This window comes from Actinoplanes sp. NPDC019969, from assembly GCF_055562375.1.
Genome location: NZ_JBVHFK010000018.1, coordinates 56,265 through 113,935, shown reverse-complemented (window position 1 = coordinate 113,935; position 57,671 = coordinate 56,265). Strand labels below are relative to the sequence as shown.

General features: G+C 72.1%; 42 protein-coding genes and 2 pseudogenes (2 of these 44 cut by a window edge). 25 read left to right on the top strand and 19 right to left on the bottom strand.

Going from position 1 to position 57,671, the window contains the following annotated elements:
* Both ACZ3II_RS39065 and ACZ3II_RS39060 read right to left on the bottom strand, forming a co-directional pair.
* Positions 1 to 1,694: the 5' portion of an AAA family ATPase gene (locus ACZ3II_RS39065; RefSeq protein ID WP_465525053.1), read on the bottom strand. It extends 154 nt beyond the left edge of the window; 1,694 of the gene's 1,848 nt are visible here — the first part of the coding sequence; the start codon lies at positions 1,692 to 1,694; the stop codon falls past the left edge of the window.
* Positions 1,691 to 2,935 (bottom strand): hypothetical protein, encoded by a 1,245-nt coding sequence (locus ACZ3II_RS39060; RefSeq protein WP_465525051.1) that lies wholly within the window; start codon positions 2,933 to 2,935, stop codon positions 1,691 to 1,693. The genes ACZ3II_RS39065 and ACZ3II_RS39060 overlap by 4 nt, the downstream gene beginning before the upstream one ends.
* A gap of 266 nt (positions 2,936 to 3,201) precedes the next feature.
* Between ACZ3II_RS39060 and ACZ3II_RS39055 the strand changes: the two genes are divergently transcribed.
* Positions 3,202 to 4,335, top strand: coding sequence for a hypothetical protein (locus ACZ3II_RS39055; protein WP_465525049.1), 1,134 nt, complete (start codon positions 3,202 to 3,204; stop codon positions 4,333 to 4,335).
* Between the two features lie 48 nt (positions 4,336 to 4,383).
* Here the strand turns inward: ACZ3II_RS39055 and ACZ3II_RS39050 are convergent, their stop codons facing one another.
* Together ACZ3II_RS39050 and ACZ3II_RS39045 are read right to left on the bottom strand one after the other, a co-directional pair.
* Entirely contained in the window at positions 4,384 to 4,563 is a 180-nt protein-coding gene (locus ACZ3II_RS39050; RefSeq protein ID WP_465525047.1) for a hypothetical protein, read from the bottom strand.
* A 12-nt stretch (positions 4,564 to 4,575) separates the two neighbouring features.
* Positions 4,576 to 6,381 (bottom strand): caspase family protein, encoded by a 1,806-nt coding sequence (locus ACZ3II_RS39045; RefSeq protein WP_465525045.1) that lies wholly within the window; start codon positions 6,379 to 6,381, stop codon positions 4,576 to 4,578.
* Positions 6,382 to 6,486: 105 nt separating this feature from the next.
* On the opposite strand from ACZ3II_RS39045, the gene ACZ3II_RS39040 reads away from it, so the two are divergent.
* Both ACZ3II_RS39040 and ACZ3II_RS39035 read left to right on the top strand, forming a co-directional pair.
* Complete coding sequence (locus ACZ3II_RS39040; protein WP_465525043.1) at positions 6,487 to 9,150, top strand: CHAT domain-containing protein; 2,664 nt, start codon at positions 6,487 to 6,489, stop codon at positions 9,148 to 9,150.
* Positions 9,151 to 9,164: 14 nt separating this feature from the next.
* Positions 9,165 to 11,108 carry a CHAT domain-containing protein gene (locus tag ACZ3II_RS39035; RefSeq protein ID WP_465525041.1) on the top strand — a complete coding sequence of 648 codons (1,944 nt, stop codon included), beginning with the start codon at positions 9,165 to 9,167 and terminating at the stop codon, positions 11,106 to 11,108.
* Here the strand turns inward: ACZ3II_RS39035 and ACZ3II_RS39030 are convergent.
* The gene (locus tag ACZ3II_RS39030) at positions 11,102 to 12,787 is read right to left on the bottom strand and encodes a discoidin domain-containing protein (RefSeq protein WP_465525039.1); all 1,686 of its coding nucleotides are present in this window, start codon (positions 12,785 to 12,787) and stop codon (positions 11,102 to 11,104) included. The genes ACZ3II_RS39035 and ACZ3II_RS39030 overlap by 7 nt on opposite strands.
* Positions 12,788 to 13,173: 386 nt before the next feature.
* Here ACZ3II_RS39030 and ACZ3II_RS39025 point away from each other — a divergent pair.
* A pseudogene (locus tag ACZ3II_RS39025) lies at positions 13,174 to 13,584 on the top strand (transglycosylase SLT domain-containing protein); the annotation flags it as partial.
* Positions 13,585 to 13,647: 63 nt separating this feature from the next.
* Here ACZ3II_RS39025 and ACZ3II_RS39020 read toward each other — a convergent pair.
* Entirely contained in the window at positions 13,648 to 14,130 is a 483-nt protein-coding gene (locus tag ACZ3II_RS39020) for a GNAT family N-acetyltransferase (protein WP_465525037.1), read from the bottom strand.
* A gap of 156 nt (positions 14,131 to 14,286) precedes the next feature.
* Between ACZ3II_RS39020 and ACZ3II_RS39015 the strand changes: the two genes are divergently transcribed.
* Complete coding sequence (locus ACZ3II_RS39015; protein ID WP_465525035.1) at positions 14,287 to 15,609, top strand: PIN-like domain-containing protein; 1,323 nt, start codon at positions 14,287 to 14,289, stop codon at positions 15,607 to 15,609.
* Positions 15,610 to 15,731: 122 nt separating this feature from the next.
* Here the strand turns inward: ACZ3II_RS39015 and ACZ3II_RS39010 are convergent, their stop codons facing one another.
* The 6 genes from ACZ3II_RS39010 to ACZ3II_RS38985 all read right to left on the bottom strand — a co-directional run bounded on the left by ACZ3II_RS39010 (position 15,732) and on the right by ACZ3II_RS38985 (position 26,488).
* Complete coding sequence (locus tag ACZ3II_RS39010; protein WP_465525033.1) at positions 15,732 to 18,002, bottom strand: M4 family metallopeptidase; 2,271 nt, start codon at positions 18,000 to 18,002, stop codon at positions 15,732 to 15,734.
* 123 nt (positions 18,003 to 18,125) lie between these two features.
* Positions 18,126 to 21,758: a DUF5995 family protein gene (locus ACZ3II_RS39005; protein WP_465525031.1), complete on the bottom strand. Its 3,633-nt coding sequence runs from the start codon at positions 21,756 to 21,758 to the stop codon at positions 18,126 to 18,128.
* On the bottom strand, positions 21,755 to 22,705 hold the full coding sequence (locus ACZ3II_RS39000; protein ID WP_465525029.1) for an AAA family ATPase: 951 nt from the start codon (positions 22,703 to 22,705) through the stop codon (positions 21,755 to 21,757). The genes ACZ3II_RS39005 and ACZ3II_RS39000 overlap by 4 nt, the downstream gene beginning before the upstream one ends.
* Complete coding sequence (locus ACZ3II_RS38995; RefSeq protein WP_465525027.1) at positions 22,702 to 24,210, bottom strand: VMAP-C domain-containing protein; 1,509 nt, start codon at positions 24,208 to 24,210, stop codon at positions 22,702 to 22,704. The genes ACZ3II_RS39000 and ACZ3II_RS38995 overlap by 4 nt, the downstream gene beginning before the upstream one ends.
* A complete protein-coding gene (locus ACZ3II_RS38990; protein WP_465525025.1) occupies positions 24,207 to 25,343 on the bottom strand; it encodes a caspase family protein in 1,137 nt (378 codons plus the stop codon). The genes ACZ3II_RS38995 and ACZ3II_RS38990 overlap by 4 nt, the downstream gene beginning before the upstream one ends.
* Entirely contained in the window at positions 25,340 to 26,488 is a 1,149-nt protein-coding gene (locus tag ACZ3II_RS38985; RefSeq protein WP_465525023.1) for a hypothetical protein, read from the bottom strand. Before ACZ3II_RS38985 ends, ACZ3II_RS38990 begins: the two co-directional genes overlap by 4 nt.
* 280 nt (positions 26,489 to 26,768) lie before the next feature.
* On the opposite strand from ACZ3II_RS38985, the gene ACZ3II_RS38980 reads away from it, so the two are divergent.
* From ACZ3II_RS38980 to ACZ3II_RS38950, 7 genes and pseudogenes are all read left to right on the top strand, one after another.
* Positions 26,769 to 28,328 carry a DUF2397 domain-containing protein gene (locus ACZ3II_RS38980; RefSeq protein ID WP_465525021.1) on the top strand — a complete coding sequence of 520 codons (1,560 nt, stop codon included), beginning with the start codon at positions 26,769 to 26,771 and terminating at the stop codon, positions 28,326 to 28,328.
* The gene (locus ACZ3II_RS38975; RefSeq protein WP_465525019.1) at positions 28,325 to 29,485 is read left to right on the top strand and encodes a TIGR02678 family protein; all 1,161 of its coding nucleotides are present in this window, start codon (positions 28,325 to 28,327) and stop codon (positions 29,483 to 29,485) included. The genes ACZ3II_RS38980 and ACZ3II_RS38975 overlap by 4 nt, the downstream gene beginning before the upstream one ends.
* Positions 29,482 to 33,732 (top strand): SbcC/MukB-like Walker B domain-containing protein, encoded by a 4,251-nt coding sequence (locus tag ACZ3II_RS38970; protein ID WP_465525017.1) that lies wholly within the window; start codon positions 29,482 to 29,484, stop codon positions 33,730 to 33,732. Before ACZ3II_RS38975 ends, ACZ3II_RS38970 begins: the two co-directional genes overlap by 4 nt.
* A 137-nt stretch (positions 33,733 to 33,869) precedes the next feature.
* Positions 33,870 to 34,025: a hypothetical protein gene (locus ACZ3II_RS38965; RefSeq protein ID WP_465525015.1), complete on the top strand. Its 156-nt coding sequence runs from the start codon at positions 33,870 to 33,872 to the stop codon at positions 34,023 to 34,025.
* Positions 34,026 to 34,107: 82 nt separating this feature from the next.
* The gene (locus ACZ3II_RS38960; protein ID WP_465525013.1) at positions 34,108 to 34,746 is read left to right on the top strand and encodes a GTP cyclohydrolase II; all 639 of its coding nucleotides are present in this window, start codon (positions 34,108 to 34,110) and stop codon (positions 34,744 to 34,746) included.
* A 131-nt stretch (positions 34,747 to 34,877) separates the two neighbouring features.
* Positions 34,878 to 35,294, top strand: a pseudogene (locus ACZ3II_RS38955) (deaminase); the annotation flags it as partial.
* A gap of 173 nt (positions 35,295 to 35,467) precedes the next feature.
* A complete protein-coding gene (locus ACZ3II_RS38950) occupies positions 35,468 to 35,941 on the top strand; it encodes a MarR family winged helix-turn-helix transcriptional regulator (RefSeq protein WP_465525011.1) in 474 nt (157 codons plus the stop codon).
* A gap of 248 nt (positions 35,942 to 36,189) precedes the next feature.
* Here ACZ3II_RS38950 and ACZ3II_RS38945 read toward each other — a convergent pair whose 3' ends face one another.
* From ACZ3II_RS38945 to ACZ3II_RS38925, 5 genes are all read right to left on the bottom strand, one after another.
* Positions 36,190 to 37,023 carry a hypothetical protein gene (locus ACZ3II_RS38945; protein ID WP_465525009.1) on the bottom strand — a complete coding sequence of 278 codons (834 nt, stop codon included), beginning with the start codon at positions 37,021 to 37,023 and terminating at the stop codon, positions 36,190 to 36,192.
* A gap of 455 nt (positions 37,024 to 37,478) precedes the next feature.
* Entirely contained in the window at positions 37,479 to 38,387 is a 909-nt protein-coding gene (locus ACZ3II_RS38940) for an ADP-ribosylation family protein (protein ID WP_465525007.1), read from the bottom strand.
* A 35-nt stretch (positions 38,388 to 38,422) separates the two neighbouring features.
* A complete protein-coding gene (locus ACZ3II_RS38935) occupies positions 38,423 to 39,052 on the bottom strand; it encodes a GOLPH3/VPS74 family protein (protein ID WP_465525005.1) in 630 nt (209 codons plus the stop codon).
* Position 39,053: 1 nt separating this feature from the next.
* Positions 39,054 to 39,272, bottom strand: a complete 219-nt coding sequence (locus ACZ3II_RS38930) for a type II toxin-antitoxin system antitoxin (protein WP_465525003.1) — start codon at positions 39,270 to 39,272, stop codon at positions 39,054 to 39,056.
* A gap of 4 nt (positions 39,273 to 39,276) precedes the next feature.
* Positions 39,277 to 40,188, bottom strand: coding sequence for an SPFH domain-containing protein (locus ACZ3II_RS38925; RefSeq protein WP_465525001.1), 912 nt, complete (start codon positions 40,186 to 40,188; stop codon positions 39,277 to 39,279).
* 110 nt (positions 40,189 to 40,298) lie between these two features.
* Here ACZ3II_RS38925 and ACZ3II_RS38920 point away from each other — a divergent pair, with 110 nt between their 5' ends.
* The 10 genes from ACZ3II_RS38920 (at position 40,299) to ACZ3II_RS38875 (ending at position 49,845) form a co-directional block, all read left to right on the top strand.
* Positions 40,299 to 40,658 carry an ArsR/SmtB family transcription factor gene (locus tag ACZ3II_RS38920; RefSeq protein WP_465524999.1) on the top strand — a complete coding sequence of 120 codons (360 nt, stop codon included), beginning with the start codon at positions 40,299 to 40,301 and terminating at the stop codon, positions 40,656 to 40,658.
* Entirely contained in the window at positions 40,655 to 41,305 is a 651-nt protein-coding gene (locus ACZ3II_RS38915) for an SRPBCC domain-containing protein (RefSeq protein ID WP_465524997.1), read from the top strand. The genes ACZ3II_RS38920 and ACZ3II_RS38915 overlap by 4 nt, the downstream gene beginning before the upstream one ends.
* Positions 41,302 to 41,979, top strand: a complete 678-nt coding sequence (locus tag ACZ3II_RS38910; RefSeq protein ID WP_465524995.1) for a DNA alkylation repair protein — start codon at positions 41,302 to 41,304, stop codon at positions 41,977 to 41,979. The genes ACZ3II_RS38915 and ACZ3II_RS38910 overlap by 4 nt, the downstream gene beginning before the upstream one ends.
* A 20-nt stretch (positions 41,980 to 41,999) precedes the next feature.
* On the top strand, positions 42,000 to 42,287 hold the full coding sequence (locus tag ACZ3II_RS38905) for a hypothetical protein (RefSeq protein WP_465524993.1): 288 nt from the start codon (positions 42,000 to 42,002) through the stop codon (positions 42,285 to 42,287).
* A 56-nt stretch (positions 42,288 to 42,343) separates the two neighbouring features.
* Positions 42,344 to 43,585: a vanadium-dependent haloperoxidase gene (locus ACZ3II_RS38900; RefSeq protein ID WP_465524991.1), complete on the top strand. Its 1,242-nt coding sequence runs from the start codon at positions 42,344 to 42,346 to the stop codon at positions 43,583 to 43,585.
* Between the two features lie 156 nt (positions 43,586 to 43,741).
* Positions 43,742 to 44,596: an oxidoreductase gene (locus ACZ3II_RS38895; protein WP_465524989.1), complete on the top strand. Its 855-nt coding sequence runs from the start codon at positions 43,742 to 43,744 to the stop codon at positions 44,594 to 44,596.
* A gap of 15 nt (positions 44,597 to 44,611) precedes the next feature.
* Complete coding sequence (locus tag ACZ3II_RS38890) at positions 44,612 to 45,202, top strand: TetR/AcrR family transcriptional regulator (protein ID WP_465524987.1); 591 nt, start codon at positions 44,612 to 44,614, stop codon at positions 45,200 to 45,202.
* A 91-nt stretch (positions 45,203 to 45,293) separates the two neighbouring features.
* The gene (locus ACZ3II_RS38885; RefSeq protein WP_465524985.1) at positions 45,294 to 47,405 is read left to right on the top strand and encodes an AAA family ATPase; all 2,112 of its coding nucleotides are present in this window, start codon (positions 45,294 to 45,296) and stop codon (positions 47,403 to 47,405) included.
* Positions 47,402 to 48,556 (top strand): McrC family protein, encoded by a 1,155-nt coding sequence (locus ACZ3II_RS38880; protein WP_465524983.1) that lies wholly within the window; start codon positions 47,402 to 47,404, stop codon positions 48,554 to 48,556. Before ACZ3II_RS38885 ends, ACZ3II_RS38880 begins: the two co-directional genes overlap by 4 nt.
* Positions 48,557 to 48,600: 44 nt before the next feature.
* A complete protein-coding gene (locus tag ACZ3II_RS38875) occupies positions 48,601 to 49,845 on the top strand; it encodes an MFS transporter (protein WP_465524981.1) in 1,245 nt (414 codons plus the stop codon).
* A gap of 534 nt (positions 49,846 to 50,379) precedes the next feature.
* Here the strand turns inward: ACZ3II_RS38875 and ACZ3II_RS38870 are convergent.
* The gene (locus ACZ3II_RS38870) at positions 50,380 to 51,558 is read right to left on the bottom strand and encodes a cytochrome P450 (protein WP_465524979.1); all 1,179 of its coding nucleotides are present in this window, start codon (positions 51,556 to 51,558) and stop codon (positions 50,380 to 50,382) included.
* Between the two features lie 360 nt (positions 51,559 to 51,918).
* On the opposite strand from ACZ3II_RS38870, the gene mmsA reads away from it, so the two are divergent.
* The 3 genes from mmsA to ACZ3II_RS38855 are packed head-to-tail and all read left to right on the top strand — an operon-like array spanning position 51,919 to position 55,842.
* The gene (gene mmsA / locus ACZ3II_RS38865; RefSeq protein WP_465525107.1) at positions 51,919 to 53,436 is read left to right on the top strand and encodes a multiple monosaccharide ABC transporter ATP-binding protein; all 1,518 of its coding nucleotides are present in this window, start codon (positions 51,919 to 51,921) and stop codon (positions 53,434 to 53,436) included.
* A complete protein-coding gene (mmsB, locus tag ACZ3II_RS38860) occupies positions 53,433 to 54,728 on the top strand; it encodes a multiple monosaccharide ABC transporter permease (protein ID WP_465524977.1) in 1,296 nt (431 codons plus the stop codon). The genes mmsA and mmsB overlap by 4 nt, the downstream gene beginning before the upstream one ends.
* Before the next feature lie 7 nt (positions 54,729 to 54,735).
* Entirely contained in the window at positions 54,736 to 55,842 is a 1,107-nt protein-coding gene (locus ACZ3II_RS38855) for a substrate-binding domain-containing protein (protein WP_465524975.1), read from the top strand.
* Positions 55,843 to 55,850: 8 nt separating this feature from the next.
* On the opposite strand, the gene ACZ3II_RS38850 is transcribed toward ACZ3II_RS38855, so the two are convergent.
* On the bottom strand, positions 55,851 to 57,671 hold the 3' portion of the coding sequence (locus tag ACZ3II_RS38850; RefSeq protein WP_465524973.1) for an SDR family NAD(P)-dependent oxidoreductase. 156 nt of this gene lie beyond the right edge of the window; only the last 1,821 of its 1,977 coding nucleotides appear in the window; the start codon falls outside the window, past its right edge — the gene reads right to left on this strand; its stop codon occupies positions 55,851 to 55,853.

The window sequence follows — 57,671 nt, the reverse complement described above, 5'->3', positions numbered from 1 at the left end:
CCCAGGTTGGCGGTGGCGCCGTCGAGCAACTGACGGCGGACGTCGTCGCTGAGCTTCAGATCGACGCCGTGTTCGGCGCGCAGCCGCTCGCGGACGTGGGTGACCAGCACGTCGAAGATCTCGGTGGCGGTGCCGGCGTCGATGAAGTTGAACACCACGATGTTGTCGCCGAGCCGGTTCAGCAGCTCGGGCCGGTTGAGGACGGTCTCGAAGTGGTGCTTGACCGCCTCGGTGACCCGTTTCTCCAGCTCCTCGCGGGTGAACGGGGCGTGCAGCGGATCCGCCTGCTTCTGGATCTTGTACTCCTCGGCGGTCACGCCCAGGTTGGAGGTGAAGACCAGGACGGTCTCGGAGAAGTACACGGTGGAGCCGCTGGCGTCGGTGAGCCTGCCGTCGTCGAGGATCTGCAGGAACTTGTCCAGGATCCGCGGGTTCGCCTTCTCGATCTCGTCGAACAGCAGCAGGCTGAACGGCCGCTGCCGGACCGCGTTGGTCAGCTCGCCGCCCGCGTCGTGGCCGACGTAACCGGGCGGGGCGCCGATCAGCCGGTCCGCGGAGTGCTCGGCGGAGAACTCGCTCATGTCGAACCGGGTGTAGGCGCGGGCGTCGCCGAAGATCTGCTGGGTCAGCTCCTTCGCCAGCTCGGTCTTGCCGACACCGGTCGGGCCGGCGAAGAACAGCACGCCGCGCGGGCGGGACACGTTCCCGCCGGCGTGCGCCCCGGACAGCCCGAGCACCGCACGGACCAGGATGTCCACCGACCGCTGGATGGCCTCCCGCTGGCCCTTGACCCGCGAGGAGATCAGCTCGGCCGCGGTCTGCATGCGACCGCGCAGGTGGGAGGCCCGCCACGGGTTGTCGTGCACCCCGACCCGGTAGCAGCGGACCGCCTCGTCGATGTCGGCGATCGGGGTACGCATCCGGGCGGCGAGCCGGGCGATCGCCATCATGCTGCGCAACGTCATACCTTGCGTCTGCTCGGCCAGCCGCCGTTCCAGGGACCGCTGCTCCTCCTCGTTCGCCTCCCGGTACCCGGCGAGGGCGTTGGCGAGCCAGCGGGCGGCGGTCTCCCGTACCCCGAACTCGGGCAGCGGCACCGCGATCTTGCGGATGTCGTCGTTGCCGGCGGTCAGCCAGATCGGCAGGTCCCGCTCGTTGTTAACCGCCCAGATCACCGGGTTGTAGAGCGGGCGGAAATCGCCTCCGGCGGGCTTGGGGTACGCGACGCGCGACAACCGGTCACACCGGGCGAAGAACGCGTGCTCCGCCGGATCGAGGCGCCCCGGGTCGAGGATCAGCCGGGACGCGAAGTCGATCAGCACGGCGCTGCGCTCGTTGTCCGCCCCGGTGACCCGCTCGATCACCTCCGACAGCGGCCCGAGCGGCCCCTCCTTGTCCTTCCACGGCCCCCACGCCGGTTTGTTGTCGCGCTGCACCACCTCGGCGGCGGCCTTCGCGGTCACCGGGTCCGGCGGCAGCACCCCGAGCCCGGCCACCGCGTCGGCGACCACCAGATGCGGGTAGCCCTCGTCGGCGAGCACCCGGTGCAGCCCGGTCTGCAGGTCGCAGGGCTCCCAGCCGTGCGCGGCGGGCAGCAGGAACACGTCACGGACGTTGCCGTACAGCACCACCTGCGAATTGATCGACAGCGCGGTGCGCACCTCCCGCAACCACGCCGGGTATCCGTCGCTCATCGGGGCAGCTCCCTCTCCCGGCGCCGGTCCTGGTCACGGCGGCGGTCGTCACGGCGACCGCGGTCGAACGGGAACCGGGCCGGATCGACGTTCTGCACCTGCGGGTCGCCCTCCTCGCTGCGATGGGTGGTGGTCACCTGCAGGCCGTGCGCCTCCAGCGCCGGCAGCAGCTTGTCGACCGCCGAACACCACTGGTGCTCGATCGCGGCGACGTCGTCGGCGACCGCGCCGGCCGGGGCGACCATGTTGAAGTAGTAGGCGTTCTCCTCGCCGCGGCTACGGACCCGTACCGCCAGGTCCTCCCAGCCCTCCCGGCGCAGGTGGGCGAGGCCGTTACGGCCCAGCGCGGTGTCGAAGTCCTCCTCGACCGTGCAGCCGATCTCCTCCAGGGACTCGCGCAGCGCCTGCCGGGTGTAGTCGCGCACCATCGGCGCCAGCGTCGCCGCGACCGCGGCGTCGACCAGCAGCGACAGCGCGGGCAGGTCCGGATCCGGGTCGGCGCCGGCGGCGCTGATCGCGGCGAGCGCGGTGTCCACGGCCGGCCCGGTGTACCCGGCCAGCCGTGCCGCCAGCTCCCGCAGCGCCGACTGCCGGCGGCGGACCTGCTCGTTGGCCTGGTCCACCGAGTACCGCAGGTCGTCCAGGAGCCGCAGCCGGGCCGCCTCGGACGCGGCGGTCAGCGCGTCCGCGGCCCGTTTCTGCAGGATCCTCGCCTGGCCTGGCGGCACTCCCCCGTCCATCCGGCCGAGCACCCGCTGCAGCGACTCGGCGACCCGGGCGCTCGGCGCCGGAACCGCGGCGGCGGCCTGCGGACGTCCCGGCACCGGCGCGGGCTTCGGCAGCCGGTCCAGCGCGGCGGCCACCTCGTCCATCACCCAGCGGGTCCGGGCGGCGGCCATCTCGGTGCGGAACCGGCTCTCGGCGGCGGCCAGCATCGCCTCCGCCCGCTCCGCCCACTGCTCGCCCCTGCCGAGGTCGAGGGCGGCGCCGGGCACCTCGCCGAGCGGCGGCCCGGCCGAGATCATGGCGCCGAACTGGGCCTGTCCGCGCTGGATCTGGTCGTGCAGCAGCCGGTGGTCGGCGACGATCCGGGCCACCCGGTCGGCGACCGCCCAGCCGCGGGTCTGCCGGGCCGCGAGCCGGTCACCCGCCGCGCCGGCCAGCATCCCGACACCCCGGGCGGCGAGGAAACCGGCGCCGGCCACCAGGCCCACGCCGACGATCGCCGGCGCGAGGAACACGACTCCTACTTCTCCGCTCAATGTGCACACACCCGGGGACGGTGGACAGGGACGCGCGTATCTGACGGACAGCTGTGAGCGCGCTGAAGGGCTGATCGACGATCATCCGGCCGAGGACTGTCTGAAAGTACGAAATGGACGTCCGAACCGGTGCAACCGCGAGTGGCGGCGGACGCACCCGGCGTGGTTGGGCCATGCTGTCCGGGGTGACCGGCCGTCGCGATGGACGGGCCGGTCACATCGCTTCCGGCAGAGAAGGAGCGCAGGTGGGCGTCGCGAACAGGCCGTCCCAGCGACTGGCCGCAGCACCGGTTCGGGGCCGGCAGAGCACTCCCAACGGCCCGCCCGCGGGTGGCGGCAGCCGGCTCAACGCCGCGCCCCTGCTCCCGGCTCCGCCCCGGCAACGGCAGCGGCCCGACCGGGTGCAGCGGCTCCGGGAGCTTGCCGGCAACGGCACGCTGGCCGCGACGGCAGCCGCCGCGAGCCCCGCCGAACGCGCCGAGCTGACCGGCGCGGCGTACGACGTGGTGTGGCCCCTGGTGTACGCGCGGATCACCCGCCGTTTCGAGCAGCTGCGCGGGCACACCACCTGCGCGTCCGGGGTGTCGCACCTGACCGACGAATGCCTGGACCGGTTCCACGACGACGTCGAGTCGGTCGTCGGCGATCTCCTCGCGCACGCCCGCCAGCCCGTGCACCAGCTCGAGGCGTGGATCACCCGGCGGCTCGTCGCCGCCACCGTGGACGGGCACCGGCGCCGCCGCGGGGCGCGCGGGGCGCTGCAACGGCCCCGGCTGCCCGGCTGGGTCGCCGCCGGGCTCGGCAACGACAGCTGGCTGACCGCGCTGGCTCTGGAGATCCTCACCTGGGTCGGCGTCCGTGTCACCGCGGGCGCCGGGGTGTGGCCGCTGGAGGTGTGGTCCCAGCACCGGGCCACCGCCACCGGCGACTGGTCCGGCAGCACCCCGGCGGTGACCGCCCGTGACGTCGACACCGTGCTGGCGGTGATGCGCCGCCGCCCCGAGTGGTACGAGGCCTATGTGGAACGGCCTCTCGGCGCCAAGCAGCCACCGGTCGCGAGGGCGCCGCTGGACGCCGGGGAGACCGTCACCCCGCTGGCGCTCAGCGACGCCGGCGACCGGGCCGAGACCGAGCTGCTGCGTCTCGCCGCCGACGCGGTGGAGGCCATCGAGGCCCGCCTGAGCCGTGGCGAGCGGGCGGAGACGATCGTCGCCGACGTGATCCGTACGGTGTTCGGCGGCGCTGTCGCCCCCACCCTCGACCAGGCGCCGCACTCGGTGGCCGACCCGCTCGGCGAGGTGGCGGGCGCCCTGACCGACATGACCACCATGAACCGCATCGTCGCCACGGTCCTGTCGATCGTCGGCAACCGCCCCTGACTCAGCCATCGCAGCAGCGTGCGGCGCTGCCGGGGGCGGGATTCCGATCTACGCCGGGAAGCCGGTGTCACCTTTCGGCAGGCCGTCGGCGGTGAGCGCCGCCCGCCGCGCGGCGAGCTCCTCGGCGGCCGGCGCTTCGGCAGTGGTCTCCCGGTCGGCGAGGGCGGCGCGCAACTCGGCGGTGAGCAGGCGGTGCAGGTCCTGGCGTTGCCGGTCGGTCAGCGTCATCGTCGTGGCCGGTCACCGCGGGAGATGATCATCGGGACAGTCTGCCTCATCCGGCACCACGGTGCGCAGTTCCAGCCGCTGGACCGTCCAGTCGCTCCCGGGCGCCGGTGGGCCCGCCGCGTCCATGTCACGCACCTCGCGGGAGGCGACGCCCAGCCGGGGCAGCAGGTACGGGTCGGCGGCGAACTGCCGTTCCGACGCCACCACCAGCAGCCAGTCGCCGGCCGACTGGCCGGGCTCGATCGGCTGGCCGGCCGGCAGCGAGACCCGGATGCGCCGGCCCCGCATCGCCGCGACCGTACGGCCCGCCCCGATCGGGGCCGGCGGGAACAGTCTCGCGTGCACGGCGAAGCTGGGGGCGAGATCCAGCACCGCGACGTACAGTTGCCGCCCGGCGGTGTTGTGCAGGTTCATCAGGATCTCCGGAGCGGTCCAGCCGGTGCCGTCCCGGGTGTATTCGATCTGGTACGAGCCGCCGCCCGCCGTCGTGACCGACTGGCCCGGGGAGGCCGGCAGGATCTCGACCCGGATCGGCTCGCCCAGCCGTGAGCCGTCGTTGTCGAGATGGTCGCGCAGCCACAGCCACCGGGCCATGTGTTCCAGCGTCGCCGTCATCTGTCCGGGTGCGGCGTCCACCTCGACGGTGCGGCCCTGCCGGTCGGTGACGTGGGCACGACCGGGTCCGGCGGCGGTGACCGTCAAAGTGACCGGTTCGCCCGCCTCAGCCGCCCGCAGCAGGGGTGACCCGGAGACGTCGGCGCCGGCGACCGTGGCCATCGGTCCCGGCCGGGCCGTGATCACCATCGGGTACTGCCGATCCGGGTCCGGTTGCCAGCCGGGAAGGGGCGTCACCAGGCTCCGTTCCGGCTCCACCTCGTCGATCCGGACCTCCCATCCGGTGCCGAGGACGCCGTACCGCAGCCCGTCCGGATCGGGCGGCAGCCCGTGGGCCCGGCCCGCGTCGATCTGCCAGCCGTGGCTCTCGCACGACATCACGACGCCGGTGCCCGCCGTGCCGGCCTCACCCCGCAGGAACCGCATGCCGGCCAGCTCGGACGTCGCCGGGTAGAGCTGCGGCACCTGCCGGAACGCTCCCTGCCGGGCCACGTCGCTGCGGGCCGCGGCGAGCAGTTCGGCATAGGTCGCCGAGGGGCCGAGGCGGCGCAGCGCCCGCAGCAGGGTCCAGGTGAAAAGGCCGTGATGGGTGCCGTCGAAGTCCCGTTCCTCGGCCTTCTGGTCGCGGCGGCACGCGGCCAGCGCCACGTGCTCGGGCGCCGCCGGGGCAGCGGCGGACAGGGTCCGGGTGGCGCGGTCCGGGCCGGGCGGCACCGCGCGTGCCCGGGAGCCGATCACCCGGGTTCCGCTGTCGGAGTGGCACGAGTCCAGCACGACCGCGACGTGCCCGGCACGGGCGGCCACGATGTCCAGCAGCACCGACAGCTCCTTGTCCCACAGATCGGGGACGCCCGCCACACGGCTGTCGTGGCACACCAGGGTCTGGACCATCCCGGTGCCCTCCACCACCCACGCGTCGTCCGGCGCCTTCGCCTGCGACCCGTGCCCGCTGAACCAGAACAGAGCGGTGTCGTCCGGCCCGGCCTGGGCCAGGTGGGTACGCAACCCGGCCACCACCCTCGACAGTGTCGCCTGCTCGTCGCGCAGCACCAGCGGATCCAGGACGGTGCCCGGCCGGACCGTGGCCCGCAGCATGGCGAGCACACCGGTCACGTCGTTGCCGCAGCCACGCAGGTCGGGCACCAGCGTGTTCGGGGCCGCGTACCGGTCCACCCCCACCAGCAGGGCGTACACGGCGCTCACCGGCCGGCCTCCGGATCGATCATGGTTCCTCCCTGGTCGCTGTTCCTCTCTGACGGACGGTCCGTCAGTAAGGGACGAGGGATGCGACGTACGGATGGAGGACCGGTGAGCGACCAGGACGACGTGATCGCGAACGCGGTGGCCGGCCACGGGGACCTCGACGCGGCGCTCGGCGCCTTCACCCGGCTCCCGGAGTCCGCGCCCGGCCGGGCCCGGCTCGCCGCCGGCCTGGTGGAGCGGATCTTCCGGGCCGGGACGATGCCGGGAGCCCACCGGGCGCGGGCGCTTCCGGCCCTGCTCGCGGCGGCCGACACCGATCCGCCGGACACTCCCGCGTGGCGGCGGACCCGTACCGCCGCGGAGGTCCTGCTGCTGGTTCAGGACCCCGCCGATCCGCGCGCGAACCTGGAGATCCTGGAGAAGCTGGCCGCGGAGAACGCCGCCGACCCCGGCCTGCTGCCGCTGTTCGCCTCCGGGCGGATGGCGCTGCGGTTCGCCACCGCGGTGCAGGACGGCGACCCCGGCGCGATGGCCCGGATGCCCACCGAGGTCGCCGGGTTCCTGTCGGAGTTGCCGCCGGAGGTCGCCGGGCTCCCCGAGGCCGAGGTGATCACCCGGATGACCGGGATGCTCGCCGACCACGACTACGACCCGGGCACCATCCGGGAGACCCTCGCCAAGCTGCCGCAGGACGGGCCGGTGCGGGCGGCGTTCGACGAGGTCTCCCCCTCCCTGGACGCCTTCGCCGGCCTGCTTCGGGACGATGCGCCCCGGCCGACCGACGAGCAGCTCGACGCGTTCGCCGTCCACGCCGGGCGGCCCGGCCTCGCCGACGCCGACCGGGCGCTGCTGCACAGCCAGGCCGGTATGGCCGCGCTGCGGGCCGGCCGGGAGGACGACCCCGGCCGCATCGCGCTCGGCATCGATCACATGCGGCAGGCCCTGGCGTTCGCCGGGCCGGACCATCCGCAGCGGGTCTTCTTCCTGGGCGTGCTGGCCACCGCGCTGCTGCGCCGCCACGAGAACGCGGGCACCGGCGAGGATCTGCGGGAGGCGGAGACACTCCTCGACGAGGCCCGGACGCGGGCCGGCGGGCCGCAGCACCCGCAGTGGCAGATCATCAACGAGATGCACGGGCAGATCGGGCGGCTCATCGGCGAGCGTCCGGACGCCCACCTCGCCGCCCTCGACGGTCTGCGCGGCACGGTCTGGCAGGTGCTCGTCCAGCCGGACCTGGCGTCCGCGACCGCCGCTGTCCGCACCGCCGGGGACGAGGCCATCGACGTGGCCCGGCAGTGCCTGGCCGCCGGCGACCCGGCCGCCGCGATCACGGCGCTGGACTCCGGCCGGGGACTGGCCCTGTTCGCGGCCACGGTGACCGGGTCGCTGACCGAGCGGCTGATCGAGGCGGGCGCGGCCGGACCGGCCGAACGCTGGCGGGTGGCGGCGGCCGGTGGCGACCCGGCGGCGCTCTCGGCCGGCCTGCGCCGGGACGTCATGAACGTGCTGTCCGAGCACGGCACGACGGCCGCGCTGCTGGACCCGCCCGGCTTCGCGGAGATCCAGCAGGCGCTGACCTACCTGGACGCGGATGCGCTGGTGTACCTCGTACCGGGAGAGAAGGTCCGCCCCGGCCACGCCGTCATCGCCCCGGCGTCCGGGCCACCGAGCTTCCTCGCGTTGACGGGTCTCACCCTGGGCGACGTGCCGAACGTCGGCGAGTACCTGACCGCGCTGGAGAAGCGGGACATGGACGCCGCCGAGGAGGAGGAGCCGGCCACCGCGGCGGAGCTCACGGCGCGCCTGGCGGAGGTCGGCCGGTGGGCCTGGGACTCCGCGATGCGGCCGCTCGTCGAGACGTATCTGCCGCGGCTGACCGTCCCGGACGGCAGGCCGCCGCGGATCGTGCTGATCCCGATGGGCGAGCTGTCGCGCATTCCGTGGCAGGCCGCCCGCCGGGCCGACGGCAGGTACGCCGTCGAGCTGATCGCCGTCTCGCAGGCCGCCTCGGCGCGGATGCTGGTGCGATCGGCCACGCTGCCCGCGGTGCCGCACACCGCGACCGGGCTGATCGTCGGCGACCCGGACACCCCCGGCTCCTCGGCGCGGGCCCTGCCGGCGGCACGGATCGAGGCGTACGCGATCCGGCAGATGTTCTATCCCGGCGCCCGCTACCTGGGCCGCCGGCCGGACGGTTCGCCGAGCCGGTCCGGCCGGGGCACCACCGGCGAGGTCCGCGCCTGGCTGACCACGCCCGCCCCGGCCGCCGGCGGGGTGCTGCACCTGGCCTGCCACGGTCTGGTGCGGTCCGGCGGTGACCGGCCCACCGCCTATCTGCAGCTCGCCGCCGGCCACGACGACGACGGCAGGCTGACCGCGGACGAGCTGGTCGCGCTGCTCGGCGCGGCGCCGGGCCGGCACGTGGGCCTGGTGGTGCTGGCCGCCTGCCGGACCGGGTTGTCGCTCAGCGGGTTCGACGAGGCGTACAGCCTCGGCACCGCGTTCCTGGCCGGCGGCGCGCGCACCGTGCTGTCGAGCCAGTGGAACGTGCCGGACAGCGCCACCTCGGCGCTGATGTTCATGGTGCACCGCGGTCTGCGGGTGGCGGGCCGCCCGGCGTGGGCGGCGCTGCGGGACGCGCAACTGTGGATGCTGAACCCGGACCGGGAGATCCCACCGGACATGCCGGACGCCCTGCGCGACCGGCTGGCCGGGGCCGGTCTCGGCGAGGTGGCGGCGTGGGCCGCGTTCATCCACGGCGGACAGTGAGGGGAGATCGCATCATGCCGGAGAACGAGGACCTGCGGTCGATGGTCGAGCGGGGCGCCGATCTCACCAACCGTTACCTGCGGGCCGGGCCGGGTTCGGCGGGCGCGCGGCCGCACCTGGATCAGGCGATCACCGTGCTGGAGCAGGCGTACCAGCGCATCGAGCCCGGGGAGGCGCTGCGCGGGCACGTCGCCGGGCAGCTCGGCTGGCTGTACGGGATCCGGCACCTGGCGCACGGCGGGACCGCGCAGGACCGGACCACCGGGATGCACCTGCTCGACGAGTCGCTGCGGTTCCCCCATCAGGCGCCGGTGCAGGCCGGCGGCTCGAAACTGGTCCTGGGGCAGCTGCTCCTGGCCGGGCTGACCGCCGGGATGAAGTCGCCGGACGCGATGATGCGGATGATGACCGGCGGGGGTCAGCCGGCCGACGTGCGGGACGCGGATCGGGCGATCGCGCTGTTCCGGCAGGTCGCGGACGGCCCGCGGGTCAGTGCGGAGCTGACGGCGTCGGCGCGGACGCTGGCCACCGTCGGTGAGGCGTTGCGGGGCATGCTCGGCGGGCCGGGCGGCATGGACTTCAGCAAGCTGGGCCAGGCCCTCGCGGCGGCGCAGTCGTTCCAGCAGCAGATGGGCGGCAGTGGCATGCCCCCACCGCCGATGCCGGACATGTCAGCGTTCTCCGGTTTCGCGGAACGGGCCGAACCGGACGTGGCCTACGATCCCGGGCGGGTGGCGGTGGTCGACGGACCCGTGCCCGAGAATGGCCCGCTCCCCCGCCGACGGCCCGTGCCGATCCCGGCGACGCCCGCCGCCGAACTCCGCGCCCTGCTCGGCGCCGACCTGGACACCCTGCTCACGGCCCGGGACCCGGCGGCCGTCGACGACCATGTCGCCCTCACCGCCGCGATCGCCGACGCCCCCGGCGCGCTCCCCACCGACCATCTGGCCCTGGCCGCCGCCCTGATCGCCCGCCACCAGGCGGAGGACGACGCCTGGCCGGACGTCCCGGACGATCTCCAGGTCGCGGCGCGATCCTTCGACCGGGCTGCGCCCGGTCTTCCGAGCTTGACCCCCGATGGCGTACGGGCAGCCGTCCGCATCGCCGCCGAACTCCCCCGCCCGCCCCGTCTCGAGCCGATGTTCGCCGAGGTCACGGCCGCGATGCGGGATGCCGGGATCGGCGCTCTCGCCTTCGGTCCGCTGGCACTGGACGCCGCCACCGGCCGCCTGGAGCCGGTGCCCGACGGCACCCGCTGGACCGGCCGGGTCGCCGCGACCGTCCCGATCGGCGGGGACGCCACCGTGTCGTACGTCAGCACCGCCGCCGAACTGCTCACCCTGATCCGCCGGGGCCGCCGCCCGATCACCGAGGCCGCCGTGTTCGTCGCGAACCCGCGCGGGGACCGCGACGCCGCCACGATGGACGCGCTGCGCCTGCGCCGCGCCTTCTATCCCAAGTCCACCGGTCTCGGCCGGACGATCGAACTGAACGACGGCGACGGCACCCCGGCCGAGGTCGAGGCCCACCTGGACGCCTCGATGCTGCACCTGGGTTGCGGTGTCACCGCTGACGGCGCCCTGGAACTGGCCGGCCCCGAGATCCTCACCCTCGCCGGAACCGCCGCGGTGACGGGTGGCGTCGCGATCCTGCCGCCCGGACCGAACGCCGTGAACGCGCTGGCCGGCGTGTTGCTGACCCGCGGGTTCACGGCGGTGATCGGGTTCACCGAGGCCGTCCCCGATCGGGTGGCCTCACTTCTCTACTGGATGCTGCACACCGCGCTGGTCGACGACGGCCTCGCCCCGGCGGAGGCGGTGGCGGCGGTCCGCGCCTGGCTACGTGATCCGAAGCGCGAACCGCCGGAACTACTGGCTGCCGAATATCCGGGCATCACCGCGGCGTTCGATCTGGACGATCCGGTGTACGCCCGCGCCCTGATCTGTCACGGCTATTGATAGACCCGGACGTAGTCGACGAGCATCCGGCTGGGGAACGGGGTGGTGGCGTCGATCGGGCCGGGGAAGTCGCCGCCGACGGCCAGGTTGAGGATCAGATAGAACTTGTGGTCGAAGATCCACGGGCCGCGGGTGTTCTCCACCGTCTCCTTGGCGGCGTCGAAGACCTGCCTGCCGTCGAGGAAGAAGCGGATGCCCCGGCTGTCCCATTCGGCGGCGTACACGTGGAAGTCCTGGGACAGGTCCGGGGTGGTGTACTTCTGGCCGTACCCGCCGGCGCCGTTGTAGGCCGGGGCGTGCAGCGTCGAGTACGCCTCGCCGGTGTTGCGGCCGAGGACCTCCATGATGTCGATCTCGCCGTTGTACGGCCAGGGCCGCCCCTGCAGGAAGTCCTCGCCCATCATCCAGAACGCCGGCCACAGCCCGTTGCCCTTCGGCACCTTGATCCGGGCCTCGATCCGGCCGTACTGGACGTGGAACTTGCCGCTGGTGTTCATCCGGTGCGAGGTGTACTGCCGGCCCTGGTAGTCCTGCCGGCGGGCCTCGATCACGAGCTGCCCGGCGCCGTTGAGGGACGCGTTCTCACTGTTCGGGGTGTAGTACTGGATCTCGCCGTTCTGCGGCACGCCCGGGTCCATCGTCCACTTGGCGGCGTCCGGCTTGCCGCCGGACGGGCCGTCGAACTCGTCGGCGAAGACCAGGCGGGTGGCCGGGAAACTCGGATCGGCGGGCCGGTTCGGTGGGGTCACGGGGTTTCCTCCGGTTCCGTAGACACTGAACTCCCACAACGAGTATCCGTAGGGGCCGCTGCGCGCGGTGCCGTACAGCCGCACGTACCGGCCGGAGCCGGTGACGTTCAGGACGTCCTTGAGACCGTCGCCGCTGGTGGTGCTGTAGACGGTCGTCCAGTTCGCGTTGTCCGGCGACACCTGGATCTGGTACGCGCGGGCGTACGCCGGATCCCACTGCAGCACCACCTGGCTGATCTGCGCGGTCGCGCCCAGGTCCACCGAGATCCAGCCCGGGTCCACCCAGCCGGTCGTGGAGCTGGTCGCCCAGCGGCTCGCCGGGTCGCTGTCGAACGCCTTGTCCGGGCTGCACGGGTTGCAGTTCACGTCGTTCTGCCAGCTGGAGGCCTGGGCCGGCTTGCCGTAGGACAGCAGCCCCGACGCCGGCGCCGCGCCACCGGAGTAGACCCGGAACTCCCAGAACGAGTAGCCGTACGCCTCGAGCGCCCGCTGGGTCAGGTTGATCCGCACGTGACGGGCCGTCCCGGAGACGGCGATGCTCTGCTGCCCGCCGGTGCCGGTGGTGGTGGCGTAGGCCTGGCTCCAGGCGCTGCCGTCGGTGGAGAACTGGATGGTGAAGGCGCGGGCGTACGCCGCCTCCCAGTCGATCGCGATCCGGCTGACCACGGTCGGGGCGCCGAGGTCGACCTGGAACCACTGGCTCGCGGCGTACGCGCTGGCCCAGCGGGTGCCGCCGTTGCCGTCGACGGCCTCCCGGGCCTGGTAGGCGCCGGCCGCCTCGGTGGACGACGCGGTCGCGGTTCTCCCTTGCGAGACGAGCACTTCGGCGGCGGCTGCCGGGCCGGCGAGGAAGCCTGCCATCAAGCCGGCGAGCGCCACGGTCAGAGCGAGCTTGGGGGTACGTTTCTGTTTTCGGGCAGGGTTCAGCACGGACGGACTCCTCAGGGGATGTGTCGAGTCTGTTTCCCAGCGGGGAACAACCTGTGAAACCGCTCTCTGCTCGCCACCGTGGCACCGCCGTCAACGCGAGTCAATGCCAGCCGGAACCGGTTTCGGTACCGGTTCCACATTCGCCCAGCTCAGCCCTCGGTCCCCGCCGAGGTTCCGGAACCCCGGCTGGTTCTCGGGGCTGTCTCGCGGGCCGGGAGACAGCCCCGAGAACCAGCCGGATGATCGACGATCGGCTGAACGGATCATCCTGGGACGGGAGTCCACTATCGACGGCGATCGACAGGTAGCCTTCGCGAGGCCCCGCATCCCCCGGAAGGTTCCGCTCGCCTGTGCGCACGTTCCTCGTGACTGTCGTCGCTGTGTTCATCGCTTTTCTGGCCAGCCCGCTCGTGCGCGCCGACACGACATGCGCGGCCGGACCCGTACCCCCGCAAGGTCTGGAGAAATGGAACGCCGAGCAGATCGCGAACGCCCGGCTCATCGTCACCATCGGCAGTCAACGGCGGATGCCGGACGAGGCGCTGGTGATCGCGGTGGCGACCGCGATGCAGGAGTCGAGCCTGCGCAACCTGCGCGGCGGCGACCGCGACTCGATCGGCCTGTTCCAGCAGCGGCCCAGCCAGGGGTGGGGCACGCCGAAGCAGCTGTCCGATCCGGCCTACCAGACCAACAAGTTCTACGACAAGCTGCTGAAGGTCAAGGGCTGGCAGAAGATGCGGCTCACCCAGGCGGCGCAGGCGGTGCAGATCTCCGCCTTCCCGGAGGCGTACGCCAAACACACCGCCTCCGCCACCCGTCTCGTCACCACCCTGAACCCGACGGTCCCCTGCCCCTGACGATCATCCTGCGGTCAGCGGCAGCAGCATGGTGTCGGAGCCACCGTTACGGCCCACGACCGTGAAGCCGCAGCGTTCATACAGCTTGCGGGCGGTGTTGCCGTCCTCGACGCTGAGGCTCAGCCCGGGTGCGCCCCGGTCCCGGGCGAGATCGATCACGGCCGTCATCAGGGTCCCCGCGACACCCCGGCGGCGGGCATCGGGCAGGACGCCGAGTGTCAGTTCCGGGACGTCCGCGGCCACGAAGCCGTAGCCGGCGCGGTCGGCGGAAAGCGCCCGCCCCCAGACCGCCCCGGCCGGCGCGCCGTCGATCAAGGCGATCAGCCCCACGTCGCCGGGGCCGGGAAAGCCGTCGAGGTAGCGGCGTGCCATCCGGTCCGTCCGGATCCAGCCGAGAGTGAAGCGTTCCTCCGACCAGTTGTACGCCGCCAGGAGAACCCGCTCGAGGAAGGGCAGGTCCTGGATATCCGCTTCCCGTGTCCGCATCGAACCAACATAGCCAGCCGGGGACACGACCGGCTTGGGACCGAACGCCATCACGGTCGCGACCACGAGGATTCGTCCCGAAATCGCCATGTGAATCCGCCAGCCCGAACTGAGAGATCGATATGACCTAAAGTCCGATACACCTACTGAGGACAGATGAAGGTGGCCGTGCCGGCTTATCATGACTTCAGTGAACAATTCAGACACTTTTTCCTGCCCGATGAATCCGAGATCAGGGACGCACTGCTCTCCGGGCTCATCGTATTCGACACGAACGTTCTGCTCGACACTTACCGATTCGCCGAGCAGGCACGCGAACAACTGCTCGGAATCATGTCGAAGATCTCCAGCCGGTCGTTCATACCTCATCAGGTGGCGTTAGAATTCCACAGAAACAGAATTGAAGTTCTGCGTGGCCACAAGACGAGCTACGCCAACGTGATCCAAGCCGTGGAGAAAGAGCAGGACAGCCTGAACGCGGCTGTCGCCGACCTCATCAGACAGCTCGCCAACCGGGCATCACTGACAGATCACCAGCGAGACTCCGCCCTTACCCTCCTTTCCGAATCACTAGGCCCCTTGCGGCAGTATTTGGAAGGACTCAAGGAGAAACACAACTTGGCGACAACGGACGCGGATCCCGTATTGGAACGATTGCAGACCATCTTCGCGGGAAGGGTCGGTTCCCCCTTCGACCCGGCACGAGAGGACAAAGAAGGAAAAGAATTCACCAAGCGGGCGGCTCAGAAGACCCCCCCGGGCTACAAGGACGCACCGCGACACGGCGACTATTTCGCATGGAAACAAGCGCTGGAAGAAGCGAAGAAACAGGGAACGCAAACACTTCTCATCATCACGAGCGACCAGAAAGAAGACTGGTACCTTCGAATTCAAGGCAAACCCTCAGGGGCTCGCCCGGAGCTTATCGAGGAGGCCTTCACCGAGTGCGGGGCCCGGCTCATCTTGATGCCGACCAAGAATCTGTTGCGCAAAGCGGCCGAATTCCTGGACGCCACAGTCAGCGACGACACGATTCGGCAAGCAGAGGAACTCGGCGAACAAAGACAGGCAGGCGATGACGCCGCCTCGATGGCAATCAACTCCCGCGAGAAATACCAGTACCTCGAACGGCTGAAGTACGAACTCGACGAGATGTTCGCCGACAAACCCGGCTACGCGGTCACGGACACAGGCTTCGACACCACCAGCGACATCTCCATCTCGACCCCACGCGGAGAGGTCGTGATCATAGTCAAGTATTCCTTCGGATCACCTCTGGAACCGAGAAGGTTCCGCGATGTCCTTCATTCGGCGAGCCGTGCGGGCCTGGAAAATTTCGTGTGCGTGACCAACGTCGAACTCCCCAAGGCCGCCGAGCTCTACAATCATCAGGGAAAAGCGGAATTCGTACAATGGAGGAATGCGGCCGACAACAATCTCCTCCACAGAGCGATCCTGAGGAACATCAACCCTCACTGATACTCGCGGGTCACTGAGGAATGGGCCGGGTCGCTGGCGCGATCATGCCGCCGGACGCGCCCGGCGATGGAACTGGCCGGCGCCGGAAACCGACGCCGGTCAGCACGCACCTCAGGGAGCGATCAGAGGGTCAGGGTCCAGGAGTTGATGTAGCCGACGTCGTTGGAGGCGGCGTCCTGGACGCGCAGGCGCCACGTGCCGTTGGCGGCCTCGGTGGACAGGTTCGCCGTGTAGGTGGTGTCGATGTTGTCGGCGCTGCCGCCGGAACGGTTGCGCAGCGTGTAGGCGCTGCCGTCCGGGGCGACCAGGGCGACGACCAGGTCACCGACGTACGTGTGCACGATGTGGATCTCGACCTTGCTGGTGGACGAGGCGTTCCGGGCACAGCCGCTGATGGTGACGGCCGAGGTGACGGTGGTGTTGTCCGTAATCGCCACGTCGGTGGCGTTGGTGCCGGTGCAGCTGCCGCCGCCGGAACCGTTCACGGTGAGGGTGAAGGCGGCGGTGCGGGTGGCGGACGTGCCGGCGCCGTTGACGGTGACCGTGTAGGTGCCGGCCGGGGTGGCCGCCGTGGTGGCGATCGTCAGCGTGGAGGCGCCGCCGGCGGTGACCGAGGCCGGGCTGAACGAGGCGGTCGCGCCGCTCGGCAGGCCGGTCGCGGTGAGGGCCACGGTCTGGGCGCTGCCGCTGGTGACGGCGGTGCTGACGGTGGCGGTGACCGACGAGCCCGGGTTGACCGAGGCGGCGGCCGGGTTGAGCGACACCGAGAAGTCGTTGCCGGTCGAGCAGGTGGCGTCGTTGCCGGCCACGTTGACCGCGGTCCAGGCGGCCTGGACGGTCTTGTACTCGGTGGAGCACGAGCCGTACAGGTCGGTGGCGGCGCGCAGGGTGTAGGCGCGGGCCGTGTTGGACGGGGTCGACGAGTTCACGTAGCGGGTGTTGGAGGTGAAGTACGCGTCCAGCGCCCGGTACCAGATGGCGGCGGCCTTGGTCCGGCCGATGCCGGTGACGGCGGGCGCGGAACCACAGACCGGCGAGGTGCCGAACGAGGTGGCGCCGGTGCCCTCGGCCAGGTTGAAGAAGAAGTGGTTGCCGACGCCGGACGAGTAGTGCACGTCGACGGAGTTGGTGCTGGACGACCAGCAGCCGTGGCCCTTGCCGTCGAGGGTCGGGTTGTACATGTAGCGCAGCGGCGTACCGTTGCCATTGATGTTGATCTTCTCGCCGACCTGGTAGTCACCCGGGTCCGCGGGGGCGTTGGCGTAGAACTCGACCATCGTGCCGAAGATGTCGCTGGAGGCCTCGTTGAGACCGCCGGACTCGCCGGAGTAGGTCAGGCCGCCGGAGACCACGTTCTCGGTGACGCCGTGCGACATCTCGTGGCCGGCCACGTCCAGGGAGACCAGCGGGCGGGAGTTGCCGGTGCCGTCACCGTAGGTCATCTGGGAGCCGTCCCAGAACGCGTTGACGTACGCGTTGCCGTAGTGCACCCGGGACGGGACGCCCGCGCCGGTGCCGAAGATGCCGTTGCGGCCGTGCACGTTCTTGAAGTAGTCGAACGTCTTCGCGGCGCCGAAGTGGGCGTCGACGGCGGCGGACTGCCGGTTGGCGTTCGCGCCGGTGCCCCACGCGTTGTCCGCGTCGGTGAACGTGGTGCAGGTGCTGGTGCCGTTGTTCATGTCGCAGGTGCGGCCGTTGCCGTGCGACGGGTCGATCATGCTGTAGGTGGAGCCGGACAGCGTGGTGTCGACCGTGACACTGCCGGAGTAGATGCTCGCGCCGGTGCCGGCGACCGTCTCGATCTCGTCGAACTCGCCGACGAACGCGCCGGTCTGCGCGTCGCTGATGACGTGCAGCTTCGACGGGGTCTGGCCGTCCTCGGCCCACCCCTCCACGACGGTCTCCCAGGCCAGCCGGCCGGTGCCGGTGCTCGCGTCGACGAACAGCTCGGGCGCGCCCGCGGTGCTGATCCGGCCCTCGAACCGGGCCTTCGCCGCCTTCGCCGCGGCCGCCGCGGTGATCTTCGGGGTGGCGCTGAGCGACAGCGGGTCGTGCAGGCCGACCGAGGTGCCGTTGAAGGCGCCGCCCGGCTTGGTGTGCACGACGAAGTCACCGCCGTAGACGCGCAGGCCCCGGTACTCGCGGGTGTAGCGGACGTGGGCGGCGCCGTCGGCGTCCACCTTGGCGCGGTAGGCGGAGTAGGTCTCGCCGGGCGCGGCCTCGACGACGGCCGGGGCGGCTTCGACGATGTCGTCCGCCCGCTCGACGGCCTGGGCCTGCGACGGCGGTGTGACCGGAGGCGTGGGCGGCGCCGCTGACGTGCTCGTGGCGGTGGCCACGAGGACACTGCCGGCCAGCAGGGTGACGCCGGCCAGCGCGATGGGTTTCTTCACTCGGTTCCTCCCCGAACCTGATATGCACGTTTGACAACGTGTCGAGTCAGTATGGAGAAACACGAGCGAAGAACATCTATATCTAGATGGTCATACCGTGGCCGTGACGAGGCCATATAAGGTTCAGTCGATTAACAGTTCCCCCAGCTGAGCGGTGGCGGCATCAAGCGCCCGCCGGGCCACGGCACGGTCCGCCAGGTCGTCGCGCAGCGGCCACAGCCGCAGGGCCTGATCCCAGGCGTGAACGGTGAACACGTCGGCGAACACCCGGCGGGTCCAGCCGTCCAGCGGCTGGAAACGCGCCTCGTGTTGCCGGTGATTGACCCGTGCCGAGATCTTGAGCAGCGCCGGGACCTCGTTCTTCACGATCCGCCGGAACAGCAGGTAGTCCCGGCCGGGCTCCGCGTCATCCGGCGCGCCGAACTCCTCCCAGTTCCGGAGCAGGGCGAGCGGCAGGTCGAAGTTCAAGGCGACGTTCATCCCGGCGACCGCGGCGTCGTGCTGGCTCAGGGTCATGTCCACCGCCCGGCGCAGGAAGGCCTGCCAAGCGACCGACACGTCCTCGTCGGTACCGGCCGCCTCCAGCAGAGCGAAGCGGTAGCGGCGGCTCCAGTCGACGGCGAGCGCCTCGAACCAGGCGGGATCGGACGCCGCGGTGTGCAGCGCGTCATTCAACCGGGAAACGACGATCTGGCGCACCGCGTGGTGCCTCCGCAGCGGCGGCAGTTTCTCGAAGACGACAGCGACCCTGCGGAGAGCGTCCTGGACTTCTTTCAAAGACCTGGGTGGGTACGCCAGCACCTCCATCATCTGGCCGAGCATGCCGGGGCTGATCCGCGGCAGCGGATGGTCCCGGGGCGGGCGCAACAGAGCGGCCCCCGCCTGTGCGGACGCCCGGCCGAAGGCGGCCGCGGGCGGCCCGGAGACCTCGCTCCAGGCCTGGTCGCGGGCGGCCCGGATATCGAGGCTGAACTCGGGAGGGCTGTCCGGCGGCAACCGGTCGAGGAAATCGTCGAACACCTCGGCCTTGGCCAGGGCCCCGGCAGTCCTCGCGGTGACCGCCCGGGCGATGAGTGTCCGGCGTGGCGTGTAGACGACAGGCATCGTCCAAGCCGCGCCGTTGCGGTCCCGTTGCGCGAGCGCCCGCCGGACCGGTGTGACCAGGGCCGCCAAGTCGACGGCAACGGCGCCGGCCGCCGCCACCCCGACGAGCAGCGGAAACAGTTCGCGGTAGAAGGTGGAGGTGAACAGTGCCGAGTCGGGCACGGTGAGGTGGGACCGCATGCCGATGGCAGCGGTGACGGGACCCTGGTCGACGAGCCGCCGACAGAACGGGGCGCTCTCCGACGCCATGATGACGACGATCGGCGCCGTCATGGCGAGATCCCACCATCCGCGCATCGACGCCGGGCTCACCTGCATCGTCGCCGAGGGAACCCGGGATGTCATCCCGGCCCGCATGCCCAGCTCGAGCGTCGGTGCCGGGCCGTCCTCCACGTAGCCGAAGATGTGGATCACCTGCGGCCCGAAGGAGCGGATCAGGTCGCTGAGGCCGGTGCCGGTGGGCGGAATGGCCTCAGCCCTCAACCACGGGAGGTTCCGGCGGCGTACCTGGTCGAGAATCCGCTCCTCGACGGCGACCACGAGCATCCGCATGCCGCCGCCGATGGGTCCGGCCGCCTGTAGCAGGGCTTCGAACTCGGCGTCGCCGGTGACCACCGGGGAGGCCAGGATCGCGAGCACGCGTATCGGCCCGGTGATCGGCCAGTAAGGAGGTGACGATGAACGCTGCCCGAAGAACCGGCCTATGCCCCATCCGGCATCGACGGCGAGGAACCGGCCCTCCGGCGTGCAGAGCGATTCCCAGGGGAATGCGTCGTCCGATGCCAGCAGCGTGCCGGGCTGCCCTCGAAGTAGGTCACGCACATACGGATCGACGCTGATCGCCTCGTGGAGCCGTTGCCCGGCTGTGCGGGCCGCCTCGATGCCTGGACGGTAACGGGAGAGGGCCAGTCCTGGCTCGCCTCTCGTCAGCGGCATCACCGACAGCCCGGGCCGGTCCTCGGTGCGCAATGCGAGCAGTTCGGCGCCGTCCTCCCTCCGAATCGGCACCATTTCCAGGATCAGGCGGGCCCCGGAATGCGCGACGGGTTCGGTGCGGCCCTCCAGGCGGTCGGCGAAGGCGGTGTAGTCCGGGCCGAAGCGGCGCAACGTCGCCGCACCGACCAGGGCGAACGCCTGTTCCGCCGCGGAGGTGCCGCCTTCGGCGGGGGCCAGCAGGGCGGCGGCGAAGGTACGGCCGCGGTGGCTGTGCCGGCCGATGAAGTCACCGACCGTGTGCAGAACGCTCAGCACCTCGCTGCCGAGGACGGTGTCGAGCAGCAGATCCCGTACCCCCTCGGCGAAGTCGTAGGCGACGTCGTCCGGATGGACCGCCGCATCCTCCGGGGTGAGCCGCCGCAGCACGGTGAGCAGCACCTCCGCCAGATGCACCTGCCCGGTCCCGGGCATCATCGCCTCCTGGACCAGCCGCATCACCGGCAGTGTCAGCGGCACCGCCGCGAGGTACCCGGCGAGCTGGAACGCCTCCGGTGAGACCACCGCGCGGAAGTCCCGCAGCCGCTCCCGCGCCGTCGTCGCCGTGGCGTCCGGCGGTGGCGGCAGCGGCCTGTCGTCGCCGGCCCGGGCCCAGGTGACCACGGACGGCACCGGACGGCCGCCGGCTCCGGCGACCAGCGCCGACCAGGGCGCCAGCCAGCGTGCCTCCAGCGGAACGACCGGCACGGGTACGGCGGCCCCCGGCCTCCCCGCGGCCCGGCGACGGCGGGCCCGTGGCACGGCGGGCTGCCAGTAGGCGTCGCGCAGTCGCGCGTTCGGCGCCCCGGGACCGGGCGATCGCAGCTCGACCCGCTCGGTCCCCACTGCCGTGTACCGCCACAGCCGTTGCGGCAGCACCTGCACGATCGCGACCGGGTTGCGCCCGCCCCACAGGTGCAGCAGCGACGGCACCGCCCCGGTGTGCCAGCCGTCGCCGACGCAGTCACTGACCACCAGGATGAGCCGCCGCCCGCCGGGGTCGAGCAGGTCCCGGGGTGACGCGGCGCGCGGGCTGCTGGTCGCCGACGTGGTGCCGGACCGCAGCACCGGGGTACGGCCGGTCTCCAGCAGCCAGATCCGTACGTCCCGGAAGGCGCCGAGTCGTTCCAGCAGGCCGCGCAGCTCTTCCACGGCGCGGGCCCAGACCGCCATGGACGGGCTCTGGTCGACGACGACGGCCAGGTCGAGCCAGCGTTCCGCGGCCGGTCGCAGCACCGGCAGCCACAGGTCGTCCTCGGCGGCGCGCTCGGCGGTGGCGGTCTCGTCGAGGATCCCGCCGGTCCGGGCGGGGACCCGGCGTTTCAGCGGGCGCAGCGACCGGCCGAGGCGGCGTGCGCCGGGCAGCGCGGTGGAGGCGGGGGTCCGGAAGTTCATCTCGCCGTGCTGCCAGGCCGTCGCCGGCGCGGACGGGACGGTGAGGGCGGCAGGCGGCCGGTCCCGCGCCGGGGCGCCGGTTGCCGGCGTGGCCTGCGGGGTGGTCTGCCGGGCCGGCGCCTGTCCCGGCGAGGCGGTGCCCTCGGCCGGTGGCGACGGTTCCCCGGGGTCGTGCGGAACCTGCTCGCCGCTGATCTGACCGGCCAGCCAGACGGTGTCGGCGACCTCCTCCCAGGACGGCTCGAAACCGGCCGCCCGCAGTACCGCGATCACCTGTTCGATCACCCGGCGCCCGCCTCCCCGAGGGACCGCAGCACCGCGTCGAGCAGTTGCCCCCGGTCCGCGGGGACCTTGCCGGAGTCGCCGGCGAGCAGGTAGACGGCGTTGAGCAGCTGGTCGGTGGCGAGCAGGTCACGGTCGCGGCGGTGGAGGAATTCGGTGATCAGCGGTTTGGCCGCCTCCGCGGTGGCGGCGTCCACATGCGCCGTCACGATCCGGACGAGCTTCTCCTCGTCCGGCGCCTTGATGTCGAGTTGCAGGCAGCGGCGCAGGAAGGCGGGCGGGAAGTCGCGTTCGCCGTTGCTGGTCATCACCACGAACGGGAACTCGGCGCAGCGGACCTCTCCCCCGGTGACGACGGCCCGCCTCCCGTCGGCGGTACGGATCGCCACGTCCGGCGTGCGTTCGGCCAGCCGGGTCAGCTCGGGGATCGTGAAGCCGCCCTCCTCGAACACGTTGAGCAGGTCGTTCGGCAGGTCGATGTCGCCCTTGTCGAGTTCATCGATGAGCAGCACGCGCGGTTTCGTGCCGGGCAGCAGGGCGGTGCCGAGGGCGTTGAGGGTCAGGTACTGGCCGATGTCGGGGGTGCCGGACACGAGGCCGCGTTCCTGGAGCCGGCCGATGGCGTCGTACTCGTAAAGCCCTTCGGTCAGGGTGCTCCGGCTGTTGATCGGCCAGTACAGCACCGGTCCCAGGTCGAGTTCGTAGGCGACGGCGTGCGCCAGCGACGACTTGCCGGTGCCCGGCGCCCCGGTGATCAGCAGCGGCCGGCGGAGCATCAGCGCTGCGTTGACCAGGTCGATCTCGTGTTCCTCGGCCTGGAACGTCGCACCGCGCCTCAGGTCGCCGACCCGGCCGGACGGGGCGAACGCACGCCACGACGGGGCTTCCGGCAGCGCCCAGTCCTGATAGGGCTCGCCGTCGCCGCGGTACCGCCACCACTCCTTCTTCATGCCGCCTCCTCCGGTACCACCGTGGGGTTGCTGAACCGGATGCCCGGCGACCTGGCGTGGTCGTCCCAGAGCAGGATCAGGTCCGCGCCGAAGTGCCCGGCGTCCCCGGTCGCCTCGCGCCGCCAGATCCGTACCTGTTCCGGCAGATCGGCGACCGGCATCCCGTCGAGCCGCTGTCGCAGCGCCGCCAGCACGTCCGCGGCCTGATCCGGCGCGCGCCGGACGCACAGCGCGACCGGCAGGCCGTAGCAGACGCTCCGGCCCAGCAGCTCGCCCAGCTTCTCGTCGGCCTTGTCCGGCGGGCCGACCGGCAGCACCAGCACACCGTCGGGGTACTGGTCGAAGTGGCTCCAGAGCGCCAGGTCGTCGTACGCCGTCTCGTCCGGCACCCACACGCACAGCTCGCCGAGCCGCCGGCCCGTGGTCCGCACCTGCCGCCACCGCCGCGCCCAGTCCTGCATCTCCTCCGGGTCGAACGGCTCCCGCCGGGGGCGGACCAGCACCTGCCGCTCCGCGCCGAGCGGCAGGAACGGCCCACGCCGGCGGGTCGCCAGCCGCCACCGGTCGGCGGTGAAGCGGATCAGATCGTCCTCGTCGACCTGGAACTCCACCCGCAGCCGCGGGCCCGTGCCGCCGAACGTCGCGGCCGCCAGCCCGATCAGCTCACCGAGCCGTTCCTCCAGCTGTTCGAGCCGGTGATCGTCGTTCTCGCCGGCCCACCCGGTGAGCGGCTCGAGACCACTTCCGGGACGCCAGACCTTGAGGCGTACGGCGTACGCGCCCCGTTTCAACGCCGGCTCGAGTTCCACCAGCAGCGCGGGCGGGTCGGCCGCCGTGGGCCGGGCCTCCTCCCCTCCGGCCTCGACAGTCAGCCCGTGCCGTTCGGTGACCTGCCGCGCCCACTCCTGGAACCGTTCCGCCGCCGTGGCGTCCATCAGCACGCCCCGCGCGTACCTCGCCAGCAGGAGGGCGAACCGGACCACCCGGCACATGCCGGCCCGGGGATCCACCCCGCCGAGCAGGGTGCGGGCCGTCGTCCGGACATCGGTGAACAGAACGTTCCGTTGCGGCCCGCCGGGCCACAGTTCTCCGGCCGCCAGGCTGAGCTGCTTCCGGCTCGGCGGCACCCGCAGTTCGATGGCGAGCAGCGCGGCCAGTTCCTGCTTGGTCAGCGGGCTGCGCGGCAGCATCGCCGGGATCAGCGCGGCCAGGGCGAGCCGGGCGGGATCGTCCGCCGAGAGGCGCTCGCAGACCTCGTCGAGCAGGTCGTCGAAGATCTCGTCGTCGCCCAGGGCGACGGTGAGCATGGCGCTGGTGGCCGCGAAGTCGGTGGCGGCGAGCCGAGGCTGGAAGCTGTGCCGTTGCCGCAGCCGTTCGATCACCTCCTCCCGGCGGTTCTCGAAGCCGAGCCCGGCCCGCATCAGCGCTTCGACGAGCTGCCGGTGCTGCGCCGCGGGCAGGGTGGCGCCGCCCAGCAGGACCCGGTCGCGCACGCCGGCGGTCACGGGTACTCCTCGCCGATCGCGGCGGCGAGCCGGGCCGCCGCCTCGTCGGCCCGCACCACGGCCGGGTCCTCGGGATCCACGAGCAGTTTGAGGTTGTCCATCAGCTCGGCGACGCCGCCGGGCCATTCCGCGCACCGGCTGACGATGTTGACCAGGTGCGCCTGGTCGGTCGGGGCGAACCGGATGCTGCCGGCGATCCCGGTGCGCATCCGCCGGACGAGCGCCGCCCGGCTCATCGGGTCGGCCGCGTCGGGGATCGCCAGCAGTGCCCCGGCCAGGTCGCTGAGCACGCGGACACTCGCCGGGCGCGGTCCGGTCCGGCCGCCGCCGGACGCGGCGGCGAGGGTGGCCTCGCCGCCGGTCCAGGTGCGGTAGGTGAACGACGTGGGGATCTGGGCGGCCTTCCCGGCGTCCCGCAATGCGACGAACCGGCTGGTCAGGCGTGCGGTGACGGCGTCCATGGCGGGCGGCCAGACATCGGCGGGCTCGCTGTCCAGCTCGGCCAGCAGCGCGCCGGTCAGGACCCCGGCGCCCTCGCTGTTGATCGCGACCTGGCCGGGGCTGGCGGCGTACAGGACGAACTGGTCCCGGGAGGGCGACGGCCTGCCGTACCCGAAGGTCTCGCCCGGCAGGGTGGTGACCGTCGGCATCCGGTCGGCGTGGGTCTGGCAGGCGTCGACGACCACGACCTGGGCCGGCAGTCCCGCGTAGGTGTCCGAGCGCAGCGCGGCCAGCAGCGACGTCAGGTCCAGGTTGCGCTTGTCGGTCGCGGTGGCGTCGGCGTAGAACAGCCGGCGGCTCTCCTCCCTGGTCAGGACGCCGTGGCCGGCCCAGTACAGCCACAGCAGATCACCCTGGAGGGCGGGCAGCGCGGTGGTGAGGGCGGCGGTGACGGCGTCACGGGTGGCGGGGTGGGACGCCACCTCCGGCGGCAACTCCGGAGGTGGCGAGTTCTCGGGGAGCGGTGACACGTACACCTGAAGGTTCTCGGCAGGCACCCCGCGCCCCCGCAACCAGGCCGCGAACCTGGCCGCGTCGCGGGCCGGGCCGTCCAGGTCCCAGGTCTTGCCTGTCGCATACCGCTCCACACCGACGATCACGGCGTGGGTACGGCAGGGGTCCGCCGTGGTCACGGCAGGCGCTCCACGATCGCGTCCCACACGTGCCGGTTGCTCCAGTACGCGCTGTGCGACGCCGGGAACGGCTGCCCGTTGTCCACCTTGACGTCGCGCACCCGGTCGCCGAACGGGCCGTTGCCCAGGTAGCTGAGCATGTCCCGCTCGTCGTAGACGTTCAGCCAGGCCGGCATGTGCGCGGGCAGCTCCGCGTCGTGCGGCAGGCTCCACAGCGCGCCGATCTCGTACAGGAAGGGGGCCTGCGAACCGACCGTGACCAGCAGCTCCACCGCGGGCATGGGCTGCGACACGAGCAGGTCGACGGCGGCGATCCCGCCGAGCGAGTGGGTGAGCAGCACGATCGGCCCGTCCACCGCGCCGATCCGTTCCGCGATCGCGGCCCGGATCCGGTCGCCGCGCGCCTGGTAGAGCAGCACGTCCCCGGCTGCCGGGTAGGCGGCGTCGGTGAGGGCGCCGCGCCGCCGCCGGACCCGGTCGGTGGCGATCCGCAGCGCCAGGCCGCGGATCGGGGACAGCAGCACGTCGCGGACCGACTTGTCGGTGCCGCCGAACGCGTCGGTCAGCGCGGCGACCAGGTGATCCCTGGTCTCGGCGTCGGGCATCACCGGGTCGTCGGCGACGGTGTACGCCACGATCGCCCGGGCGACAGCCGTCCGGGTGGGGCCGAGGGCGGCCGGGGCGGCGGCGAGGGCGGCATGGTACGCGGCGTCCCCGGTCACCGCGGTCCGCCCCGCCCGGACCGCCGCCGCGGAGAACGGCACGGCCAGATCGTCGGTGATCTCGACGCGGCGGATCCGGGCGTCCAGCTCGTCACCGGGCAGCATCACGTTCGGCGGCAGCTCCTCGTCGCCCACGCCGCTCAGGGCGAGGGTCCGCAGCTCCCACAGCGGGTCCTGGTGGAGCAGGCTCCACAGGGCCACGTCCTCGTCACCGGCGGCGGGGTCGAGGCCGCGCGCGGTGTCGTAGTCCGGGACGGACGCGCCGCCGCGCCACAGCCGGGCGCCGGCGGCCTCGCCCCAGTAGCAGGGCACGATGCCGTAGCCGGGCCGCAGCCGCCGCAGGCGGGCGGCGACCCGCTGGAACAGGATGGAGAACGCCGGCTCCCGGACCCCGGTGCCGTGCACGAAGATCACCGTTGGCATGACCGCCTCCCTCCCTCAGCATCCCCTTCCGCGCGCATGATCCCTGTCGGCCGAACGACTGAGCCTGACACCACCCTCGAGCTGCTGGAAGCATGAGCGGACCCGCCCGGCGGCGGAGCGGTGTCGGCCAGCCGACAGTCACCGCCCGGCGGCTGGTGAGCGATCTCTTCCAGTGGCGGGGATCGCATCCTGGCCCTCCGGGCCGCCGAAAGTGTCGGAGGTGTTGCCTATGCTGCCTGGCGCGATACCGCGACAAGACGGACGAGGAGGTCACCGCGGGGTGGACAACGATGCTGCGGACGTGCCCGAGGGCGGTCCCGACCTGGCATGGCAGCTCGCCGGTCTGCCCGGCGGCCTGATCGAGGCGAGCTACCTGACCCACCGGGCGTACGCGACGCAGTACCGGCTGATCGTCGACGTTTTGCTGGCCCAGCAGCAGCACACCCTGACCGGGATCGCCGCGGCCGACCTGCCCGGCCTTCTGCGCGAGCACATCGTGCGCGGCGGCGGGGACCCGGCGGCCCTCGACGATCCCGCGTTCCACCTCAAGGCCCGGATGGCCGACCTCAAACGCTGGCAGGTCATCCACATCTTCCAGGACCGGGTCACCCGGGACGCCGACTTCGTCCTCGACTTCGACCGCTACCAGCTCACCGAGACCGCCGCCCAGCTGCACCGGGCGGTGCTCGGCCTGGGTGAGGACGTGGCGTCCGGCGCGGCCGCCACCATGGCGCCCGGGGTGCTGACCGCCCAGCTGATGGTCCTCGAGGCGGCCGCCGCCACCGATCCGGTCGCCGCGGCCGCCGCCTGGTCGGTGATCCAGACGACGTACCGGGCGATGGCCGACGCGGCCGCCAGCTGGCAGGCACGTCTCGCCGGGGCCCTCGCCGGCACCCCCGACCAGCGCAAGATCACCGTCGTGCAGGAGACCCTCCGGCGGTACGTGGACATGTGGGGCGCCGGCGTCGACACCCACTCCGACGCCATCACCGACCTGGTCGCCCGGCTCACCGCGATCGGCGAGGCCCGGTGGCGGCGGATCGCCGTGCACACCCTGGGCGCCTCCGCCGACGACGCCGCGATCGAGGAACTGACCCTGTCGTACGCGCAGACCCTGCACACCCTGCGCACCTGGTTCGACGGGCCGGACTGCCAGGCCCGCCGGCTGCGGCGGCAGATGCGCGACACGATCCGGCCGCTGCTGAGCAGCCAGCGGGTCCTCGCCGCGGTCGGCGGGCACGTGTCCCGGCGGGCCGAGCTGCTGCGCCTGGCCACCGGCGTCGAGAGCGCCACCGGCGAGACGGAGGCCTGGCGGCTGTGGTGCGCCGCCACCGGGCTGTATGCGGCCCGGCACCTCCCCGGCACGACGGCGGCCCCGGCGGGCAGCCCGGGCGCGGTGTCGTTCTGGGAGGCGGAGCCGGTCGAGGTCGAGGCCCGGCTGCGCCGGCAGGGCCCGAAAGCGGCGGGTGGCGGCGCCCCGGCCCGGATCGCCGACCGCCGTGACGCCCGGCGGGCCGCCCGCGAGTTCGCCGCCCGGCTGCGTGGCGAGGCGGCCGGCACCGAGGCCCGCGTGCTGGCCCGGTCCGGGCTGCCGCTGTCGCAGTGGCCGGAGGTCGGCGCCGCCGAGCTGGACCTGCTGTTGCTGCTGCTCGGCGCGGTCAACACGACCCGTCCCGACGCGGCCGGGTTCCGCACCGCGATCAGTGACGACGCCCGCTGGTCGCTGCGTGCCGAGCCGGCCCCGCCCGGCGCCCCGTCCGCCGTGCTGCACACCCCCGACGGCCGGCTGGTGCACCCGGACATCCGCCTGCACATCGAACCGCTGGAGACCCCCACGTGAGCACCACCGCGGACGTCCGGGAGGCGCAGCGGGCCTTCCTCGGGCTGCTGGCCCGCCCGCTGGTCACCCCGGCCACCGACGCCATCCTGCACCGGCAGGTGGTGCAGCGGCAGCAGGCCGTCACCGACTACGCGCAGCGGGCCGGCTACCGGATCCAGCGGGTCGGGCACGCGGTCCGGCTGATCCGGGTGCCGATCGGCGGGGAGGTCACCGCGCCGCCCCGGCCCGCCGACGCGCCGGACCGGCGGCTGCTGTCGCTGGCCTGCCGGCTGGCCGCCTGCTGCGAGGAGATCTCCGGCGCGGTGACCCTGCAGCGGCTGTCCGACATGGTCCGTGACCTGTCGGCGGCGCCCGGCGTGCAGCTGTCCGGTTACGACCCGGACGACCGGGTGCAGCGGCTCCAGTTGCGGGACGCGGCCGGCATCCTCGCGCACTGGGGGGTGCTGCGGCGGCGTACCAGTGACGAGAAGCTCCTCGACGAGTGGACCGATTCCGGTGCCGGGCCGGGCGCCGGCTACGAGGTCGACCGGGACGCGCTGCTCCTGATGACCAGCCCCGACGTGCTCAGTCTGGCGCTGAGCCCGGAGCCGTTCGACGCCGAGGAGCAGGCGGCCACCCGGTCCTTGCGGCACCTGCGGGCCCTTCTGGAGACACCCCATCTGGCGTACGCCGACCTCCCGCCCGACGAGGCCGACGCCCTCCGGCAGTCCCGTGGTCAGCGCGCCGGCGACCTGGCCCAGATGACCGGCGGCGCCCTCGAAGCCCGGGCCGAGGGTCTGCTGCTGGTGCTCACCGACGACGAGCAGACCCCGGCGACGGTCGCCGACTGGCCGCGGCCCCGCGCCGCCGACTGGGTGGCGCTGCTCGCCGCCGACCAGGCCGGACGGGACGGGACCCGGTTGCCCGACGGCCGGGTGCACCTGACGAACGCCGACGTCGACATGGTGATCGGCTACCTGGTCGACGACCGGGGCGCATACATGAACAAGGTCCAGAAGACCGTGCCCGGCGCGGTCCGCCGGGACGCCGAGACCCGGCTGACCGAGCTGGGCCTGCTGACCGTCGCCGCCGACGGCTCGTGGACCCTCGCCGCCGTCGCCGGCCGCTACCGGGACCCCACCATCACCTTCACCGACACCGCGGAGCGCGCCCGATGACCCACCCCGACAGCCCGGTCGGGCCCGCCGTCAGCGACCTGGATCTGGCCGCCTGGCGGGACGCCGTCAGCCATGCGGGACTGCCCGTTCCGACCCGGACCCGCTGGCAGGCGTCCCGGGCCGGGCTGGTGAACCTGTGGGAGTTCGACGTCAGCGAGTACTGGTTCGCCGACGGCCGCGCCCAGTTCGTCGGCGCCAACCAGTCCGGCAAGTCGACGCTGATGGCGCTGACCACCCTGACCATGCTGGCCGGGGCCCTGGACCGGCAGTACATCGACACGTTCGGCCAGTCGGACAAGTCGTTCCGCTACTACGTGGAACCGACCGACGACCCGCGGGACCGGCGCGAGACGACGGCGCAGACCAACCGGGGCTGGGCGTGGGTGGAGTTCGCCCGGCTCGGTGACGGCGGCGAGCCGGAGTACTTCACCGCCCTGCTGTACGCACAGGCCAAACGCGGGGTGAGCCACATGCCCCCGACCTGGATCATCTGCCGGGGCAAGGCCCGCGTCCGGGACGGTATCGACCTGGCCGTCGGCCGGGCCGCCGTGGAACCGCGCGACCTGCACGGCATCGACGGGCTGACGGTGATGGACTCCGGCCGCCGGTACGCCGACCGGATCGCCACCGAACTGTTCGGGTTCACCGACACCGACCGGTACGCCACCGTGCTGGAGATGCTCAAGACGCTCCGCACCCCGCACCTGGGCCAGCGGCTCGACCCGGACTGGTTCACCGCTCAGATCCGGGCCGCGCTGCCACCGGTCGCCCGGACCGAGGTGGAGGAGCTGGCCGCCGGCTGGCAGCAGCTCGAACAGCTCAACCACGACCGCAACGACGCCGAAGCCGCCCGGGACGCGGTCGGGCTCTACCTGAGCAGGTCGTGGCGGCCGTGGGTGGACGCGCTGCTGCGAGCCCGCGCCGACGCGCTGCTCGACGCCGACGCGGCGGTCAGTGCGGCCGAGGACGCGGTGTGCTCCGCCGACGCGGCGCTCGACCAGGCGCAGGCCGATCTGCGGGACGAGACCGACCGTACCGAACTCCTCGAGGAGCAGGCCCGCAACGCCCAGGCGGCGCTGACCCAGTTGCTGCGCAGCGACGCGTACCGGGACGCCGACGGCCGCACCCGCAACGCCGAACGGCTGCGCCGCGAGGCCGAGGACGCCGAGAAGCAGCGGGACACCGCCCGGCAGCGCCTGGACCGGCTGCGCGCCGACCACGACCGGGCCGCGGGCCTGCACCGGGAGGCGACCGGGCAGCTCGGCGCGGCCCGCACCGCCGTCGACCAGGCCGCCGGGCACGCGGCCGGCGCGGTGGTGGCCGCCGGGCTCGGCGACGAGGCGCCGCAGTGGGTGGCCGCCCGCGACGTCGACCGGATCGACGCCGCCGTCACCGACCGCCGGACCCGGATCGGCGCGCTGCGCAAACTGTTGCGCGCGACCGGTGACAAGGACGCCGCCTGGCGCAACGCGGACCGGATCGCCGAGCAGGCGCGCACCGAATCGCAGTCCCGGGTCGCGGCGGCCCGCGCCGCGCAGACCCGGATGAGCGACGCGCTGCAGGAGGTGTCCGACCGGATCGAACGGTGGGCCGCCGACCTGCGCGACGACGCGCCCGGCGCGGCACTGCGCGACCGGTGGATCCAGGACGTGACCGCGCAGGCCGGCGCGGCCCGGCCCCGGCCGGTGCTGCGGACACTGGTGGCGCGGCAGTGGCTCGACCCGACGGTGGTGCCGCTGACCGAGACGGTCGCGGAGCTGCGGGCGGCGGCCGGGATCGCCGAGCAGAAGGCGGCCGAGGCCGACCAGGAGGCCGCGAGACTGGAGCGGGCCGACGACCCGCAACCGCCGGCGCCGTACGGGTTCTCCCGGCGGGAGCGGCCGCCGTTCCCCGGGCCGGACGGGGCGCCGCTGTGGCGGTTGCTCGACCCGGTCGACGGGCTCGGCGCCGACGTCCTCGCCGCGGTGGAGGCGGCGCTGGCAGCGGCCGGGCTGCTGCAGGCCTGGGTGACCCCGGACCGGAGGTGGTCCGCCGGCCGTGACGGCGACGACACCGTCCTGACCGGCCTGTCCACCGATGCCGCGGGCGCCACGCTGGCGGCGGTCCTGCAACCGGCCGAGGACGCCGGCCCGCTGACCGGGGCGGTCACCGGGTTGCTCGCCCGGATCGGCTACTCCCCCGCCGGAGAGCCGCTCGCCGGGGAGTCCGCGGTCGCCGCCGACGGCAGGTGGCGTGTTCCGGGGCTGGCCGGCCGGGCCGCCCGCGCGGAGCACGGCGCTGAGCTGATCGGCACCGCCGCCCGTACCCATGCCCGCCGTCGCCGCATCAACACCCTCCGGCAGGAGGCGCTGCGGCAGCGGCAGCAGGCCGCCACCCTGCTCGCCGAGGCCGCCGCCGTCAACACCCGGGTCGCCCGGCTGCGGGACGCCGCCGACACCTGCCCCGACGACACCGCCGTGGTCACCGCCGCCACCGGCCACCACAGCGCGGTCACCGAACGCGACCGGGCCCACCTCGCGCACGCGCAGGCCCAGGAGCAGGCGGCCGGGGCAAAACGGGCCGCCGACGAGGCGACCACGGCCGCCGCCGGGTACGCCGCCGAGCACCGCCTGCCGGCCGGCCACGACAGGCTCGACGCGGTCGGCACCGCCGTCGACACGGCCGCGCGGTCCGGCACCGACCTGCGGCTGGCGCTGCGGGAACTCGACACCGCCACCCGTGCGGTCGCCGGCACGGCAGCCGGCGCCGACGCGGCGGCCGCTGCCGTCGACGAGGCCGACGAGGCCGGGCGGGACGCCGCCGGAACCGCCGCCCGCCTGCGGATCGAAGCGGCCGAGGCCGCCGACTCCATCGACCGCGACGACCGGGCCCAGCTCGACCGGGCCGCCCAGCTGGAGAAGGACATCAGCGAGGCGGCCGCCGCCGCGTCCGGCAGCCGGCGGCGCGGCCTGCGGCTGGCCGCCGACGCGTCCACCGCCCGCAACCTCACCGAGGTACGCCGTCGCGAGGCGGCGGTGGCGGCGGCCGACCGGGACGCGGCCCTGGCCGGTTGGTGGGTGCCGATCGACGCGGGACTCGCCGAACCCGCCGGGCGCGACCTGTCCGCGGCGCTCGCGCAGGCCCGGGCCACGGTCGCGGCGATCCGGCCGGCCGGATGGCCGAGCACCGCCGAGGAGAAGGCCCGCCGGGTCGCGGCGGCCCAGCACCGGGCGTTCACGAACCCGCGGTTCGAGCTGCAGGCCAGACTGGAGGCGTCCGGTGGCCGCTCGGTGATCGCCGTGGATGCCGACGACGTCACCCCGCTGCCGGCGATCATGCTGGTCGTCGACGCGTCCGGCGCCCAGCTCACCCCGCCCGCCGCCGTCGAGCACCTGACCGACCTCGTCACCCAGCTGTCGGCCAGCCACGACGAGAAGCTGCACCAGATGTACACCGAGCTGCTGTCGTCGACGTTCATCAACCACCTCGCCGACCGGATGACCCGGGTGATCGACCTGTTGAAGGCCGTCAACACGGTCCTCGACCGGCACCCGACCGGCGTGAACAGGACGAAGCTGCGGCTGATCCGGCGGCCCGCCGAGGGCCAGCGGCACGGCTGGCACATCCTGGAGGCCCTGGAGAAGGGCACCATCGACTCGGCCGGCTCGCAGGAGCAGATGCGGCTGTTCCTGGCCGACCGGCTCCGCGACGCCCAGGAGTCCGGGCTGGTCGGCACCGACGACTGGGTGGAGCACCTGTCGAAGCTGCTGGACTACCGGGCCTGGTTCGACATCGTGCCGGAGTTCCGGATCGGCGACAGCAAGTGGCGGCCGCTGACCAAGCAGGTCCACTCGGTGGACTCCGGCGGCGGCAAGGTGGTCACCCTGCTGCAGCCGCTGCTGGCCACCCTGGTCACGCTGTTCGCCGAGTCACCGGACGCGCCCCGGCCGCTGTGGCTGGACGAGGCGTTCACCGGCGTGGACACCCCGAACCGGTCGACGATGCTGCGGATGATGGTCGACTTCGACTTCGACTTCCTGCTCGCCGGCCCGTCCGCGCTGGTCACGGCGGCCCAGGTGCCGGCGGCGGCGATCTGGACGGTGTCCCGCGCGCCCGCTCCGGTCCCCGGCGTCGACCTGTCCCTGATGCTGTGGACCGGCCAGGCCATCGAGTACGTCCCGGTCGGCGACATCGCCACGGCCACCCTCACCCCACCCCGGCCCACCGACGACGCTCCGGACCTCTTCAGCACCGCCGAGGAGCGATAACCTATTAATTACATAGTTTAACTAGGTCATCCCGAGAGTTCGTGCGACATTGACTTTCGTGGACCGGATGGAAGGCGGCCACCGGCACCCCGCGCGAGGTCGCCGACACGATCCTGGACTGGTGGAGTTCCGGGGCGGTGGCCGGCTTCGACATCCACATCCCGGTGCTGCCGGACGGCATCGCCGAGTTCAACGAGAAGGTGATCCCGCTGCTGCGGGAATCCGGGGCGTTTCCCCGCGCGTACGACGGCTCGGCCATCCGGGAGCGCCTGAAGCTACCCGACCCACGGTGATGTTCCCCACCCGCAAGTTTGTTGATCTTTCAACATCACGGGTCGATGCTTGGTGAAAGTTCAACAACCTGGGGGGTACGACATGACGGTCACGACGCAGACGACGACAGCCGCCACGGTGCGCACGCGGGTGACAGTGCCCTTACGGTTCCCCGACGGCTACACCACGACGGCGGAGGTGTTCACCTTCACCGGTCTCGCCGACGGCCGGGAGCACCTGGCGCTCGCCCTCGGTGACGTGTCCGGTGCCGAGGTGCCGCTGGTCCGCCTGCACTCCGAGTGCATGACCGGCGACGTGTTCGGCAGCGAGCGCTGCGACTGCGGCCCGCAGCTGCGCGAGGCCGCCGAGCGGATCACCGAGACCGGCGGCTACCTGCTCTACCTGCGCCAGGAGGGCCGCGGCATCGGCCTGTACGCGAAACTCGACGCCTACGCCCTCCAGGACGCCGGCCTCGACACCTACCAGGCGAACCTGGCCCTGGGCCGCGGCGAGGACGAACGCGACTACACCGCCGCCGCGCAGATGCTGGCCGCCCTCGGCGCCGACCGGATCCGCCTCCTCACCAACAACCCGGACAAGGCCGCCCAGCTCGACACCCTCGGCGTGACCGTCACCGAACGGGTTCCCACCGGCGTGCACCTGTCCGCCGCCAACGCCCGCTACCTGGCCACCAAGCGCGACCACACGGCCCACACCATCGACCTCCCGCCCGCCGCATGACCCGCCCTCTCCACCTCCCGGCCCCTCCGCTCACCCGCACCGGCCTGCGCACCGTCACCTCCCTCGACGTCGCCGGGCTCGACCGCCGCACGGACGGCGCGTTCGACGTCGCTCCAGTCGATCACCACGCCTGGCTGGTCCGGGCGATCGAGCAGTCCCGGCTCGCCCCACCGGTCGCCGACCGTTACGCCGTCGGCGCGATCATCGTCGCCGCCGACGGCGAGGTGCTGGCCACCGGCTACACGGGCGAATCACACCCGCACCACCACGCCGAGGAGGAAGCCCTGGCCAAGCTCGCCGGCCGGGACCTGTCCGGCGCCACCGTCTACACGTCGCTGGAACCGTGCACCGCCCGCCGATCCCGGCCCGCCACCTGCACCGACCTGATCCTGGCCGCCGGCATCACCCGGGTGGTGCTGGCCTGGCGCGAGCCCACCCTGTTCGCCGACTGCGACGGCGTCGGAACCCTGCGCCGCAACGGCGTCGAGGTCATCGAGTTCCCGGCCCTGGCCGGCTCGGCCCGCGCCGTGAACCGGCACGTCCTCTCCCCTACCCCGCTCGTCCCCGCCCTCACCCCGGCAAACTCCCCGGTCGCTCCAGTCCTCACAGCGGCAGACCCGTCGCTCGCCCCGTTCCCCACAACGACAGACCGGTCGCTCGCCCCGGTTCCCACCGCGGCAGACCCGTCGCTCACCCCGGTTCCCACCCCGGCAGGCCTGTCGTGACCGATTCCCGGGCCACCCCACGCTGGCTGGATCGCGGCGAACTGGACACCTGGCTGAACCTCGCCCAGGTGCTGATGCTCCTCCCCAGCGCCCTGGACCGGCAGCTTCGCGAGGACGCCGGAATCCCGCACGCCTACTACCAGATTCTGGCGACCCTCAGCGACCGCCCGGACCGAGCCATGCGCATGACCGAACTGGCCCGCCTGACCGGCACCACCACGACCCGCCTGTCCCACGCCGTCGCCGCCCTGGAACAGCGCGGCTGGGTCCGCCGCCACGCGTGCCCGACCGACAAACGCGGCCAGATCGCACACCTCACCGACACCGGTTTCGCCGTCCTGGAGGCTGCCGCACCCGGTCACGTAGCCGAAGTCCGCCGCCTGATCTTCGACCACCTGACCCCCGACGACGTAGCCCAGCTGCGCACCATCACCGACAAGCTCCGCCCCACCCTCACCGGCGACCGCTGACCCCGGCTGGCTGTCAGTGCTGTCTCAAGCGGCCCCAGACAGCACTGACAGCCAGCCGGTGTTATCCGGCTGGTTCTCATGGCTGTCTCGAGCCTCGCGAGACAGCCATGAGAACCAGCCGAAGACCCTCCAGCTTGCCGCCACAGCGGACTCCGGGCACGCGAGACAGCCACGAGAACCAGCCGAAGATCCTCCAGCTGGGCCCCGATGGCTGACTTGGGCCCTGTGAGACGGTCGGGCGGCGGTAGTCAGAAGCGGCGGAGGACGGCGAGCCACGACCTCGGGTACGGCTTCTGCGCCGACAACAGCCGGATCAGACGCGCGCGGGTCTGCGGGCGCCTGCCGTAGGCGACCAGGGCGACCGCTTCCGCCAGGGCCCGCCGGGTGTCGTCGTCATGCTGGACGCCGAGCCGGCCGCCGGCCCCGGGACCGAACGTTCTGGTCAGCTTCTCCTGGTAGTCGGCCAGGTAGCGGTACACCGCGAAGCTCACCGACACGTTGCGGACCGCACCGGCGGGCAGTTCGGCGGTCCAGGCCGCGTGCTGCTGCCACCGATGCGTCTTCGGGCTCGTCCTGCCCCGTTTGACCAGCCCGACGAAACGGATCTTGCGGCGTACGACGTCCCACGGCTCGCGCTCGTCCCGCGCCCAGTCCCGCACCAGGATGTGGAGGGCCTCGAAGGTCCGGCCGGACGACACCACGTCGACGAGCGTGACCGGATCACTGGTGCGGGCCAGCACGAACGGAGTCACGCCACACCGGGCCAGGATCTCACGGGCTTCGTCGCGCCACCGGCCGGACGGGATCGCGCCCGCGCCGATCGTGCTGAACGGCAGCCGCCGCAGCCGGTCGTCGTCGTCGATCATTCCGCTGAGCAGGTCGTACATCGAGTCCAGCGAACGCCCGACGAAGAGCACCGGGCCGCCGCCGGATCGGGCCAGCACCCGGGCGGCGCAGTCCACCAGTTCGTCAGCGAACCACAGATCGGGCTCCGGGATCCCGGCCAGCAGCGATCCCAGCTGATCCGGCGCGACCAGATCCCAGCGGAGCGGCAGAGCCGATCCAGCATCGTCGTTCCGCATGGGCACGGATGCTGCCACGCCCCGCCCCGTTCCCGCCGCGCATTTTCGTCCCGCCCGCCCACACCGGCCCGGCAGAAGACACCCGGCGGATCCGCGAGAGAAGGCGGCATAACAGATGAAGCGGACAGCGAAGATCTGTGGGAGGCGCGGCCGGGCGACAAAGCGGACAGCGAAGACCTGCGGGAGGCGCGGCCGGGCGACAAAGCGGACAGCGAAGACCAGCAGGAAGACGCAGCCCGGCGGCAAAGCAGACAGGGCGGACCAGCGGGACAAGGCGGCCCGACAGGCGAGGCGGACCGGCAGACCAGCGGAACGAGGCGGACCGGCGGGGCGCGAAGGACCGGCGGGACGAGGCGGACCGGCGGGGCGCGAAGGACCGGCGGGACGAGGCGGACCGGCGGGGCGCGAAGGACCGGCGGGACGGGGAAGGACCGGCGGGGCGCGAAGGACCGGGATCAGGTCGTCAGAATCTGGACCGAGTCGAGGTCGCGGTGCGCGGCGTGGACCGTCGCGATCTCGGCGAGGGCGTCGCGGCCCAGCGCACGGTACGCACCGACGAGCAGGTCGAGGCCCGCCGCCCGGTGCTCGTCCTGGTCGAGCCAGTGCAGCTCACTGCCGACCGCCAGCGCCAGCGCCGGCTGCCCGCCCTCCAGCTCCCGCCGGGCCTGGTCGATCCACTCGGCGGCGCCGGCCGGATCTTTCGCGAAGGCGCCGAGGCGCGCCTCGGACGTGCCCACCCGCGGGTCCCCGGCGTCCGGTGGCAGCACCGGCAACACCGAAACCCGCAGGTAGGACCGTGGCTCATACAACCACCGGGGTGGCCCGTCGGCACGCAGCGCGGCCTCGTCGGCAGCCTCGTACCAGTCGAGAGCCTCGATCAGCGGAGCGAGGCGGTCGGCTTCGCCACTGTAGTCGCTGAGGTGACTCACCACCTCCTCGCGGACCACGTCGAGCAGGCTGAGCGCCTCGGACTCCCAGGTCTCGGCCGAATCCCGCGCGTAGTTGTGGACGATCATGGTGGGTAGTTCGGCCGGTTCGTCGTACCAAAGGCCGTGGTGAAGCCCGTCGGATCCGCCATCCATCACCGTCACGAACTCGGCCGGGTCGCAGCGGAACCGGACGTGCAGGCGCTCGTCGAGCCCGTCCTGCCCCCGCAGGTCGAGGCCGCCGTCCTGGAAATAGTCGGTGACGCCCCACGGCCGGATCATGAGCCCCTCGAACAGGGCGTCGCCGTCACTGGCCGCGAGCGCTGCGAACACCGCCACATGGCGTGGCAACCGCAACCCCCACACCCGCTGGACGCGCTCGGCGACCAGCGGGAACCGCTCCGTCATGGTGGCCAGGGCCTCGTCCCGCGATGTCATGGCCGAATCGTAGGGCCGGGGTATGACAGAAACCGTCAGCCGCCGGCGGCGCTGCTGTTCGTCGCCTCGATCGACTTCCGCAGGGCGGGCCCGGCCGGTCCGGCCAGGACGGTGAGTTCCTGGATCCGCCGTTTGGCCGCGCGCCGGGCCTTGCGGTCGAGGACCACGCCGAGTTCGCCCGCCGCGACGATCGCCACCAGCGCGGCGTCAGCGGCCTCCACCCGGCCCACCGGATCCGTCAGCGCCGCCTTGACCCGCCGCAGCAGCTCCTTGCGCACCCGCGGATCGCGCGGGGTCACCCTGGTCCGAGGGATCAGACCCAGGATCTTGTACGGCTCCAGCCGCACCCACCCACCATCGCCGAGCTGGGTTCGCACCGCTGTGACGGTCGCCCCTTGCCGGCGGTCCACCCAGGACTGCCACTTCCGGGGCCGCGACGACCCGATCTCCTCGAGGGCCGCCGCCAGCACCGGGTCGGAACACGGGTGCCGTCCGGTGACGGCGGGCCTGCCGCGTTCGTCGGTGAGATGCCCCCGCAGGTAGAGGTCGGCGAGTGCCGCCCCGCGAAGCATGGCGCCGAGCTGGGTGCCGATGCGGACCCGGCCCTTGTCCGGGTCGTGGGCCAGCAGGTAGATCCGCTGGGGAAGGCTGCCGGGAACTGCCATGTCACTCGTCCTCCTCCGGCTCCGGTGTGCTGGACGGCCTGCCGGGCCCGCGCATCCGGCTGACCCCGCCGGGGAGCCGGCCGGCGTCGCCGAGAGCCTTGCGCAGCAGGTATTCGATCTGGGCGTTGGTGCTGCGAAGCTCGTCCCCGGCCCACCGTGCGAGGGCGTCGTGCACGGCGGGATCCAGCCGCAGGAGAAGCTTCTTGCGCTCGGTGGCCATGTGTCTACGAGTAGAGGGTGCCCGTGTTGACGACGGGCTGGGCGTCGCGGTCGCCGCAGAGGACGACCAGCAGGTTGCTCACCATGGAGGCTTTGCGTTCCTCGTCGAGGTCGACGACGTCGTGCTCGGCGAGCCGCTGCAGCGCCATCTCGACCATGCCGACGGCGCCCTCGACGATCCGGGCCCGGGCGGCGACGATCGCGTTGGCCTGCTGGCGGCGCAGCATGGCGTGGGCGATCTCCGGCGCGTACGCCAGGCGGGTCAGCCGGGACTCGATGATCTTCACGCCGGCGGCGGCGACCCGTACGCCGATCTCCTCGGACAGCCGGGCGGTGATCTCGTCGGCGTTGTCGCGCAGCGACATCAGCGTGGTGTCGTGCGAGTCGTACGAGTAACTGTTGGCGATGTGCCGCACCGCGGTCTCGGTCTGGATGGCGACGAACTCGATGAAGTCGTCGACCTCGAAGACGGCCCGGGCGGTGTCCTCCACCTGCCAGACGACGACGGCGGCGATCTCGATCGGGTTGCCGTCGGCGTCGTTGACCTTGAGGACGTCGGTCTCGTGGTTGCGGATCCGGGTGGAGACGCGGCGGCGGGCGGTGAGCGGGTTGACCCAGCGCAGGCCGTCGGTGCGGACCGTGCCGGTGTAACGGCCGAGCAGCTGCAGGACCCGGGCCTCGCCGGGCGCGACCGGGGTGAGCCCGGCGGCGGCGATCAGGCCGGCCAGCAGGAGCAGCGCGCTGAGGACGACCAGGCCGACGATCGCCGCGTCGGACGTCTGCTGCAGGCCGGCCACGAACACGGCGACGGCGAGCAGGACGACCACGAGGGAACCGGCGAGCATCGGCCAGCCGGAGACGGCCCGGGCGTTGTGCTCCCGCACCTGCGGGGTGGGGAGGTCGAGGTGATCGGTCATAGGGGCCTCCTCATTCGGTGATGGCCCCAGACTATCAATGTGATATCACTTTTCAACGCCCGCTTGATTCGTCCTTGACTTAATTAAGAGAAGACTGAAGTATTACCGCCGTGCACGCCTTCGATGTCCTCGGTGACCCGGTCCGGCGCCGGATCCTGGAGCTGCTCGCCTCCGGTGAGCAGGCCGCCGGCGCCATCAGCGAGGTCGTCCGGGCCGAGTTCGGGATCTCCCCGCCCGCGGTCTCCCAGCACCTGCGGGTGCTGCGCGAGTCCGGTTTCGCCTCCTGCCGGGCCGACGGCACCCGCCGGCTCTACACGGTCGAGGCCGCTCCGCTGCGGGAGGCGCACCACTGGCTGGAGGGTTTCCGGCCGTTCTGGGAGCAGCGCCTCGACGCCCTGGCCACCGAGCTCGCCCGCGGCAAGCGCGCACGCCGCACCCCGTCCGGCACCGACAACGAGGAGCTCACGTGATCGACATCGTCCAGCAGATCAACGCCACGCACCGGGAGATCGGGGACATGCCGGTCGCCGACGGCCCCGGGCGGTCCCTGCTGCTGCGCCGGGTCTACGACGCCGCGATCGAGGACGTCTGGGACGCCTGCACCGACCCGGCCCGTCTCGGCCGCTGGCTGGGCGCGGTCGACGGCGACCTCCGGGTGGACGGCGCCTTCCAGCTGCGGGACAACGCCGGCGGTGAGATCCTGCGGTGCGAGCGGCCGCAACTGCTCAAGGTCACCTGGGTTCTGGGTGAGGGCATGAAGACCGAGGTCGAGGTACGGCTGTCGCGCGCCGGCGACGACCGCACCACGTTCGAGCTGGAGCATTCGTCACCGGCTGCCGTCGTCGACGAGCTCGTCGCGACCTACGGCCCGGGCGGCACCATCGGCATCGGCGGCGGCTGGGACCTCACCGTCCTCGGGCTCGGCCTGCACCTGCAGGGCGCCGACCTGGACCCCGCCACCTGGGAGAACGCGCCAGAGATGCAGGCTTTCGCCGCGCAGGCCTGCCACGCCTGGGGTCCCGCCGTGCAGAAGGCGTGGAACACCGGCGACGAGGACATCGCCGCCGCCGTCGCGTTCGGCGTCCAGCACTTCGCCCCCGACCTGGAGCAGTCGTGACCGATCAGGCAACCGTCGAGGAGGTGCTCGCCGAGCTGGCCGCCCTCGACGATCCGAAGGCTCGCGCGGTCAACGAACGCAACGGCGACGACCACGGGGTCAACCTGGGCAAGCTGCGCGCCGTCGCGAAACGGCTGAAGACCCGGCACGAGCTGGCCCGTGAGCTGTGGGCGACTGGTGACAGCGCGGCCCGGCTCCTCGCGCTGCTGATCTGCCGGCCGAAGGAGTTCACCGCCGCCGAGCTGGACGCCATGCTGCGGTCGGCGCGCACCCCGAAGGTGCAGGACTGGCTGGTCAACTACGTGGTGAAGAACAGCCGGCACGCCGAGGAGCTGCGCGTGTCGTGGTCCGCCGACCCGGATCCGGTGGTCGCGAGCGCCGGCTGGGCGCTGACCACCGAACGCGTGGCCAAGAAACCCGCCGGTCTCGACCTGCCGGGCCTGCTCGACGTCATCGAGGCGGAGATGAAGGGCGCCCCGGACCGTCTGCAGTGGGCGATGAACCACTGCCTGGCGCAGATCGGCATCGAGCACCCGGAGCACCGGGCCCGCGCCCTCGACATCGGCGAGCGACTGCAGGTTCTCAGGGACTACCCCACACCTCCGGGCTGCACATCCCCGTACGCCCCGATCTGGATCTCCGAAATGGTGCAGCGCCGGAGTGGCTCGTCCTGAAAAAGGGCATGATGTCGGGCATGGAGACCACCGAGGACGGGCGCTACGTCGTCATCGACGGGCGGCGCTGGCGGGCGGCCGACCCGGCGATCCCCGAGGACGTGGCGGCGGCCCTGCGGCGGGCGCTGATGGCCGCGCGGCGTGACGTCGGAACGGCGCTGCGCAAAGGCGAGGACCCGGCGTCCGCACGGGCCCGGGTCCAGCTCGCGAAGGTCGCGCTCGGCGAACGCGGCACCCCCTGGTGGGAGCAGAGCCCGGCCGAGCGGCGGGCCCGCTGGGAGCAGGGCCTGCAGGCTTTCGGCGACTAGTCGCGTCGTTTACAGATCGGCTACCGCGGCGGCCGATGTGGAGGACGCTCGGCGGCATGAGGAGACTTCTGCTCGTCGTGATGACGGTGCTGGTCACCGTGGGGGCCGGCGGGCCGGTCGCGGCCCGTACGACCGAGCCCGACATCGATGCCACCGGCTCGTGGAACGCGCTCGCTCTCGACGCCGCCCGCGCCGCCCGCGCGCCGGACGCCGACGCGGCCCGGCTCTACGCCATGGTCAACGTGGCGATCTACGACGCGGTCAACGGGATCCGCGGCGCCCGGGAACCGGCGCTGGTCGGCGGCCGCGGACCCCGCCGGGCGAACCCGCAGGCCGCCGCCGCGGCCGCCGCCCATGCGGTGCTGACCGGCGCGGATCCGGCCCGGGCCGCGGTGTACGACGCCCAGCTCGCCGCCGATCTCACGCTCCTGGATCACGGCGTGGACAGCGGCGTGACCTGGGGCCGGCACGTCGGTGCCGCGGTCGTCGCCGCCCGGGCCGGCGACGGGTACACACCCGTCGCGTCGCAGCCCGCCGGCAGCGGCCCCGGCGTGTTCCGGGCCGCCTGGTCCGGTACCCAGTACCGCGCCGTGCTGCCGTTCGCGGTCACCGACCCGGCCCGCTATGTGCCCGGCGGCCCGCCCGCTCTCGACAGCGCGGCCTACGCGACGGCGTACGCCGAGGTGGCCGCCGTGGGCGGCGCGGCGGTCCCCGCGCCGGACTCCCTTGCGACCTATCAGTTCTGGTCCCTGCCGGCCGGCAGTGACCAGCCGCCCGGCGAGTGGCTGCGGATCGCGCTGACCGCCGCCGATCAACGGCGCCTGCCGCTCGCCGAGAAGGCCCGGCTGACCGCCCTGATCACGATGGCCCTGGCGGACACGACGGTGGTCACGGTCGCGACGAAACACACGTACCGGCACTGGCGCCCGACCACCGCGATCCGTGAGGGCGACACCGACGGCAACCCGGCGACCGTTCCCGATCCGGCCTGGACGGCGCGGGCCGGCAGCGTCGGATCCTCTCCGGAGTACGTCTCCGGCCACAGTTCGTACAGCGGCGCCGGCGCCTCCGTACTGATCGCCTTCTTCCGGACCGACCGGTTCCCGTTCCGCCACGCCACCGACTCGGCGCCGGGCGGCCTGGCCCGTACCTATCCCGGCTTCTCCGCAGCCGCCGCCGAAGCCGGCCGATCCCGTGTCCTCGGCGGCCTCCACTTCGAGTTCAGCAACCGGACCGGCCTCGCCATCGGCCACGCCGTCGCCCACGAGGTCGTCACCACCACCCTCCGCCCCTTGTAGGCCGCCAGCCGTCGCCCACGCCGGTCACCCACCCCGCAACACCGGCGCAGGCGACGGCTGAGGTCGCCGGCCGTCGCTCAGGCAGGCTATCCGCGACCCGAAACCGGCCGGAGCGACGGCTGTCGCTCTTCCCAGGTGTACGGTACCGTTCCGTACATGACGCAGAGAATCGCGATCGTCACCGGCGGCGCCGGTGGCATCGGCTATCACGCCGCCCTCGGCCTCACCTGCCGGAACACACAGGTGATCATCGCCGCCCGCGACCGGCAGCGCGGCGAGGCTGCCGCCGCCCGCATCGGGGCGACGTGGTGGCACCTGGATCTCGCCGACCTCACCTCGGTGCGGCGCTTCGCGCAGAGATTCCGCGCGGCGTACGGGACACTCCACCTCCTGATCAACAACGCCGGAGTGATGGCGCTCCCCCGATCCGTGACCGCCGACGGGTTCGAGCGCCAGTTCGGCGTCAACCACCTCGGCCACTTCGCCCTGACCGGCCTGCTCCTGCCCGCCCTGACCGCCAGCGATCAGTCCCGCGTCGTCACCGTCACCAGCGGCCTGCACCGCCGCGGCCGGATGGACTTCGACGACCTGATGAGCGAACGCCGCTACTCCAGGTTCGGCGCCTATACGCAGTCAAAACTCGCGAATGTCCTGTTCGCCCTGGAACTCGCCCGCCGTACCCCGCTGGCCAGCGTCCTCGCCCACCCCGGCGTCGCGCACACCGACCTGGCCCGCACCGGCAACCCGTTCCGTTCGGTGCTCATCGCGCTGGCCCGAATCTCCGCCCAGTCCGCCGAGGCCGGCGCGCTCCCCCTGCTGCACGCTGCCACCGACCCGCAGGTCAGGACCGGTGAGGCGTACGGGCCCGACGGCCCCGCCGAACGCCGCGGCAACCCGGCCCGGATCGACGTGTCCGGCCGCGGCCGCGACGAGGAGGACGCGCGGCGGCTCTGGGCGATCTCCGAGCAGCTGACCGGCGTGCGATACGGTACGGTCTCGATCCCCGATTGACCCGTGGAGGGCCGGATGCCGCAGTCCCCGGCCACCCCGCAGTACCGGCTCGATCCCGCCCGTGAGCAGGCCATCCTCGACGCCGTCCGGGAGTTGCTGACCGAGGTCGGCTACGACCGGATGTCGATCGACGAGGTCGCCCGCCGCGCCAGGGCCAGCAAGGCCACCATCTACCGCCGCTGGTCCGGCAAACCCGACATGGTGGCCGCCGCCCTGCACGGCATGATCACCGAACTCCCGGACCCGCCCGACACCGGCAGCCTGCGCACCGACATGATCGCCACGCTGACCGGGCTTTGCCGGGTCTACGAGCGCAAACACCCGATCGTCCTGAGCGTCCTGTCAGCGATCCGCACCGAGCCCGCGATCGGCCGGCTGATGCACGACCACATCCTCGATCCCGGCACCGCCGGCGCCGGCATCGTCTTCACGCGAGCCGTCACCCGCGGCGAGCTCCCGGCCCTCCCCGACATCCCGGCCGTCGTCGAGGTCGGCAAGGCCCTGCTGTGGCACCGGTTGCTGCTGTCCGGACGTCCTCTCGACACCCCCTGGATCACCCACGTCGTGGACGACGTCCTGTCCCCGATGCTGGGCCTCCCCCGGTGACGCCGCCCAGGAGTCTGTTCGCCGAGGAGACGGCCGCGCGACGCCGGCGGCCGGAACGCGTCCGCGGACCACTGGCGTGGTGAAATGGCACGTGGCCGACGACGCTGTGATCATTCCGTCCCGCGACGACGCCCAGGTCCGCTCGGCCGGCCGGGAGATGATCGAGAGAGGTTTCCGGTACGGGGACGCGGTCTGGAACTTGACGAATGCCCGTGACCTGCACCGTTTCTACAACGAGCAACCCGACCTCGGCTCCGACCCGTTCCTCGTCAAGCTGAGACGCCAGCTCGCCGACGCGCCCGCCGGTGCGGTGCGGCTCGCCGCCGAGTTGTTGCTGTTCCAGGGTCTGCCGCTGCGCAATCTGAACGCCGCCACGCTGCGGGCCCGGGTCACCGAGGTGGCGGGCTGGTCCGGTGAGCCGTTCGTCATCTCGGAGCAGCTGTCGGCGGCCTTGGAGCAGGGCACCTGGAACGGCGGCACCGGCGCGCACACGATGCTGTGGCGGTGGCTCACCGACGTGGTCGAGATGCTCTGCTCCTGGTGGGAGTTGCCCGAGCACGAACGCGAGCGTGCCTTCGCCGGCCCGTGGGAGTGGCAGACGGCGGTCGACCGCTACGACATCATGCCGTCGCTGCGCGCCGAACTGCTCTACCTCGCCTTCCCGACCCACTTCCTGCCGATCCTCAACGTCGCGCACAAGAAGGCGATCCGCGCGGCGTTCGCGCCACTCGGCGCCGTCCCGTCGGGCAACCTCGACCGGGACCTCTTCGACATCACCGTGCGCCTGCAACGCGAGTCCGGACAGCGCATCGACTACTACCAGCCGCCGTTCGTCACCCCATGGCGGAAGGGCCCCGAGGCCGAGGGCACGCACCGCGCCTGGCTGGTCCGGCCCCGCCAGGGCGGCTCCGAGCTGGTCGAGGAGTGGCGCGAGGACTCGTTCGTCTCGCTGGCCGCCACCCATCTCGATGAGATCCCGTCCGGCGCGTCCCTCCCGGAGGTCCGTGCCGCCGTCGAGGCCGGGTACCAGCATCTCGACTACGCCCAGCGGGCCGCGCTGATCCACGAGTTCCACGCCTTCCTGTCCCGGATGAGCAGCGCGGACATCGTCGCCACTGTCGTCGATGACCACCTGTACCTGGGTACGGTCACCGGCGGCCCCGAGCGTTTCCTCGACGCGCTGTCCCGCCCCGTCGCGTGGAGCACCGCGCCACCGGTGCCGATCGGTTCGCTGGCCGCGCCGCTGCCCGCCGAACTGGACCGACAGGGGGCTGTCGTCGATCTCACCGGCGCCTTCGAAGCCCTCGCCGCACTTGCCGAGAAGGCGCCGCAGCCTGTCGAGCCGCAGACACCGGAGCTCGCGGCCGGCACTCCGCAACTCGCCGCCCGCCTCCACCTCGACGTGTCCTGGCTGCGGGAACTCGTCGACCTGCTGACCGAACGGCGGCAGATCATCCTGCACGGGCCGCCCGGCACCGGCAAGACGTTCCTGGCCCGGGCGATCGCGTCGCACGTGGCCGAACGGGATGCCGTACGCCTGGTGCAGTTCCATCCGTCGTACTCGTACGAGGACTTCTTCGAGGGTTTCCGGCCGGTCGAGCAGCCGGGTGGGACGGTCGGGTTCGCCAAGGTCCCCGGGCCGCTGCGGGAGATCGCCGCGGAGGCCCGGGATGATCCGCGACGGCCGTACGTCCTGATCGTGGACGAGATCAACCGGGCGAACCTGGCGAAGGTGTTCGGCGAGCTGTACTTCCTTCTCGAATACCGGGAGGCGACGGCCCGGCTGCAGTACTCGCCGTCGGAGGCGTTCAACCTGCCGCCGAACGTCTTCATCATCGGCACGATGAACACCGCGGACCGGTCGATCGCCCTGGTGGACGCGGCGATCCGGCGGCGGTTCGCGTTCGTCGAACTCCACCCGGACGAACCGCCGGTGCGGGGCCTTCTCGGCCGCTGGCTCGACGGGCAGGGACTCGGCCAGGAGCGGGCGCTGCTGCTGGACGCGCTGAACGCGGCGATCGGCGAGGAGGACCGGGACTTCCAGATCGGGCCGTCATATCTGATGCGTCCGGCCGCCGACCTGGAGCGGGTGTGGCGGCACGATCTGCTGCCACTGCTCGAGGAGCACTACTACGGGCGATTGTCACGCAAGCAGGTGCACGAGCGGTTCGGGCTCGCGGCGATCCGCGCCGGACTGCCGTGACCAGGATAGAACTGGCCGAACTCGACACCGTCGGCGTCCGGTGCGAGCTTTCCGCCGACCAGGCGGCGGCGCTCGACGCGACCGGGCTGGTCGCGCCGAGGCCGGAAGGGGGCGGCTGGTGGCGGCTGTTCCCGATCGGGCGGGCGGGGGCCGTACACGTCAATCATCTTGATGTCGAAGTGCGCCCCAAGGTGGGCGTCAACCGGCTGATGTTCCTGCTCGGTTATGCCCGGGACCCAGGGTTCCGCCCGGAGGACGCGGCCGCGGAGACCGAAACCGATCTGTGGCCGGCGCTGGCGGAGACCTTGGCCCGGCAGGCGGAACGGGCGCTCGGACCGGGCGTTCTGCAGGGGTATGTGCCTGTCGACGACGCGTTGCCGCTGGTCCGCGGCCGGGTCCGGTTCGCCGACCAGTTCGCCCGCCGCCCGGGTCTGCCGCTGCCGGTCGAGGTCCGCTACGACGAGTACACGCCGGACATCGCCGAGAACCGGATCGTGCGGACCGCGCTGCGCCGCATGCTGGCCGTGCCGCGGCTGCCGACCGGGACACGCTCGCGGCTCACCCACCTGGACGGGCGGCTCGACGGGATCCGGGTGCTGCCGCCCGGCGTGGCGCTCCCGGAATGGCGGCCGAGCCGCCTGAACAGCCGATATCTGCCCGTGCTGCGCATCGCCGCGCTGGTCCTGCGGCATCAGAGCGCAGAGCCGGGGCCCGGCGGGCAGAACGTGGCGGCGTTCGTGGTCGACATGGCCACCGTGTTCGAGGACTTCGTGACCACGGCGTTGCGGGAGGCGCTGGCGGGGCGGCCCGGTCACACCGCCGGCCAGTACCGGGCCCACCTCGACACCGGGCGGAAGATCCTGATCCGGCCGGACGTGGTGCACGTCGCGGGCGGCGAGCCGGTCGCGGTGTTCGACGCCAAGTACAAGCGTGGCTTCCCGAACGAGGACGCGTACCAGATGCTCGCCTACTGCACGGCGCTCGGTCTGACGACCGGATGGCTGGTGTACGCGTACGGCGTCCCGGACGTCCCGCTGCCGGTCCGGCACACCGGCATCGAGATCGTCCGCCATCCCCTCGACCTGTCCGCGCCACCGCGGGATCTACTCGGTCAGGTCGCGGCGCTCGCCGAGCGGGCCGTCAGCGCCTGAGAAATGACGTGACAGGGGCGGCCGAATCCGACGATCATCGCGCGGTGCTGGATTCCTATCGCGGACTGTTCCGGGCGCCCGGCGCCGTCGCGTTCACCCTGGCGGCGCTGCCGGCCCGCCTGTCGATCTCGATGTACGGGGTCAGCGTCGTCATCATGGTCGCCACCTTGCGGGACTCGTACGCGATGGCCGGCGCCGTCTCCGCCGCCGGGCTCGCCGCCGTCGCCGTGAACGGCCCGTGGCTGGCCCGGCTGGCCGACCGGCACGGGCAGGCTACCGTCATCGTGCCGTCCGTGCTGGTGTCGACGGTGTTCGCCGTCATGCTGGCCGTGTGCGCCGGCGCCGACGTACCGGCCTGGACCCTCTTCGTCGCCTACGTCGCCGCGTGCTGCAGCCCCAACGTCGGCGCGATGGTCCGGGCCCGCTGGGCCGCCCTCTTCCCCGACCAGCAACGCCGGCACAGCGCCAACGCGCTCGAACAGGCCCTCGACGAACTCTGCTTCATGCTCGGCCCGGTCCTCGCCGCGCTGCTGTGCACCATGGTCGCGCCGGAAGCCGGCCTGATCGTCGCGATCGTGCTGATGCTCGGCGGCTCCCTGGCGTTCGCCGCCCAGCGCCGCACCCAGCCGGTGATCCTCCCCGCCACCAGCACCGAACGGGGACGATCGCCGCTGCGGATCCGGGGCGTCCTCGAGGTGACGGTGACGTTCCTGTTCACCGGCATGGTGTTCGGCAGCATGGAGGTGGTCACGGTCGCCTACACCGACGCGATGGGCCGCCCCGCCGCCGCCGGAGTCATCCTGGGCCTGCTGGCCGCCGGGTCCGCCGTCGCCGGCCTCGCCTTCGGCACGATCAAGGTGCGGGGTACGACCCCCGTACGCTTCCTGATCTGCGTGGCCGGCATGGCCGTACTGATGCAGCCCGTCCTCCTCGCCGGCGACGTGTGGTCCCTCGGCATCCTGCTGTTCATCGCCGGCCTGGCCACCGCCCCCACGATGATCACCAGCATGACGCTGGTGCACGAGCTGGTCCCGGAGTCCCGCCTCACCGAGGGCATGACCCTGACCACGACCGGCCTGCTGATCGGCGTCTCCGCGGGCGCATCGGTGGGCGGCTGGGCGGTGGAGAGCGTCGGCCCCGACAGCGGGTACGCGGCCCCCGCCATCGCCTCTGCCCTAGCCCTGCTGGCCGCGCTGATCGGTTTCGGTCCGGCGGCTTTCGGCCGCCGCCGCCCCGTCCCCGCTGACACGCCCGCAAACACCCACTCGGATCAGCAGCCTCCCCATTGACCACCAGACACCAAAGTTTGAGTACGGACGGTGACACCCGCCCGGCCCAGCGGCCTCCCGCCGGCCGTCCAATGATCTTGGCGCACCCGATGCCGGAGATGAGCCTTCGCCGCGGCCACTGCAGGTCGTCTTCCCAGTCCCTGAAGGCGAACCCGTCGAATCTCCGCCCGGCGACAGGGTGGAATGCTCAGGGCATATGCCCGAATGGGGCCCGCGCGTGATCTTGTGAATCCGGCATCGGAGCGAGGCGCACAAGATCTGCAACCTGCCCAATCTTCTGCACCTGAGTCCGGGAAACCGGCCTTCCGAGCCCAAGATCGCGGGCCCTGCCGATCTTGGGCTGGAGAGACCGGTGCGCGACGCACAGGATCGCGGGCGGGGACAGTCTCCGGATGCCCACCGCTCAAGATCGTCCCCCGCGCACCTATTCAAGGAACTCGCGGACGCCCGATCGAGAACTGCGAATGCGGGCACCACCCGACCAGACGACTCGATTCCGGAGACAACGGCGTCACCGTCACACTCGGCTGAGTGTCAGTGGCGGGCCAGACGGACCGGCAGGGACGCGTACGAGGGAATCAGGACGTTGCGGCGGTAGGTACGGTCCCGGATGCGCCAGGCCCGCCCCGACCGCAGCAGTGTCTCCAGCAGGCCGGTGATCTCGGCGCGGGCGACCGGCGCGCCCAGGCACAGGTGGCGGCCCGCGCCGAACCAGAGTTGACGCTGGTCGGGCAGGTAGCCGCGGTCCAGGTCGAAGGCGCCGGCCGCGTTGTTGGCGGTCCAGGTCAGCATCAGCACCCGCTCGCCGGCGCGCAGACGCCGGCCTTCGACGGTGACGTCGGCGGACACCGCGCGGCCGATCACCGGGGCCGGCGAGGTGACCCGCAGACCCTCCCGGACGGCGTCGGGCAGCAGCGTACGGTCGGCGCGGAGGCGGTGCTGCGCACCGGTGTCGTACAGGATCGCGACGGTACGGGCCATCGCGCTCGCCGCCGTCTCGGTGCCCGCGACCATGAGCAGGGTGGCGAGCCCTTCCGCCTGCTGTCGTTCCAGGCCGAGGTCCCGGCAGCGGCCGAGCACCGTCTCCGGTGGGGCGGTACGCCAGGCCCGGTCCACGTTGACGGTCAGCTTGGCGACGATAGCCCTGGCACGCGCGATGGTCTCCGGCGCGAGATGGGTGGAGGCGGTGGTGCCGAGCGCGAGCGCGGCGAGTTCCTCGCCGGTCGCGAAGATCTCCCGGTACGCCTCGTCACGATCGGCCACCTCGAGTTGCAGCAGGTCCGCGACGATCCGCCCGACCAGCACCCGGCCCAGATCGGCCACGTCGACGGCTCCGCCGTTCTCGAGTTCCGCTCCGGCCCGGGCAAGCCGCGTCCCGATCACCCGCGCGGTCAGTTCCCGGGCGCTGTCGTCGGTGAACAGGTCGCGGGTCCGGGAACGCAGCAGATGGTGGCCGGGCCCGTCGAAGATCTCGTTGACCCAGTCGCCGAGAACCTGCGCCCACAGATGCCCGACGCCGCCCTCACCGAGCAGCGTGAAGTGGGCCGGGTCGTTGAGGATCCGGCGGGCCACGACCGGGTCGGCGCTGACCCAGCCGATCCGCGGCACCCGGCGCAGCTTCCCGGCCAGTCGCCCGGCGGTGAGCATGAGCGGCAGGGTCGGCTTGGCGGCGGCGAGCACACGGAACTCATGACGGCGGGCGACATCCAGCATCCCGTCATCCTCACCCGGCCCCGCCCTCGCCGCGTGCGCAAACCCCGTTGGTGAGCCGTCGCTCACGCCCGTCACGAGACACCCGGAGGCCGCCTGAGCGACGGCTCACCAACCCAGCCGTCCCCCACACCGCCAACCACACACCCATCAGACGCCTCGGCGACGGCTCGCGAAGGGGGCCGTACCCCGACGACGGGCAACCGGCGCGCGTGCGGTGTCACGGTTCCGGAACTGAGGGGGCGGTTCTTGGGATAGCGGTTACCGCCAATTGGATTTACAGTGCGGAAACACCCTCGACATCGAGGTTGATCTTTATGGAGTACCGCGCCGGGGGGAACCGTGGGCGAGATCCTGCTCGAGATGCGGTCGATCACGAAGGAGTTTCCGGGCGTCCGCGCACTGTCCGATGTCGGCCTCTCGGTGCGGGCCGGGGATGTTCACGCGATCTGCGGGGAGAACGGCGCCGGCAAGTCGACGTTGATGAAGGTGCTCAGCGGCGTTCACCCGTACGGAAGCTATTCCGGAAAGATCTTCTATCGGGGTACGGAATGCCGGTTCGCCGACATCCGGGCCAGCGAGCACGCCGGGATCGTGATCATTCATCAGGAGCTGGCGCTCGTTCCGGGGATGTCGATCACGGAGAACATCTTTCTCGGCAACGAGCCCCGCCGGTGGGGGCGGATCGACTGGAGGACGGCGAATCATCGGGCGCTCGAACTGATGGGCCTGGTCGGGTTGAAAGAGGACCCGGACACCCTGGTCAAGGACATCGGGGTCGGCAAACAGCAGCTCGTGGAGATCGCGAAGGCGTTCGCCAAGGACGTTCGGCTGCTCATTCTCGACGAGCCGACGGCAGCGCTGAACGAGACCGATTCGCGGCATCTGCTCGATCTGCTGCGCGGTTTCAAACAGCGCGGCATCACCTCGATCATGATTTCGCACAAGCTGAACGAGGTGGAGGCGATCGCTGACGCGATCACCATTCTGCGGGACGGGCGGACCATCGAGACGATCACGGTCTCCGGGGGTGACGTCGACGAGGACCGGATCGTACGGGGCATGGTCGGCCGGGAGCTGGAGAGCCGTTTCCCGCACCACGAGCCGCACATCGGGGAGGTGTTCTTCGAGGTCAGGGGCTGGACGGTCCGGCATCCTCTCGCGGCGGAACGACTGGTCTGCAAGAACTCGAGCTTTCACGTGCGGCGCGGCGAGATCGTGGGTTTCGCCGGTCTGATGGGCGCCGGCCGCACCGAACTGGCGATGAGTGTGTTCGGGCGCTCGTACGGCGTACATCTGCGGGGAAAGGTTTTCAAGGACGGCCGGGAGATCGAGATCCGGAATGTGGCCGAGGCGATCCGGCACGGCCTGGCCTATGTCAGCGAGGACCGCAAGGCGATCGGCCTGAATCTGCTCGACGACGTGAAGACCTCGGTGGTCGCCGCGAAACTGTCGAAGATCACCCGGCACGGTGTGCTCGACGAGGCGGCGCAATATCACGAGGCGGAGAGTTACCGGAAGAGCCTGCGGATCAAGACGCCGAACGTGGACGAGGGCGTGACCCGGCTGTCCGGCGGCAATCAGCAGAAGGTCGTGCTGGCGAAATGGATGTTCACCGACCCGGATCTGCTGATTCTCGACGAGCCGACCCGCGGGATCGACGTCGGCGCGAAATACGAGATCTACGGCATCATCCAGCGGCTCGCCGACGAGGGGAAGGGCGTCATCGTCATCTCCTCGGAACTGCCCGAGCTGATCGGGCTGTGCGACCGCGTCTACACCGTCTTCGAAGGCACGATCACCGGCGAGGTGGCCCGGCGGGACGCCGATCCGGAGCTCCTGATGCGACAGATGACCTCGAACCGGAGGAGCATGACATGAGCCGGTGGAGAGACCTTCAGAAAAACCTTTTCGGGGGTACGACCTCGAACGCGCGCCAATTCGGCATGATCTTCACTCTGGTGGCGATCATCGTGTTCTTCCAGATCCGCACCGACGGCCTGACCCTGACGTCCGGCAACCTGATCGCCCTGACCCAGCAGTACGCGTACATCTCCATTCTCTCCATCGGCATGCTGATGGTGATCGTCGCCGGGCACATCGACCTGTCGGTGGGTTCGGTGGCCGCGTTCACCGGCATCGTGGTGGCCAAGGCGGTCACCGAGAACGACGTTCCCTGGCCGGCCGGCATCGCGCTCGGCCTGCTGGTCGGCGCGCTGATCGGGGCCTGGCAGGGATTCTGGGTCGCGTACATCGGGGTGCCGGCGTTCATCGTCACGCTCGCCGGGATGCTGCTGTTCCGCGGCGGCAACCAGTACATCGGCAACGCCGCCACGGTGCCCGTCCCGGAGGGGTTCCGGACGATCGGCGCCGGGTACCTGCCGGAGGCCGGCCCGGCCACCGGCTACAACAATCCGACCCTGCTGCTCGGGCTGCTGCTGTGCGCGGCGGTGATCTGGCGGGAGTGGCGGTCGCGGCGGGTCCGGCAGCAGATGGAGGGCGCCGAGCCGGCGCCGGTGTGGGTCTCGCTGCTGCGGCTGGCGGTGATGCTCGGGATCATCGTGTTCGCCACGTTGCGGTTCGCCGGCGGCCGGGTCGGCACCAGTTTCCCGATCTCCGGCATCATCCTGGCCGTGCTGGTGGTGGCCTACTCCTTCTACACCCGCAACACCGCGGGCGGCCGGCACATCTACGCGGTCGGCGGCAACGCCCGGGCCGCCGAGCTGTCCGGCGTGCAACTGCGCCGGGTGAACTTCCTGGTGATGATGAACATGGGAGTCCTCGCCGCGCTCGCCGGGATGATCTTCGTGGCCCGGTCCGCGGCGTCCGGCCCGCAGGACGGGCTGAACTGGGAGCTCGACGCCATCGCCGCCGTGTTCATCGGCGGGGCGGCGGTCTCCGGCGGTCTCGGCACCGTCACCGGCGCGATCGTCGGGGGCCTGGTGATGGCCGTGCTCAACAACGGCCTGCAACTGATCGGCACCGGCTCCGACATGGTCCAGATCGTCAAGGGCCTGTTCCTGCTCGGGGCGGTCGCCCTGGACGTCTACAACAAGAAACAGGGCCGCTTCTCGATCATCGGATCGCTGATGCGGCCCTTCCGCCGCGAGCCGCCGGAACCCCCGGTGGAGCCCGCGGTCCCGCACCGTGCGGATTCTCTTTCTGGAAGGTGATCGCTTCATGCGTACCTCTCTCACAAAGGTGTTGGCAGTCGGTTTTGTCGCGGCCCTGGTGGCGAGCGGCTGCAATTCGGGCCGGGAGGGCGAGGGCGGGACCGCCGAAGCGCCCGCCAAGGGTTTCGCGAAGGACGCGCTGATCGGGGTGGCGCTGCCGTCGAAGACGTCGGAGAACTGGGTGCTCGCCGGTGACCTGTTCACCGACGGGCTCAAGGAGGCGGGCTTCCAGTCCGACGTGCAGTACGCCGGGGCGTCCACGACGGTCGCCGACCAGCAGGCGCAGATCACCGCGATGGTCACCAAGGGCGCGAAGGTGATCGTGATCGGGGCGACCGACGCGGCGCAGCTGTCCACCCAGGTCGCGGCGGCGAAACAGGCGGGGGCGAAGGTCGTGGCGTACGACCGGCTCATTCTCAACACGCCCGACCTGGACTATTACATCGCGTTCGACAACTTCAAGGTCGGCCAGTTGCAGGGGCAGGCGCTGCTGGACGGGATGAAGGCGAAGAAGGCGACCGGGCCGTGGACCATCGAACTGTTCTCGGGCTCACCGGACGACAACAACTCCGGGGTGTTCTTCAACGGGGCGATGGACGTGCTCGAACCGGCCATCGACAAGGGGGACGTGATCGTCGGGTCGGGGCAGACCGACGTGAAGCAGACCGCGACCCAGGGCTGGAAGGCGGAGAACGCGCAGAGCCGGATGGACTCGCTGCTCAACTCGACCTACACCGGGTCGAAGACGCTCGACGGGGTGCTGTCGCCGAACGACACCCTGGCCCGGGCGATCATCACGTCGGTGAAGGGCGCGGGCAAGCCGATCCCGATCGTGACCGGGCAGGACTCCGAGGTCGAGTCGGTCAAGTCGATCATGGCGGGTGAGCAGTACTCGACGATCAACAAGGACACCCGGAAGCTGGTCGCGGAGACGATCACGATGGTACGGACGCTGCAGACGGGCGCGGAGCCGACGGTGAACGACACCACGTCGTACAACAACGGGGTCGAGGTCGTGCCGTCGTTCCTGCTGCCGCCGGTCATCGTGACCAAGGCGAACGCGGCCGAGGCGTACGCCGACGACCCGAAACTCGCGCCGCTGACCAAGAGCTGACGGGCCTCTCACCGCACCGTCGCCGTGCCGCGGGCGAAGCGGGGCCGCGATGCGGTGAGCTGCACGACGTCGCCGGCGCTGCCGCGCCGGATCAGATCCAGGACGGCGGTGACGACGTCGGCCGGCGGGATGGCGGGTTGATCGGTGGTGAGACACATGGCGCGTACGCCGTCGCGGGCGCCCCGCTCCCCCTCGGCGAACCGGATCAGTCCCGGCGCGTCCGCGGAGGCCGCCGGGACGACGGTGACGATCGCGCCGCCCCCGTTGCGGCGCATCGGCTCGCGGACCAGGCCGCTCAGCCGCATCTCGGCGGTCTGGCCGGAAACCGGGCTGGGCCAGCCGCCGGTGCCCGCGGTGACCAGGGTCTCGATGCGGCCCCACGCCTCGGCCAGCGAGACGATCCGGTCCAGGTAGGCGGGATCGCGGAGGTCGGCGCGGACGGCCTGCGCGGGTACGCCGTAGGCGCGGGCCTGCTCGGCGGTGGCGGCTGCCCGGCTCGGGTCGATGTCGACGGCGAGGATGCCGTAACCGCTGCTGGCGAGACCGCGGACGATCGACCGTCCGAGCGGGGACCCGGCGCCCGTGACGATCGCGATCCCGTTGCTGTCGGCGGGTTCGGGCTGCGCGAACGCCGCGGTGTCGGCGGCGGCGGGGTGGCCGTAGACGGTGGGCTGGGCCGGGTAGGGGGTGGGCTGGGCGGGCGCCGCGTTGACCGGGGCCGCGGCGGCGGGCCCCGGGGCAGCGGGAGCCGCGGGCGGGACCGCCGCGCGGGCCGGACGATCGTTCGACGGGCGGGCCCGGCCGGTAGCGCGCTGCTCGGGAACCTGCCGCTGGACACTCTGCTGCTGAACACCCTGCCGGCGGACCGTGGCGAGGCGCTGGTCGGAGGCCTTGTCCTCACGTTTGCGCGCGCGGGCCTCCCTGCGGTCGTTGACGGCCTTGCGGATGCGGGCGGTGAGTCCCGGCTTGCGGGCGTCACCCGGCTGCCCGGCTCTTCCACCCGGCTGCGCGGCGTTTCCACCCGCTCCGCCGGACTTCTTGGTGGACCGGGACCGGCGGAGGACCACGAACGCGACCACGACCAGGATCAGCAGGAGAAGCAGGCCCGGCCGGTTCAGCAGGTACCTGATCAGGGCCACCGGCAGGGACAGCAGGTAGCCGAACACGGCGACCAGGTCGGCGCCGAGACCACCGGTCAGGTTGACGTCGGGCAGATCGATCGACGACCGCGGGGTCAGGGATCCGGACAGCGCGGACACGATCGGGGTCAGCGCGGTCACCGCCGCGACGCCGGTGAGGACGATGTGGAGAAGGCTCTTGCGGGCGGGCGGGAACCGTACCTCGAAAGCGCTCTGCAGGACCGCCATCAGGGACATGCCCGCGGCGAAGACGATCGGCAGGACGATCGTCAGGTAGGACGGCCGGAACAGCGCGAGCGGCCCGGCCGCGAGGACCAGCAGGAACACCTCGGCGGCGAGGAGCAGCCCGAAGCCGAACGCCGCGCCGGCCGGGAACAGCTGGGCGCCCCGGCGGGCCCCGTTGATCAGGCGGGCGAAGCGTTCCGGGGCGAGTTCGCCGCCGCGGCGGGCCCGGATCGCGCCGATCAGGACGATGAGCTGCACGCCCGCGAGGATCGCCAGGGCCGTGCCGAACAGCGAGCCGTCCGGCACGAGCCGCCGGTCCCACTGCGCGAACACCTGCACCCCGGCCGTGAACAGGAACGCCAGGACCGCGACGACGGTGGCGAACCCGAGCGCGAACCAGAACCCGGCCGAGACCGCACGCCGCCCGGAGTCCTCGATCCGCTGTTCCGCCGCGTCGATCGCGGC

Coding starts and splice junctions, on each gene's coding strand:
- ACZ3II_RS39050 (WP_465525047.1), bottom strand. CDS start 4,563: ATGACGCTGACCGACCGGCAACGCCAGGACCTGCACCGCCTGCTCACC.
- ACZ3II_RS39035 (WP_465525041.1), top strand. CDS start 9,165: ATGCCGGAGAACGAGGACCTGCGGTCGATGGTCGAGCGGGGCGCCGAT.
- ACZ3II_RS39020 (WP_465525037.1), bottom strand. CDS start 14,130: ATGCGGACACGGGAAGCGGATATCCAGGACCTGCCCTTCCTCGAGCGG.
- ACZ3II_RS39015 (WP_465525035.1), top strand. CDS start 14,287: ATGAAGGTGGCCGTGCCGGCTTATCATGACTTCAGTGAACAATTCAGA.
- ACZ3II_RS39000 (WP_465525029.1), bottom strand. CDS start 22,705: ATGAAGAAGGAGTGGTGGCGGTACCGCGGCGACGGCGAGCCCTATCAG.
- ACZ3II_RS38985 (WP_465525023.1), bottom strand. CDS start 26,488: ATGCCAACGGTGATCTTCGTGCACGGCACCGGGGTCCGGGAGCCGGCG.
- ACZ3II_RS38970 (WP_465525017.1), top strand. CDS start 29,482: ATGACCCACCCCGACAGCCCGGTCGGGCCCGCCGTCAGCGACCTGGAT.
- ACZ3II_RS38960 (WP_465525013.1), top strand. CDS start 34,108: ATGACGGTCACGACGCAGACGACGACAGCCGCCACGGTGCGCACGCGG.
- ACZ3II_RS38945 (WP_465525009.1), bottom strand. CDS start 37,023: ATGCGGAACGACGATGCTGGATCGGCTCTGCCGCTCCGCTGGGATCTG.
- ACZ3II_RS38940 (WP_465525007.1), bottom strand. CDS start 38,387: ATGACATCGCGGGACGAGGCCCTGGCCACCATGACGGAGCGGTTCCCG.
- ACZ3II_RS38935 (WP_465525005.1), bottom strand. CDS start 39,052: ATGGCAGTTCCCGGCAGCCTTCCCCAGCGGATCTACCTGCTGGCCCAC.
- ACZ3II_RS38930 (WP_465525003.1), bottom strand. CDS start 39,272: ATGGCCACCGAGCGCAAGAAGCTTCTCCTGCGGCTGGATCCCGCCGTG.
- ACZ3II_RS38925 (WP_465525001.1), bottom strand. CDS start 40,188: ATGACCGATCACCTCGACCTCCCCACCCCGCAGGTGCGGGAGCACAAC.
- ACZ3II_RS38905 (WP_465524993.1), top strand. CDS start 42,000: ATGGAGACCACCGAGGACGGGCGCTACGTCGTCATCGACGGGCGGCGC.
- ACZ3II_RS38900 (WP_465524991.1), top strand. CDS start 42,344: ATGAGGAGACTTCTGCTCGTCGTGATGACGGTGCTGGTCACCGTGGGG.
- ACZ3II_RS38895 (WP_465524989.1), top strand. CDS start 43,742: ATGACGCAGAGAATCGCGATCGTCACCGGCGGCGCCGGTGGCATCGGC.
- ACZ3II_RS38890 (WP_465524987.1), top strand. CDS start 44,612: ATGCCGCAGTCCCCGGCCACCCCGCAGTACCGGCTCGATCCCGCCCGT.
- ACZ3II_RS38870 (WP_465524979.1), bottom strand. CDS start 51,558: ATGCTGGATGTCGCCCGCCGTCATGAGTTCCGTGTGCTCGCCGCCGCC.
- mmsA (WP_465525107.1), top strand. CDS start 51,919: ATGCGGTCGATCACGAAGGAGTTTCCGGGCGTCCGCGCACTGTCCGAT.
- mmsB (WP_465524977.1), top strand. CDS start 53,433: ATGAGCCGGTGGAGAGACCTTCAGAAAAACCTTTTCGGGGGTACGACC.
- ACZ3II_RS38855 (WP_465524975.1), top strand. CDS start 54,736: ATGCGTACCTCTCTCACAAAGGTGTTGGCAGTCGGTTTTGTCGCGGCC.